The organism is Streptomyces violascens, from assembly GCF_014649955.1.
GTDB classification, from domain to species: Bacteria; Actinomycetota; Actinomycetes; order Streptomycetales; family Streptomycetaceae; genus Streptomyces; species Streptomyces violascens.
Map to the genome: position 1 here is coordinate 1 of NZ_BMUA01000039.1, position 52,297 is coordinate 52,297.

The following is a 52,297-nucleotide window of genomic DNA, read 5'->3' on the forward strand; positions in this document are numbered from 1 at the left end:
GCTTCATGACTGACCAAGAGGCCGCGCCGGTAAGATGTGTAAGAGTCATGCTCGTCGACGACCAGGTGCTGCTGCGCACCGGGTTCCGGATGGTGCTCGCCGCCCAGCCGGACATGGAGGTCGTCGCGGAGGCGGGCGACGGCGCGGAGGCGATCGACATCCTGCGCGCGACCGCCGTCGACGTGGTCCTGATGGACGTGCGCATGCCGAGGCTGGACGGCGTGGAGGCCACCCGGCGCATCTGCGAGGCGCCGAACCCGCCCAAGGTGCTGATCCTGACCACCTTCGACCTCGACGAGTACGCCTTCTCCGGGCTGAAGGCGGGCGCCAGCGGCTTCATGCTGAAGGACGTGCCGCCCGCCGAGCTGCTCGGCGCGATCCGTTCGGTGCACAGCGGCGACGCGGTGGTCGCCCCGTCGACGACCCGGCGGCTGCTCGACCGGTTCGCCCCGATGCTCCCGGCCAGCAGCAAGGAGCCCGAGCACAAGCAGCTGGAGAAACTGACCGAGCGCGAGCGCGAGGTCATGCTCCTGGTCGCGCAGGGCCTGTCCAACGGCGAGATCGCCGCCCGCCTCGTCCTGTCGGAGGCCACGGTCAAGACGCACGTGGGCCGCATCCTGACCAAGCTGGAACTGCGCGACCGCGTCCAGGTCGTGGTCCTGGCGTACGAGACGGGCCTGGTCCGGGCAGGCGGCGGCGCACTCTGAACCGCCGTGGCGAGGCCTGGAGCGCGGCCTTGAGCGGGACCGTTCCACCGGGTGCAGCCATTGCCGATAGTACGACGCTCGTCGTACTATCGGCCCTGTTCGGTACTCCGATCCGATCCGTTGCGGGGATGTGGCGTCATGCGTGCGATCAGGTTTGACCAGTTCGGCGGGCCCGAGGTGCTTCGGCTGGTGGAAGCGGAGGTTCCGCAGCCGGGGCCCGGCGAGGTGAGCATCGATGTCGCGTACGTCGGCATCAACTTCGCGGATCTCAAGGCGCGTTCGGTGGGATACCGGGTCGAATCGCTCCCCTTCGTGCCGGGTCTCGAACTCTCCGGCCGCATCCGGGCCGTCGGCGCCGGGGTCGAAGGGCTCGTGGCCGGGCAGGAGGTGGCCGCCATGACCGAGGGCGGCGCGTACGCGGACGTGGCCCTCGCCCCGGCCGTCACCGTCTTCCCGCTGCCCGAGGGCGTGAGCCTGCGCACCGCGGCGACTCTGCCCACCGTGCTGCCGACCGCGCACGCCCTGATCCACGAGGTGGGCCGGTTGCAGCCCGGCGAGAGCGTCCTGGTGCAGGGCGCCGCGGGCGGCGTCGGCACCGTCGCGGGGCAGCTCGCCAAGCTGGCCGGGGCGGGTGCGGTGTACGGCGTGGTCTCCAGCGAGGCCAAGGCCGACTACGCCCGTAAGCACGGATACGACGACGCCTTCCTGACCGGCGCGTTCGACGCGGACGTGCTGCGGGCCACCGGCGGGCGCGGGGTGGACCTGGTGCTCGACCCGGTCGGCGGTGAGACGTTGCGCCGGGGCCTGGAGTCGCTCGCCCTGTTCGGCCGGCTCGTCTCGTACGGCAACGCGAGCGGCGAGGCGGCCTGGCAGGTCGGGCAGGGCGAGCTGTACCCGCGCGGCCGGACCGTCTCGGGGTTCTCCATCCTGGGCCTCGCGGCCGGCGCCCCCCGTGCGCTGCGCGAGATCGCGGACCGGGCGCTGCGGCTGGCCACCAGTGGTCAGGTGGAGCTGCCCGTCACCGCCGAGTTCGCCCTCGAAGAGGCCGCCGCGGCGCACGAGTTGATGGAGGGCCGCACTTCTACGGGCAAGCTCCTGCTGCGGGTGTCCTGACCCCCCGGGGCCCCTTCGGGGGCATCAGCGCAGCACCCCCTCCAGAAAGTCACTCCCCAGCCGGGCCACGACCGTGAGGTCGAGCTGGTGCAGCACGTACCTCCCCCGGCGTCGCGTCGAAATGAGCCCCGCCCTCTTCAGGACGGAAAGGTGCCGGGACACCTCCGGCGCCGTGATCCCGTGTGAGTCGGCGAGCTCGCTCGTCGTGTACGGGGAGCGGGCCAGGTTGCGGCACAGGCGCATCCGCATGGGGTGGGCCAGCGCCTCCATCCGCAGCTTGAGGACCTCGACCGAGGCGGGCGAGGGCAGTTCGGGCCCGTGCACCGGGTAGTGGATCACCGGCCGCCAGCCCGGCGCGTGCAGCACCATCAGGTGCGGCCAGCCGAACGAGGTGGGCACGAAGGTGAGCCCCGCGCCGGGCTCGGGGTCGGTCGCGGTGGTGCGGCCCTCGGTCAGCTTGTCCACGCTGATCCGCGTCCCGCCCTCGTCCAGGCTGAGCGCGGCCGACACCGAGGCGACGGCCTCGTCGAGCCCCTTGCGGCGGAGTATCTCCGCCTTGTGCCGGGCATCCGCGGCCAGCTGGACCCGGATCCGCTGCCAGGTGTCCGCGAAGAAGGCCTCCTCGCAGTCCTCGAACAGGCGCCGCAGCCAGGCCCGTACGGAGGCCGGGTCGCTCAACAGGCGCTCGGCGAAATCCACTTGGCGTGGTCCCCGGACCGCCGCCATCTCCAGGGCACGCGCCCGCATCGCCGGATCGTGCAGCGGGGACGGCGTCCTGACCGCGTACAGGCTGGAGCAGGTGAACTCCAGGGCGGCGGAGGCGAACCGCTCGTCGGGGAGGCGGTCGAGCAGGTCGAGGTCCTCGGCGAGCGTCGAGCCGGGGGTGCCGTCCCAGCCCGGTATGCCCGCGAACGGCATGAACACGTCGGAGAACGTGTTGCGCCACAGGAACTCGGCCTCGTGCAGCCGGTCCGCCAGGTCGGGCTTCAGGGAGGCCGCGGTCGCCGTGACCCAGCCGTGCAGGCCCGGGTGGTGGCCGGGCTCGGAGAGCGCGTGCAGGGCCAGGCCCAGCTCGGCAAGCGGCGAGATCGCGAAGCCGATGCGCTCGGGCGGCAGGCCCGTGATGTCGATGGTCACGCTCATGGCCCCATGGTGCACCGCGGCACCGACGGAGCGGCCGCCGATTGACGGTCCCGGTCAATCGACGGCGCTGGTCAGGCCGTCATTTTGGTCCTGGCCCCATTTGACGGGGCTCGTCAATCGGCGCGCGGCCCGGCCGGGACGGGTTCACCGTGGAGGCATGGACGTGATGCAGCAGCACATGATCGACAGCTACCGCGCGGCCCGGCTCGGCGCGCCCGCCCCGCCGGTGCCGGGCACCCACGACGTGGCGGTCCTGCGCGGGATACGGGACTACCGCCGCTTCGAGGCGGTCCTGGCGGGCCGGCTCGCCACGGGCCGGCTGCGGGCGGCCCTGGCCCACCTGTTCGCCCCCCGCCACCCCCGGAGTCACCCGCCCGCCTGCCGCTGACCCCGTTACGACAGGAGCCGTACGAACTCCGCCACCGCGGCCCGTACGTCCTCGGCGCTCCACGCGAGGCCCGGGGCGTTCACCGTGACCTCGGTGACGGCCAGGCCCGCCGGGCCCGAGGGGTTCGGGAACCAGCGGCGGAACAGGCAGACGCCGCTCTCCTGCGCCTGCCGCAGCGACGCGGCGTTGAGGACCTCGGCGTCGTACGGCAGCCACACCTGGAACTGGTGGGTGTGCGGCGGCTCGGGGTGCACCCGGAACCACGGCACGCCCGCTTCGGCGAAGCCCTCTTTCATGGCCGAGGCCACCACCTTGGCGTGGGCCACGTACGAGGGGAGCTCCGGCAGCTCCTTGCGCAGGCCGATCAGGCCGGCCAGGGCGGCGGGGAACTGCTGGAAGAGCTGGCCGCCGTAGCGGTGGCGCCAGGTGCGGGCCTCCGCGATCAGCGACTCGGAGCCCGCCAGGACGGCGCCGGACAGGCCGCCCATCGTCTTGTAGAAGGACACGTACACGCTGTCCGCGAGGCCCGCGACCTCCCGCAGGGGGCGGCCGAAGTGGGTGGTGGTCTCCCAGATCCTCGCGCCGTCGAAGTGCACCACGGCGTCCCGCTCGCGGGCCGCCTCCACCACGGCGACCAGCTCGTCCCAGGTCGGCAGCACGAACCCGGCGTCGCGCAGCGGGAGCTCCAGCATCAGCGTGCCGAACTGCTCCTCGAAGCCCAGCACCTCCTCCGCGGTGGGCAGCCGGGGCTCGTCCGTCGGGTGGACCGTACGCAGGCCGCTGACCTGGCTGAACGCCTGGCGTTCATGCACCTCGGGGTGGGCGAGCGGGTGCAGGGCGACCGTGGGGTTCCCGGTGCGGGCCGCCCAGCAGCGCAGCGCGACCTGCTGGGCCATCGTGCCGGTGGGGAAGAAGGCGGCGGCCGGGAAGCCGAGCTCCTCGGCGGTGCGGCGCTCCAGCTCGGTGACCGCGCCGTTGCCGTAGATGTCGGTGAACTCGTCCAGGTCGTAGACCTCGGCGCCGTCGGTCAGGAGGGCCGTCAGGCGCTCCGCGAGGGTGTGGTCGACGCCCTGCTCCGCCAGTGTGTGCTTGGCGCCTCTGAAGACGGTCAGGCGGTGTCGCAGGGCCTGTTCCGGAGTTTCCTCCGGCGCCCCGCCCGGGGTGTCGGCGGTGGATTCGGAGGGGGAGTTCGGCTCGGTTTCTGGCATGGGGCGATGATCGCCCACACCCTGTGGACAACCAAGGGGGTTTGCGGGGCCTGGGCGTAGCATGACGGGGCCGTTTGAATTTGGTTTGGCGTCCGGTACCCCTCGCGGACTGGAACGGAAGGCCCCCACCGCGTGAACGCACCATCAGAGCACCGCCCCGAGCACAGCCCGGCGGACCGCCCCGCCCGCCTCACCGTGGGCGTCGTCGGCGCGGGCCGGGTCGGCCCCGCGCTCGCCGCGTCCCTCCAGCTGGCCGGGCACCGCCCGGTCGCGGTCTCCGGCGTCTCCGACGCGTCGGTGCGCCGGGCCGCGACCCTGCTGCCCGACGTGCCGCTGGTCCCGCCCGCCGAGGTCCTCCGGCGTGCCGATCTCGTCCTGCTCACCGTCCCCGACGACGCGCTGCCGGGCCTCGTCGAGGGCCTCGCCGAGACCGGCGCGATCCGTCCGGGCCAGCTCCTGGTGCACACCTCCGGGCGGTACGGCACGGCCGTCCTGGACCCGGCCCGGCGGGCCGGCGCGCTGCCGCTGGCACTGCACCCGGCGATGACGTTCACCGGCACGGGCGTGGACGTCCAGCGCCTGGCGGGCTGCTCGTTCGGCGTGACCGCCCCCGAGGAGCTGCGGCTCGCCGCCGAGGCGCTGGTCATCGAGATGGGCGGCGAGCCCGAGTGGATCGAGGAGGCGAACCGCCCGCTCTACCACGCGGCCCTCGCCCTCGGCGCGAACCACCTGGTCACGCTGGTCGCCCAGTCCATGGAGCTGCTTGGCCAGGCCGGTGTCGCGGCCCCCGACCGCATGCTCGGCCCGCTGCTCGGCGCGGCCCTCGACAACGCCCTGCGCTCGGGCGACGCCGCCCTGACCGGACCGGTCGCGCGCGGCGACGCCGGCACGGTCGCCGCCCACGTGGCCGAGCTGCGCAAGCACGCGCCGAGCACGGTCGCCGGATACCTCGCGATGGCCCGTACGACCGCCGACCGGGCGCTCGCCCATGGACTGCTGAAACCCGAGCTCGCCCAGGACCTGCTCGGTGTGCTCGCCGAAGGAGAAGCCCGATGACAGCACGGACCGCTCTCGTCCGTACGGCCGCGGAGCTCGCGGCCCTGGAGCGGACCGGCCGCCGGGCCGTCGTCATGACCATGGGCGCGCTCCACGAGGGCCACGCCACCCTGATCCGTACCGCGCGCCGGCTGGCCGGGCCCGACGGGCAGGTCGTGGTCACGGTGTTCGTCAACCCGCTGCAGTTCGGCGCGGGAGAGGACCTGGACCGCTATCCGCGCACCCTGGACGCGGACCGCGCGATCGCCGAACGCGAGGGCGCCGACGCCGTGTTCGCGCCGTCCGTCGAGGAGGTCTATCCCGGCGGCGAGCCCCACGTGCGCGTCACCGCGGGCCCCATGGGCGAGCTCCTGGAGGGCGCCGTACGGCCCGGCCACTTCGACGGCATGCTGACCGTCGTCGCCAAGCTGCTCCACCTGAGCGCGCCCGACCTCGCCCTGTACGGGCAGAAGGACGCCCAGCAGCTGGCGCTGATCCGGCGCATGGTGCGCGATCTGAACTTCCCCGTGGAGATCGTCGGCGTGCCGACGGTGCGCGAGGACGACGGGCTCGCCCTGTCCAGCCGCAACCGCTACCTCGACCCGGCGGAGCGCACCGCGGCCCGCGCCCTGTCCCGCGCGCTGTTCGCGGCCCGCGACCGGCTCGCCGCCGAGCACGCCCTGCACGCGCGGGCCGCCGCCGGGGGCGCGGTCTCGGGCCGGGCCGACGCGCTCACCGCGATCGGCGAGGCCAGGGCCGCGGCCGACGCCCACGCGGTCGCCGCGGCCGCGCCGTCCCCCGCGTCGATCAAGGCCGTCGCCCAGGGCGTGCTCGACGAGGCGGCCAAGCTCGAACCCCCCGTCGTGACCGACTACTTGGCGCTGGTCGACCCGGCGACGTTCACCGAGGCCCCCGAGGGGTTCGAGGGCGAGGCGATCCTGGCGGTCGCCGCCCGCGTCGGCACCACGCGCCTCATCGACAACATCCCGCTCACGTTCGGAGCACCGGCATGACAAGCACCGGAATACGGCTCGACGCCCCCGCACCCGGCTGGGCCATCGACGCGGACGTCGTGGTCGTCGGCTCCGGCGTCGCGGGCCTGACCGCCGCCCTGCGCTGCACCGCGGCGGGCCTGGCCACCGTCGTCGTCACCAAGGCCCGCCTGGACGACGGCTCGACGCGCTGGGCGCAGGGCGGCATAGCGGCCGCCCTCGGCGAGGGCGACACCCCCGAGCAGCACCTGGACGACACCCTGGTGGCCGGCGCGGGCCTGTGCGACGAGGACGCGGTACGCCTCCTGGTCACCGAAGGCCCGGACGCCGTACGGCGGTTGATCGCCACCGGCGCCCACTTCGACACCGACGACTCCGGCGCGATCTCGCTGACCCGCGAGGGCGGCCACCACCGCCGCCGCATCGCGCACGCGGGCGGCGACGCCACCGGCGCCGAGATCTCCCGCGCGCTCGTCGAGGCCGTCCGCACCCGGGCGGTGCGCACCATCGAGAACGCCCTGGTCCTCGACCTCCTCAAGGACGAGGACGGCCGCACCGCGGGCATCACCCTGCACGTCATGGGCGAGGGCCAGCACGACGGCGTCGGCGCGGTCCGCGCGCCCGCGGTGGTCCTCGCGACCGGCGGCATGGGCCAGGTGTTCTCGGCGACCACCAACCCGTCCGTGTCCACGGGCGACGGCGTGGCCCTCGCGCTGCGCGCCGGCGCCGAGATCTCCGACCTCGAATTCGTCCAGTTCCACCCCACGGTCCTGTTCCTCGGCGCCGACTCGGAGGGCCAGCAGCCCCTGGTCTCCGAGGCCGTACGGGGCGAAGGCGCCCACCTCGTCGACGCGGCCGGCACCCGCTTCATGCTCGGGCAGCACGAGCTGGCGGAGCTCGCCCCCCGCGACATCGTCGCCAAGGCCATCACCCGCCAGATGCAGGCCCGGGGCACCGAGCACATGTACCTGGACGCCCGGCACTTCGGCGCCGCGATGTGGGAGCAGCGCTTCCCGACGATCCTGGCCGCCTGCCGCTCGCACGGCATCGACCCGGTGACCGAGCCGATCCCGGTCGCCCCCGCCGCGCACTACGCCTCCGGCGGCATCCGCACCGACCGGCACGGCCGCACCACGGTGCCCGGCCTGTACGCGTGCGGCGAGGTCGCCTGCACCGGCGTCCACGGCGCCAACCGGCTCGCCTCCAACTCCCTCCTGGAGGGCCTGGTCTTCGCCGAGAACATCGCGGCGGACATCGCGGCCGGTGCCTCGACCCCCGTACGGGACAAGGCGGTCGGCTCGGCTCTTCCCGCCGGGGCGCACGGCGAGCCCGTGCCGCTGCTCGACCCGGCCGCCCGCATCCAGATCCAGCGGATCATGACCGAAGGCGCCGGAGTGCTGCGCTCCGCCGACAGCCTCGCCGAGGCGGCCGGCCGCCTGGAGGCGATCCGCGCGGACGAGCACAAGGCCGCCGTGCCCGGCGTCGAGGCGTGGGAGACCACCAACCTGCTGCTCGTCTCGCGGGTCCTGGTCGCCGCGGCGGCCGCCCGCGAGGAGACCCGCGGCTGCCACTGGCGCGAGGACCGGCCGGACCGCGACGATGCGTCCTGGCAGCGCCACCTCGTCGTCCGCATCACCCCCGAGCGGTCCCTGGACATCCGCCCCACCGCCAGCGCCACCTTCCCCCCGACCGTCGCCGCCACCCCCCTGGAGCCGTAACCGTGAGCACGCCCGAGGAACTCCGTCCCCAGCCGGTGGACGTCCCCCTGATCCAGATCGGTGCGCCCGCCCAGGGCGGCGGCTGCGGCGACGACTGCGGCTGCGGCTCCGAGGAGGTGTACGAGTGCGGGCTCGACCCCGCGCTCGCCGCCCTGCTCGCCGAGTCGGGTCTCGACCCCGTCCAGGTCGAGGACATCGCGCACCTCGCCATCGAGGAGGACCTGGACGGCGGCGTGGACGTCACGTCGGCGGCCACCGTCCCCCAGGACGCCGTCGCCACCGGCGACTTCACGGCCCGCGAGGCCGGCACGGTCGCGGGCCTGCGCGTCGCCGAGGCGATCCTCTCCATCGTCTGCACGGAGGAGTTCGAGGTCGAGCGGCACGTCGCGGACGGCGACCGCGTAGAGGCCGGCCAGAAGCTCATCAGCGTCACGACCCGCACCCGCGACCTGCTGACCGGCGAGCGCAGCGCGCTCAACCTGCTGTGCCGCCTGTCCGGCATCGCGACCGCCACCCGCGCCTGGGCGGATGCCCTCGAAGGCACCGGCGCCAAGGTCCGCGACACCCGCAAGACGACCCCGGGCCTGCGCGCCCTGGAGAAGTACGCGGTCCGCTGCGGCGGCGGCGTCAACCACCGCATGTCCCTCTCGGATGCGGCCCTGGTCAAGGACAACCACGTGGTGGCAGCGGGCGGCGTCGCCGAGGCCTTCAAGGCCGTACGCGACCGCTTCCCCGACCTCGCCATCGAGGTCGAGGTCGACACCCTGGCCCAGGTCACCGAAGTACTGGACGCCGGGGCCGACCTGATCCTGCTCGACAACTTCACCCCGGCCCAGACGGCCGAGGCGGTCGCCCTGGTCGCGGGCCGCGCGATGCTCGAATCCTCGGGCCGCCTCACCCTGGCCAACGCCGCCGAGTACGCCGCCACCGGCGTCGACTACCTGGCGGTGGGCGCCCTCACGCACTCCTCGCCGATCCTCGACATCGGTCTGGACCTGCGCGAGGCCGGAGAGGGCCGGGCCTGATGCTGCTCACCATCGACGTCGGCAACACCCACACCGTCCTCGGCCTGTTCGACGGCGAGGAGGTCGTCGAGCACTGGCGGATCTCCACCGACGCCCGCCGCACCGCGGACGAGCTGGCCGTGCTGCTCAACGGCCTGATGGGCACCCACCCGATGCTCGGCGCCGAGCTCGGCGACGGCATCGAGGGCATCGCGATCTGCGCGACCGTCCCGTCCGTCCTGCACGAGCTGCGCGAGGTGACCCGCCGCTACTACGGCGACGTCCCCGCGATCCTGGTGGAACCGGGCATCAAGACGGGCGTGCCGGTCCTGACCGACAACCCGAAGGAGGTCGGCGCCGACCGCATCGTCAACTCGATCGCCGCCGTCGAGCTCTACGGCGGCCCGGCGATCGTCGTCGACTTCGGCACGGGCACGACGTTCGACGCGGTCAGCGCGCGCGGCGAGTACATCGGCGGCGTCATCGCCCCCGGCATCGAGATCTCCGTCGACGCGCTCGGCATCAAGGGCGCCCAGCTCCGCAAGATCGAGGTGGCCCGCCCCCGCTCGGTGATCGGCAAGAACACCGTCGAGGCCATGCAGGCTGGCATCGTGTACGGCTTCGCGGGCCAGGTCGACGGCGTCGTCAAGCGCATGAAGCGCGAACTGGTCGGCCCGGACGGAGACCCGGACGACGTCACCGTCATCGCGACCGGCGGCCTCGCCCCGATGGTGCTCGGCGAGGCCGAGGAGATCGACGAGCACGAGCCGTGGCTGACCCTGATCGGCCTGCGCCTCGTGTACGAGCGTAACGTCTCGCGCTCCTGAAGCGGCGGCCGGGCGCATCGGGACCCACCCCGACACGCGCCCGGCATCGGCCTGTTAAGCGGATTTTGTCCCTGTAGGACGTATCGTCGCCGCATGCCCACGCCCTACGGATCCCGAGGCGGCATGGCGTTCGGCGCGGACGAGCTGCGTGTGCTCCGACGCGCCCTGGCCATCGCCCTGCACCCCACCGCCGTCAAGGACCAGGACATCAAGGACTGCCTGCGCCTGGCCGACTCCGTGGACGAGGCCGTCCGCGAGGCGGACCGGCTGCGCGCCTTCCTCCTGGCCGACCTCGCCCGTTACCGTGACGCGCTGCCCGGCTCGCTGCCCGGCTACACCGAGCTGCTCCAGGACGCCCTGGCGGCCGGCTACGACCCCGGGCCCGACGACCTGGCCGCCCTGCGCGCACTGCGCTCCGATCCGGTCTGCGCGGCCCTCCTGGAGCGCTGCCGCCGGATCGCGGAACGCTCGGTGCGGGCCCGGCTGGCCGGCCGCACGGCCGTCCCGCCGGCCCAGCGCACCCGGCTCCTCACGCTGGTCGACGGGGGCGCCGCGGACAAGGGCAGGGGCAAGGACAAGTCGGCCGAGCCACGCCCCGCGGCCCCGGCCCGCCCGGCGCCCGCCCACCCCGCGCCGGACCGCCCCGTACCGAAGCCCTCCGAGGTCTTCCCACCGCGCCGCCGTCCCGTGCCTCCGCCGGAGGAGCGGCGAGCGGGTTAGGCCCCGGCCCTGGCCCACCGGCCACCCCTGGCTACCCTGTCGGTATGGACTACGTTTCCGCGCTTCTGCCCCCCGTGGTGATGGCCATCTTCTTCATCGCGCTCGTCGTGACGATCGTGAAGAGTCAGGGTGGTCCGAACAAGGGCAAGGAGGACGCGGCCGTGGACGGCGCGCTCGCCCGCGCCGAGGCCGCCCGGCAGAAGCCCGCCTCCTCCTGACCGCGCGGTCCGGACGGCACACACAGCGGGGGCGCACGGGGCATTTCCCCACGTGCGCCCTTTTTGCTGCGCGCTAACTGCAAATAACCAGCCATTCGCGACATCTCCCACTATGGTGCAGATGTGCCCCGCCAATTGGGAGAGCTGGAAGACGCCGTCATGACCCGCGTCTGGCAGTGGAACCGTCCGGTGACCGTCCGGGAAGTCCTCGAAGACCTTCAGCAGGAACGGTCCATCGCGTACACCACGGTCATGACCGTAATGGACAATCTCCATCAGAAGGGCTGGGTCCGCCGGGAAGTCGACGGACGCGCCTATCGATATACGGCGGTCTCCACACGGGCCGCGTACGCCGCGGCTCTGATGAACGAAGCCTGGTCCCAGAGCGACAACCGCGCCGCCGCACTCGTCGCCTTCTTCGGCATGATGTCCCCCGAGGAGCGCGAAGCGCTGCGTGATGCCGTGCGCATGGTGCAGGAGCCGGAACCCGAACGCGATCGCGAAGCCGAACACGGATCCGAAGAGTCCCCACGATCCGAAGAGTCCCAAGAGGGCGATGCGCCCGGGGACAGTGCGGGGCGATAGCGTCCAGGCATGTCTTATCCCGCCGCAAATGCGGTCACCGTCCGCCGGGCCAGGACCGGCGATGTACCGGCCGTGCGAAGCCTTCTCGATGCGTACGTCGGCGACGGGATCCTGCTCGACAAAGCAACGGTCACCCTTTACGAGTCCATCCAGGAGTTCTGGGTGGCGGAACGCGACTCGGACGCCCGGGTGGTGGGCTGCGGGGCGCTGCACGTGATGTGGGAAGACCTCGCCGAAGTGCGCACTCTTGCCGTCGACCCCGAGTTTCACGGCAGCGGCATCGGACATCTCGTACTCGGCAAGCTGCTCCAGACCGCCCGCTGGCTCGGAGTGCGCCGGGTTTTCTGTCTTACCTTCGAGGTCGCCTTCTTCACGAAGCACGGGTTCACGGAGATCGGGGAGACTCCGGTCGATACCGTCGACACAGATGTCTACAGCGAGCTGCTGCGCTCCTATGACGAGGGCGTCGCCGAGTTCCTCGGTCTCGAACGAGTGAAGCCGAACACCTTGGGCAACACCCGGATGCTTCTGCACCTGTGATCGGGGAAGCGGCAGGAAGCTGTCGGAACCCTATGTCCGAATCGCGTACGTTTCCCTGGAGCCAAGGATCCCGAACCTCTCCAGGGGGTTTGTGTTTTTCAGGCAAAAGCGGTTTCCTTTCCGCGTACTGCATTTTCGATGAAAGGAAATCCGGTGGCACAGAAGGTTCAGGTCCTTCTTGTCGATGACCTCGACGGTGGCGAGGCTGACGAGACCGTGACGTTCGCTCTTGACGGGAAGAGCTTCGAGATCGACCTCACCACCGCCAACGCGGACAAGCTCCGGGGTCTCCTTGAGCCGTACGTGAAGAGCGGCCGGCGCACCGGTGGCCGCGCGGCCGGCGGTCGTGGCAAGGCCCGTGGTGGCGCGCTGCTCGGTACCGGCAACCAGAACACTGCCGAGATCCGCAAGTGGGCCAAGGAGCAGGGCTACAACGTGAACGACCGCGGACGCGTCCCGGCCGAAATCCGTGAGGCCTACGAGAAGCAGAACGGCTGAGTTCCCGCGTTCCCCGCACCACCTGGGGATTTCGCGTGAAACAACCGGGCCCGGTGGCATTCCGTCGCCGCCGCGGCCACCAGCCTCACGAGGCTGAGGCCCGCGGCGCGACCGCCCGGCAGGGTCCCCGGACCCTGGGAAGCGCCCTTTTCACCGGCACCACCGCACTGAGTGAATCCGGTGAAAGAGGGCAGCCGAGCTTCCACCTCGCACCCGGGCTCGGGGGGTCGCAGCCATACGGCGGCCCCCCGCGAGCCGGCCCATCCCGGCGGCAGGGGTGCGGTGATCCGGCCCCCGGCGCCGACGGCCGTCAGATCGAGGCCGACGCCGCCCCACTCCAGCCAGTCGAGCAGCCCCGGCAGCTCGTCCGCGCTTCCGGCCGCCACGAGCAGCCGCATCCGGTGTCCCACGAGGGCGACCGGGCCCGTCCGTTCGTACCGCTTCAGCAGGGCGGATCCGGCGGTCGCCGGGAGTTCCAGGACGTCGAAGCGCAGTCCGGTGAGCAGCTGGACGGGGGGACCCGCGCAAACGGCCCAGCCGAGCTCGCGCTCGTACCACTGCGCGAGCGGGCCATCCAGGGGAGCGCGGGGTGCCGGCACGGTGAAGGCCATGCCCGGAGCAACTGGAGAAACGTCGTGGGGTTACGCTGAGTTTCCGGACCACTGCGCTCCGTTGTGGAATGCGGGACGCGTGGGGCTGTGGGTGGGCGCAAGGTTGTTCGCCCGTAGCTTACGGAACCGGGGTGTGCCGCATGGAGTGTCGGTCCCGACGGGTAAGACATTCCTAGTGGGGAGGGGCGACGCGCTCGTCAGGCGGTCTCACGTTCGCCATCGGCGTACTGGAGACAGGGGTATCTGCCTGGCCTGCGGGAACATCGTCTCGCACCATCGGGTTGGAGCAGTTGTCGGCTGTTCGGGCCGGGAGGCAATGAACGGGTGTCGGCAGTTGGAATGAGCTGTCCCGCCCTGCGGGACTAGCATGCGGAAGGACAGGGAGGGGACCGCCCCCTTACTGCCCGACCGCTCTGAGGAGCGATTAACGATGTTCGAGAGGTTCACCGACCGCGCGCGGCGGGTTGTCGTCCTGGCTCAGGAAGAAGCCCGGATGCTCAACCACAACTACATCGGCACCGAGCACATCCTCCTGGGCCTGATCCACGAGGGTGAGGGTGTCGCCGCTAAGGCCCTGGAGAGCCTCGGGATTTCGCTCGAGGCGGTCCGCCAGCAGGTGGAGGAGATCATCGGCCAGGGCCAGCAGGCCCCGTCCGGGCACATCCCCTTCACGCCCCGTGCCAAGAAGGTCCTGGAGCTGTCGCTCCGCGAGGCCCTCCAGCTCGGCCACAACTACATCGGCACCGAGCACATCCTGCTCGGCCTGATCCGCGAGGGCGAGGGCGTCGCCGCCCAGGTCCTCGTGAAGCTGGGCGCCGATCTCAACCGGGTGCGGCAGCAGGTCATCCAGCTGCTCTCCGGCTACCAGGGCAAGGAAGCCGCCACCGCCGGCGGCCCTGCGGAGGGCACTCCCTCCACGTCCCTGGTGCTCGACCAGTTCGGCCGCAACCTGACGCAGGCCGCTCGCGAATCCAAGCTCGACCCGGTCATCGGGCGCGAGAAGGAGATCGAGCGCGTCATGCAGGTCCTGTCGCGCCGTACCAAGAACAACCCGGTGCTCATCGGCGAGCCCGGCGTCGGCAAGACCGCCGTCGTCGAGGGCCTGGCCCAGGCGATCGTCAAGGGCGAGGTGCCCGAGACGCTCAAGGACAAGCACCTGTACACGCTGGACCTCGGCGCCCTGGTCGCCGGATCCCGCTACCGCGGTGACTTCGAGGAGCGCCTGAAGAAGGTCCTCAAGGAGATCCGCACCCGCGGCGACATCATCCTGTTCATCGACGAGCTCCACACCCTGGTGGGTGCGGGTGCCGCCGAGGGCGCGATCGACGCCGCCTCGATCCTGAAGCCGATGCTGGCCCGCGGTGAGCTCCAGACCATCGGCGCCACCACGCTCGACGAGTACCGCAAGCACCTGGAGAAGGACGCCGCCCTCGAGCGCCGCTTCCAGCCCATCCAGGTCGCCGAGCCGTCGCTGCCGCACACCATCGAGATCCTCAAGGGTCTGCGCGACCGCTACGAGGCCCACCACCGCGTCTCGATCACGGACGAGGCCCTCGTCCAGGCCGCGACGCTGGCCGACCGGTACATCTCGGACCGCTTCCTGCCGGACAAGGCGATCGACCTGATCGACGAGGCCGGCTCCCGGATGCGCATCCGCCGGATGACCGCGCCGCCGGACCTCCGCGAGTTCGACGAGAAGATCGCGGGCGTGCGCCGCGACAAGGAGTCGGCCATCGACTCCCAGGACTTCGAGAAGGCGGCCTCTCTCCGCGACAAGGAGAAGCAGCTGCTCGCCGCGAAGGCCAAGCGCGAGAAGGAGTGGAAGGCCGGCGACATGGACGTCGTCGCCGAGGTCGACGGCGAGCTGATCGCCGAGGTGCTGGCCACGGCCACGGGCATCCCGGTCTTCAAGCTCACCGAGGAGGAGTCCTCGCGGCTGCTCCGCATGGAAGACGAGCTGCACAAGCGCGTCATCGGCCAGAAGGACGCCATCAAGGCGCTCTCGCAGGCCATCCGCCGCACCCGTGCAGGCCTGAAGGACCCGAAGCGCCCCGGCGGTTCGTTCATCTTCGCGGGCCCGTCCGGTGTCGGTAAGACCGAGCTGTCCAAGACGCTCGCCGAATTCCTCTTCGGCGACGAGGACGCGCTGATCTCCCTCGACATGTCGGAGTTCAGCGAGAAGCACACGGTTTCCCGCCTCTTCGGTTCGCCCCCCGGTTACGTGGGTTACGAAGAGGGCGGCCAGCTCACCGAGAAGGTGCGCCGCAAGCCGTTCTCCGTCGTCCTCTTCGACGAGGTCGAGAAGGCCCACCCCGATATCTTCAATTCCCTGCTCCAGATTCTGGAAGACGGTCGCCTGACCGACTCCCAGGGCCGGGTCGTGGACTTCAAGAACACGGTCATCATCATGACGACCAACCTCGGGACCCGGGACATCTCCAAGGGCTTCAACCTGGGCTTCGCCGCCCAGGGCGACGTCAAGACCGGCTACGAGCGCATGAAGGCCAAGGTCAACGAGGAGCTGAAGCAGCACTTCCGCCCCGAGTTCCTGAACCGTGTCGACGACACGGTGGTCTTCCACCAGCTCACCGAGGAAGACATCATCGAGATCGTCGACCTCATGATCGCCAAGGTGGACGAGCGCCTCAAGGACCGCGACATGGGCATCGAGCTCAATGCCGAGGCCAAGTCGCTGCTCGCCAAGAAGGGCTACGACCCGATCATGGGCGCCCGGCCGCTGCGCCGGACGATCCAGCGGGAGATCGAGGACATCCTCTCCGAGAAGATCCTCTTCGGTGAGCTGCGCCCCGGTCACATCGTGGTCATCGGCACCGAGGGCGAGGGTGAGGAGAAGAAGTTCACCTTCCGCGGCGAGGAGAAGTCGGCCCTGCCCGACGTCCCGCCGATCGAGGACGCGGCCGCAGGCGGCGCGGGTCCGAACCTGAGCAAGGAGGCGTAGTCCTCTTCGGAGGTCTTGCCTGAAGGGGCTGCCCCGGCTCGTACGTGACGTACGGACCGGGGCAGCCCCTTTTGTTGTCCCGGTGGAATGGTTCGACTCGCCTGATCGGTCAAGGGAGTTCGGGCGGGGGCGGGCCGCCGTTGACGGTGACCGTCAGGCCGGGGCGGCGCAGCAGGGCGGCCGGGTTCCAGGAGCCCGCCTGGACGGTGCCCACCGCGAGGTCCACCGTCGTCAGTGCGGGGAACACCGCGAGGACCGCGCCGAGGTCGCCGTCGGAGTTGGCGAGCCACAGGTCGAGGTGGCGCACGCTCGGCAGCGGCGCCACCCCGGCGAGGGCTGCCACCGAGCTGAGCGCGACGCCGAGCCGGGTGATGCCGGGCCGCCCGCGTACGTACGCCAGCAGTCGCCGGGTGGTGGCCGAGGAGGAGGGGGCGAGCTCCAGGTAGCTGAGGGCGGGCCAGCGGCTCAGGGCGTCGAAGCCGGCGACCTGGTCGGCCTCCAGATGCAGGGTGGTGACGCCGCCGAGGACCGGCAGCTGGGCCAGGTGCAGGTCGGTGCTGCTGCCGAACAGCAGGGTGCGCAGCGCGGGGAGCTCGCCGAGCGGGGACAGATCGACCTCCTGGGCGGACACGTCGAGCAGCCCGAGCGAGGTCAGCCTGGGCAGCCGGGCGAGCTGGGTGAGGTCGCGCAGGCCCGAACCCCGCAGCACCTCCAGGTCTTCGAGACGCTCCGCACTGTCCCGCAGGAACGCCAGGTCGGTGAGGCTCTCGCAGCCGTTCAGGCGCAGGGCCGCGACCTTGCGGCCACGCAGCGCCGTGTGCAGCTCGTCCGCGGTGAGGTCGGGCGGCACGGTGATCCACAGTCGGCGGGCCTCGGGGACGTGCGGGAGCTGGGCGAGCTGCCAGCGGGTCTCCACGTGCAGCCGGGCCTCGCGCAGGTCGAGGTGGGCGAGGACTTCGCGGGCGTACCGCTCGGCCGGGTAGCGCGACCACTCGGTGGCGAACAGGTCGACGGCGTCCGGGTGGGCCGCGGACCAGGCGCGGGCGTGCTCGATGGACTCGGCGTTGCCGACCCGGTTGATGAGCCCGACGACGTTCGCCAGCGCTTCGGGGGGTGTGTCGTCCGGGGACGGTAAATGGGTGAGGACGGTCGGGCCGAGCCGGGCGAGAAGCGTAACGGTCTCCAGGTCGCGGGGCGGGAGCAGCGCGCCGATGTGCTCGCGGACCCGGCGGGCGGTCGTCTCGTCGAGGTAGGCGGCGTGCTGGGCGCACCGGGCCGCCAGTACGTGGATCTTGGCCTTGTCCTGGTGGCTGTGCCGGCGGGAGCCCGCGTCGAGCAGGCCGTTGATGAGGACCGGCCGGTCGCGGCGGCCGCAGTGCCCGGCGGCGAGCAGGATCACGTCCTGCCACTGCTGCTCCTCGGAGGCGTGCCGCAGGAGTTCGCCCAGGTGGCCGTCCTCCACGAATTCTTTCGCTGCCAGGAAGTCCTGGAAGGTGCGGTGGGTGAACTGGAAGACGTCGTCGGCGCGTTCCTGGAGCAGCCCGCTGCGGTTGAGCAGATGCCGCAGTACGTCTTCGGGGGTGCCCTGGCCGCGTACGTTCTCCATGCCCGACAGGGCCCGCTTGAGCTGACGCAGCGCCTGGTCGCGGGAGAACTCCGACTGGCCCTCGCGCACCAGCCACACCGCGATCCGCTGGAGCAGCTCGGTGCACTCGTCGGCGCTGATCTGGATGCCCTCGGGCGCCTCCACCTTCCTCTGCTGGTCCCGGTTGCCGAGGAGCATCCGTAACGCCGCCTCGTACAGCTTCCAGCGGGTGTCGGGCAGGAATCCCTGACGCAGCCGGTGCAGGGCGCAGATCACCGCGCAGAGCAGGGGAGTACGGGCGAGGCCCCGCAGGGTGCTGTTCTGCTTGAACTGCTCGGACAGGTCGCGCTCCAGCTCGTCCAGGTCCTCGTGCGGGCCGCTGTCGAGCCGGGCCGCGCGGTGCCAGGCGGCGATGAACGCGGTGATGTCCTCGTCGTTCATCGGGAGCAGCCTGAGCTCCTCGAAGCCCGCGTACTTCAGCCAGTCCGGCTCGACCGCCATCGGCCGCACCGTGACCACGCAGCGGGTGCGCGGATAGCGGTCGAGGAGCGCCGCGAGCCAGCGGTGCGCCTCCTCGCGGTCCTCCTGGGGGACCTCGTCGAGGCCGTCCACCAGGAGCAGCGCCTGCCCGGTCTTCAGGACGCGCCCGGCCCAGCCCTCGGGCGCCGCGTCCACCACCAGGCGTGCCGCGGTGGGGAGTTGGGCGGGCAGCGGGAAGGTCGCGCCCTGGGCGCGCAGGGTGCGCAGCGGCACCACGAACGGGACGAGCGCGTTGAGGTCCGCGAGCCCCGGGCCGAGCCGCCCGGCCGCCGCGTGCGCCGCGAGCCACCACACCAGGGTGGTCTTGCCGGCGCCCGCCTCGCCCCTGATGAGGACCCGGGGCCGGGAGGCGAGCAGGGCGTCGATGCGCTGCGGCGCGCTGTCCATCAGCGGGCGGCCCGCCTGCGGCGGCTCGGTCGCCTTGGGCCTGGCCTCCAGGCTGAGGTAGGCGGTGTCGAGGTCCCACTCGGAGTCCCGCTTGTTCAGCTCGTCCAGGCCGAAGATCTTCGTCTTGCGGTACGAGGCGCCGATGGCCTCCGCGTACTCGTGCTCGTAGCGCTGGTCCTCCGGGGGTACGCCGGTGACCAGTTCGAGGCTGGTCACCGCGGTCAGCGTCGCGAACGCGGCGCGGAATCCCTCCGAGGCGAAGACGCCCCGCAGCGGCACGCACACCACCCGGCGGTGGCCGCGCCCCCGCGGGATCTCCTTGACCAGGCCGAGCAGGGTCGCCGCCGCGAACAGCGGCGCGCCCGACAGGCCCGCGAGCGGCGAGCTGCCGTCCGCGCGCTCACTGGCCGGGGGCCGGTGCAGCTCGCAGACCAGGTCGTCGCGCAGACTGCCCGCGACCGGCAGGACGGTGCCGACGAACTGGTCGTAGTCGAGGTGGTGGTCCGCCCCGTAGCGCTGGATGTCGGGGAAGCCGATGATCTCGCAGCCGGGCAGCGACTGCGCGGTGTCCACGGTGCCGAGCCGCAGCAGACCGGGAAGCAGTTCCTCGTCGCTGTAGATCAAAGCCGCATCCAACTGGGCGTCCTGCCACAGCACCTGACCGGTGACCTCGCCGATGGAGGGGTGGGCGAGCCGGACCGGCGGGGCGCCCGCCAGGTTGTGCGCACAGGTCAGCACCAGCCAGGGGGACACGATGACCCCGCTGCCCTGGCGCCCGTCGGACAGCACGGCCACGACCCGGTCGGCGGTCGTGGGCAGTGACGTGCTCACCGCGGCCCGGTCCCGAAGCCGCCACCGGGCCGGTCGTTGCCGACCTTCCAGGCGGAGCCGTCGGCCGCGGCGTGCGGCTTCAGGGTGAACGACACCTTGTGCGTACGTCCCGTACTGCGCCCGGCGTCGGCGCCCGCGTCCACCACCCAGGCCCGGACCTTGAGGCCGCCCTTGAGCTCCCTGCGGAGTTCGAGCGTGAACTCCATCTGGATGTCGCCGAGTTCGAACACCAGCGGCTGCCCGGTGGCCCGGGCGGCGGCCTCGGTGAGCTGATCGCGTACGGACTCGATGGCGTCGGCCAGCTCGATCCCGCCGAACGCGTGCGTGTCGTCTTCGTGTCTGCTGTCGGTATGCCTGTCGTCGGCCATGCCCGCGACCCCCTCGCCTCGCCCCAATTCTGGCTCTGTGGAAGGGAGTTGGGACAGGGTCGTGCGCGTACGGCTAGGCTGGCTTGGGGCATTAGGTTGCTGCCTAATGTACCTAGCATCAGCGTCCTGGGCATGAAAGCCGTAACCGGGCCGAGCGCATGCCGCGTTGCGGCAGGCGGGGCCTTGGTCCCCTCAAGGGAAGGGCCTATGGCCCGGTGGCGGTGATAAGGCGCACAGGGGGTTTGGGGGGTACTACGGGGCTTAGGGGGTATTGGGCGGGGATTTCGAGTATTCCCGGCGTGATCGATACGGCTTTCGTTAGTAGATGGGCGTTTTGGGTGGGGATGGGAGTTCGGGTTACCAAGGTGGGGCGACCCGGTGTGCCGTTCTGCGTGCCGGGTTCTCGCTTGCCGGCCGAACTCGTTCGGCGGCCGCCCCTGTCGTCGTACGGAAGAGCTCCCGCATGCCCCAGCGCACCCCGTTCAAGCCCGCCCGCCCGTCCGCGTTCCGTCTGCGCGCCGCGGCCGTGACCGCCGTCGCCGCGATGGGCGGCGCCGCCCTCCTCGGTACGGGTGTCGCGGTCGCCGACGAGGTGAAGGCCGCTCCGCTCGCGCCCGCCTCCGCCACCACGAACGCGGTCGCCGGCCAGGCCAAGGCGCAGGCGAAGGCGGCCGCGGCGAAGCAGGCCAAGGCCGCCTCCTGGGTGCACCCGGTCGCGCGCTACACGCTGAGCGCGAGCTTCGGCCTGGGCGGTTCGATGTGGGCGAGCAAGCACTCGGGGCAGGACTTCGCGGTGCCCAGCGGCACGCCCGTCTCCGCCGCGCACGCCGGAACCGTCGTCAAGGCCGGCCCGGTCGGCGCCGGTGACGGCCCCGCGTACGGCAACGCGATAGTGATCAAGCACGCGAACGGCGCGTACTCGCAGTACGCCCACCTGTCCCAGATCAACGTGCGCATCGGCCAGGGCGTGGCCACCGGCGAGCGCATCGCGCTGTCCGGCAGCACGGGCAACTCCAGCGGCCCGCACCTGCACTTCGAGATCCGCAAGACGCCGAACTACGGCTCGGCGATCAACCCGGTCGCCTTCCTGAAGACCGTGGGCCTGACCGTCTGACCGCTTGTCCGCGTTATCCGCGCGTGTTGTGGTGGGCCTGGACGACCAGGTCATTGGCGACTTCGAGGATGCTGGTGCGCTTCTCCTCGGGGTCGCCTTCCATGTCTTTGAGGACGAACATCCCGGCATGCATCGAGAACAGCGCCGTGAAGCAACGGATGCGGTCGGACATCGCGGAGTCCGGGTCCTTCAGCAGGTCGACCATCGCGTGCATCCGCTCTTTGAACATCTCGCCGATGCTCAGCTCGCGCATGGTCGCCTGGTTCTCCTGCATGAACCGGAACAGCGGCTCGGCCCCGATGAGGGCCTCGCTGTAGCGGCGCAGGATCTCCAGCTTCACGTCCAGCGTCTTCGGCTGCGTGCGGCCCCACTCGATCACCTCGTCCATGGGCCTGGTGAGGTCCTGGAAGAGGCTGATGATGATGTCTTCCTTGGTCTTGAAGTGGTAGTAGAGCGCGGCCTTCGTCACATCGAGCCGCTCGGCGATCTCGCGCAGCGAGGTCTTCTCGTACCCCTGCTCACCGAAGAGCTCCAGGGCAACGTCCTGGATCCGCTGGCGGGTGTTTCCTCTGGCCATGCCGCTCTCCCGAATGCGTACGGCCGCCGTCCCCCGGCGGCCGTGCCGTTTGCCATTTACTTGCTTGACGCCCGGCAAGTTGGGGTCTACCTTCCCCAGTGTAGTGGTAACTAGCCGGGCGACAAGTAAGTGCCTCGGTGAACACAGGGCAAGAAGGCCAGGGAGTTGGGGACGATGGCGGGGATACCTGAAGAGACGGCGACAGAGGCGGGGGTGTCCGAAGCGCCGCAGCCGCGCAGCGTACGGGTCGTGCTGCTCGCGCTCATGATCGCGATGCTGCTCGCGATGCTCGACAACATGATCGTGAACACGGCGATGCCGACGATCGTGGGCGAGCTCGGGGGACTTGAGCACCTTTCCTGGGTGGTGACCGCGTACACCCTGGCCACCGCCGCCTCCACGCCGATCTGGGGCAAGCTCGGCGACATGTACGGGCGCAAGGGCGCCTTCCTCACCTCCATCGTGATCTTCCTGATCGGCTCCGCGCTCAGCGGCATGGCGCAGGACATGTCCCAGCTCATCGGCTTCCGCGCGATCCAGGGCCTCGGCGCGGGCGGCCTGATGGTCGGCGTCATGGCGATCATCGGTGACCTGATTCCGCCCCGGGACCGCGGCAAGTACCAGGGCATGATGGCCGGCGTCATGGCGCTCGCGATGATCGGCGGCCCGCTGGTCGGCGGCGCCATCACCGACCACCTCGGCTGGCGCTGGACGTTCTACATCAACATCCCCCTCGGCGCGGTCGCGCTCGCCATGGTCACCGCCGTACTGCACCTGCCCAAGAAGCGGGCGCGCGGGCGGATCGACTACCTCGGCACGATTCTGCTGACCGTCGGCATCACCTCGATCGTCCTGGTCACCACGTGGGGCGGCTCGCAGTACGCCTGGGGCTCCGCGATCATCATGGAGCTCATCGCCCTCGGCGTGGCCTCGATCGTCGGCTTCCTCTTCGTCGAGACGAAGGCCGCCGAGCCGATCGTGCCGCTGCACATCTTCCGCAACCGCAACTTCTCGCTGATGTCCGGGATCGGCTTCCTCACCGGCTTCGTGATGTTCGGCGCGATGCTGTTCCTGCCGCTGTTCCAGCAGTCCGTGCAGGGCGCCTCGGCCACCAACTCCGGCCTGCTGCTGCTTCCGATGCTGCTCTCGATGATGGTCGTCTCGCTGATCGCCGGGCGGGTCACCACCAACAGCGGCAAGTACAAGATCTTCCCGATCCTGGGCGGCGCGCTGGTCGTGGTCGGCCTGTTCCTGCTCTCCACGATGGACACCACCACGACCCGGTTCATGTCCGGGGTCTACATGGCGGTGCTCGGCGCGGGCATGGGCTTCCTGATGCAGATCACGATGCTGGTCGCGCAGAACAGCGTCGAGATGAAGGACATGGGCGTCGCCTCGTCCTCCACGACCCTCTTCCGTACGCTCGGCTCGTCCTTCGGCGTCTCGATCATGGGCGCGATCTTCACCAACCGGGTGGGCGACGAGATGGCCCACCGTCTCGGCCCGGGCGCGGGCAAGCTCGCCTCCGCCCAGCTGGACGCGTCGGCCCTGGCGAAGCTGCAGGCTCCGGTGCGTGAGGCGTACCAGTACGCGGTTTCCTCCGGTACGCATGGAACGTTCCTGGTCGGTTCGATCATCGCGGTGGCCATGTTCGTGGCGGCCTTCTTCGTGAAGGAAGTCCCGCTGCGGGGCTCCGCTCCGGCCCCGTCGCCGGAGAAGTCCGCCCCGGCGGACGCGGCGGCCCTCTCGGAGCCGGTCGCCTAGGGCCTCCCCGCCCTGAGGCCCTGCCGTCGGATCGGCTGGGCTCGCACCCCGGGGCTCCGCCCCGGACCCCGACGCGCTTTCCCACCCTCCGCCCGTGCGGCGGGGTGGGGAAGCGTTTTTCGTGCGGGCTCAGGCGGAGGGGCCCTCGTCTCCCGCGAACAGGCTGATGACCCCGGCGGGGGCGCCGGCGCCGAAGACGAAGTCGATGGTGTCGTGGGCGGCGGCGGCCGCCTTCCGGCTCCGGGGGAACATGTGGCTCTCGTAGTCGGCGAGGGCCCGCTCGATGTCGTCGGGGTGGGCCGCGATCGCCGTACCGAGTTCGGCCCCGTCGAGCATCGCGAGATTGGCTCCGTCGCCTCCGGGGACGGTCGCGTGTGCCGCGTCGCCGAGGAGCGTGACGCCGGGGACCCGGTCCCAGCGGTGGTCGTCCGGCAGCTCGTAGATGCTGCGCAGGACGGGTGCGGACTCGCCGTCGGTGATCAGGGCCAGCAGTTCCGGTGCCCAGCCGTCGAACTCGGCCGCCACCCGTGCCCTCGCCGTCGGGGCGTCGGTGAAGTCGATCGCGTCGAACCACTCCACCGGGCGGTGCAGCACGACGTAGGTGTGGACGACGGCACCGGCCTCGCGGTGGGCGAGGAATCCCTTGCCCGGGACCAGCGCGTACAGGGCGCCGTTCCCGACGAGGCCGGCCACGCGCGGGTGGGCCGTGTCGACGTCGTGGAGGTAGGTGTCGACGTAGCTCATGCCCGAGTACACCGGCCGCTCGTCCGACAGGAGCGGCCGGACCTTGGACCAGACCCCGTCGGCGCCCACGAGGACGTCGGACACGGCCGACGAGCCGTCCGCGAACGACACCCGGTGCCGCCCGCCTCCGACGGGGGCTGCCGAGACGAGCTTCTTGCCCCAGCGCACCGTGCCGGGCGGCAGTGCTTCGAGCAGGATCCGGCGGATGTCGCCGCGCAGTGTTTCGGGCCGGGAGCCGTCGTCCGGCCGGTCGACGACCACGCGCCCCTGTTCGTCGACGACGCGCCGTGCCCCGCCGCCCCGGTGGATGACCGAGCGGTACTCCTCGGTGAGCCCGGCCATCTCCAGGGCGAGCCGGCCGTCCTCCTCGTGGAGGTCGAGCTGCCCTCCCTGGGTGCGGACGCCCGCGGACTCCTCCGCCTCGTAGACGGTGGCGGGGATGTCGTGGAGGTGCAGGATCCGGGCGAGCGTGAGCCCGCCGAGACCGGCGCCGATGATCGAGACCGAGGTCGTCATGGTGATTCCTGTCGAGTCGGTTCACCTTCTCCGAGCAACGAACATTGTTCTATCGACGATCATTGTTCGTCAATGGGTAGAGTGGCGTCGTGGCAGGACGACGAGCAGCGCGTGACGCAATCTCCCGGGACCAGTGGGCGGCGCTGATCTCGGCCAAGGACGCCGCCCCGGAACCCGGCGCGCGCCGGGCATCCGGCCGGGAGAAGGCCCCCATCACGGTGGAGCGCATCATCGACGCCGCGCTCCAGGCCGTCGAGGCGGGCGGCTTCGAGGACCTGACGATGCGCACGGTCGCGACGAGCCTCGGGACCGGCCCCGCGTCGCTGTACGCGCACGTGCGCAACCGGGCCGAGCTCGGCGACCTGCTCATCGGCAGGCTGTGCTCCCAGGTCGCTCTCCCCGAGCCGGACCCCGCACGCTGGCGGGACCAGTTCATGGACGTGTGCGCCCAGCTGCGCGATCAGTTCCTGCGCTACCCCGGCATCGCGCAGGCCGCCCTCGCCGTGGTGCCCGCCGATCTGGCCACCCTGAGGGTCGGCGAGGGGATGCTCGCGATCCTGCTCGCCAGTGGCGCGCCCGCCCGGCAGGCGGCCTGGACCAGCGACGCGGCGTTCCTCTACACCACGGGCTACTGCCTGGAGGCATCCGCGGCCCGGCGGCAGAGCGAGGACGCCGACGGCCGGGCGATCGACCCCGCCGAGATCGAGGAGCGGCTCCGGATGCTCCCGCCCGAGCAGTTCCCCCATACCGTCGCCCACGCGAGGGAGCTCACCGCGGGCACGGGACACGACCGGTTCACGTTCACCCTCACCTTGCTGCTGGACGGGCTGGTCCCGCCGCCACGGGCGTGAACAGCGAGGACGCCGGTGCAGCGGCTGACGCCGAGCTGCGCCGCGGGCTGAGGCGGAGCCCCGGAGAAACCCGCTACCCCGCCTCCTCCAGCCGGCGCCGATGCCCCGGCGCCTCCGCCGCCACCGAAAGGCCCAGCAGCAGAGCCGCCCCCGCAAGCACCGCCGAGACCGGCGCCCGGCCCGCCCAGGGGACCAGCCCCGCGATCAGCAGTGCCGCCGCCAGGCGGAGGAGTACCACCGGATCACGTACGCCCGTGAAAGCCGCCCGTACCGCCGCCGTGGACAGCAGGAACAGGGCCACCCCGCCCAGGATGCACAGGGCGAGCGCGGTGGTCAGGCGGCTGGCCGAGCCGACGACCGCCGTGCCCACCGCACCCCCCGCCACCGCGAGCCCGAGCTGCACCGGCAGGTGGCCCAGAACGTAGATGTGCAACAGGCGCGGATTGCCCGCGAGTTCGGCGTGCGCGCCCGGCCGGGTCCCGCTCGCGCTGAAGTAGGACCACCACAGGCAGGCGCACAGCGCGAACGCGGCCGCTCCCGTCACCATCGCCGAGCCCGCCGTCCGCGCCTGGATCAGCCCGTTGGTGAAGCCGAGGACCGACTCGCCGAGCACGATGATCGTGAAGAGACCGAAGCGTTCCCGCAGATGCTCGGTGTGGTGCGGGGCTCGCGCGATCCGGCGGCCCGAGAGCAGCGGAATCGCCAGGTCGACCGCCATCCCGCCGGCCCAGATCCCGTACCGCGCCGCCCCCGCCGGCGCGAGCAGCGCCCCGCCCGCCCAGAACAGCGCCGAGAACGCCGACCCGGTCATGAAGGAACGCAGCAGCGGAACGAGCCGCCGGTCCCGCCGGGCCTCAAGGGCGTACAGCGCCGCCACACCGAGCCGTGCGCCGAGGTACGACAGCGCGAAGCCGGTGTCCGCGCTGTCGGAGGTGCCCACGCTGCCCACGAACACCGCGAGCCCGCACACCGCCACGAGCCCGGCCATGGTGAGCAGCCGGTGCGAAGTGACGTCCCGGTCCGCCCGGTTGGCCCGTACCGCGTACAGCACCCACGTCCACCACAGCGGTACGAACAGGGCGGCGGCCGCCGCGACCGAGCCGAGTGTCGGCTCGGAGCTGATGCGGCGGGTGATCTGGCCGACGGCCGCGACGAACACGAGGTCGCAGAACAGCTCGAACCAGGTGGCCCGCCGCTCGGCCTCGGCCGGCTCGGACACCTCCGGCCGGTCCCTCTCGGGTATCGGTACGGAATCGGACGGCGAAGTACGTGAGCCCTCATGCATGGTCAACAGTGTTGCCACTGTTGGCCGTTGACGCCCCCCATATGCGCCTTCGGCGGGCTCGGGCTACACCTGCCGCTCGTCCTTCGCCGGCGGCTGGACCGGGAAGCTGCCCGTGTTCGTCGGCGCGTGTTCGGGGAGCCAGAGCACCGCGATCGCCCCGCCCGTGCCCGGCGCGTGCGGCGCGCCCTCGGGGGCGACGTTGCGGAAGGTGAGCCGGGCGCCGAGCACCTTGGCCTGGCCCGCGGCGATCGTCAGGCCGAGCCCGTGCCCGTTGCCCGCCCGGTCGCTCGACCCCGTACGGAACCGGCTCGGCCCCTCGCGGAGCAGCGCCTCGGGGAAACCGGACCCGTGGTCGCGGACCCGTACGACCCGGCCCTCGACGGTGACCTCCACCGGCCCCTCGCCGTGCTTGGCGGCGTTGCCGAGCAGGTTGCCCAGGATGCGTTCCAGACGGCGCGGGTCGGTGGAGACCCACGACTCGTGGACGACGCGCACCTTCACCTCGGGGTCGAACACCGCGACCCGCCGGCTCACGAACTCGCCGAGCGCGATGTCCTGCAGCTCGGCCCGCTCGGAGGCGCTGTCGAGCCGGGCCACCTCCAGGACGTCCTCGACCAGCGTGCGCATGGCCTGCGCCCGGTTGCGCACGAGCTCGGTGGGTCGGCCGGGCGGCAGGAGCTCGGCGGCGGTGAGCAGCCCGGTGACCGGGGTGCGCAGCTCGTGCGCGATGTCCGCGGTGACCCGGCGCTCGGCCTCGATGCGCTCCTGGAGCGCATCGGTGAGCGCGTCCACGGCGCGGGCGAGCTCGTCGGTCTCGTCGCGTACGACACCGCCGATGGCGTCCCGTACCCGTACCTCCGTGTTGCCCTCGGCGACCTTGCCCGCCGCGTCGGCCGCCTTGCGGAGCCTGCGCGAGATCTGGCCGCCGATGAGGATGCCGAGCGCGCAGCCGCCGAAGACGACCGCGACCGAGCCGATGACCAGGGCGCGGTCGAGGTCGGCCATCACGTTGGAGCTGCGGTCGGTGAAGGTGGAGTGCAGCGAGAGCACGTCGCCGTTGCCGACGGGCACGGCGGCCCAGATGTCCGGCGGGCCGCTGCCGCGCTCCTGCACCGAGGACACCTTGCGGCCCTGCAGGGCCTTGGACTTCAGCGCGGGCGGCAGCGCGGGATCGTTCAGCTTGGTGCCGAAGCGGACCCGCTTGTTGCTGGTCTCGTAGTAGTTCTGCGCGAAGTTGAGCCGCTCCATCTGTACTTCGCGGGCGTTGTCGAGCATGGAGACGCGAGCCGCGTTGTGCACGACGAGGCTCAGCGCCATCACGGTGAGCGCGCCGACCGCGGTGATGGCGATACTGATCTTCCAGCGGACACCGGTCCGCAGGGCGGGGCGCCTCACGTGCCCATCACGCCTTCAACTTGTAGCCGAAGCCACGGACGGTCTCGATCCGGTCCTGCCCGATCTTGGTGCGAAGCCGCTGGACGTGGACGTCCACGACCCGGGTGTCGCCGCCCCAGCCGTAGTCCCAGACCCGCTCCAGGAGCTTGTCGCGGGACAGTACGGTGCCGGGCGCCGAGGAGAATTCGAGCAGCAGCCGCATCTCGGTCGGGGTCAGCGCGACGGTCTCGCCGCCCTTGCGGACCTCCATGCCCTCGGTGTCGATCTCGATGTCGCCGAAGGCGAGCACCCCGCGCTCGGGCGCCTCCTCGGGAATCTCGGAGGTGGCGCCGGGCCCGCCCGCGTGCCCGAAGCGGCGCAGCACCGCGCGGATCCGGGCGACCAGGACGGCGCCGTCGAAGGGCTTGGTGACGTAGTCGTCCGCGCCGGCCTCAAGGCCGAGGACGACGTCGATGGAGTCGGCGCGCGCGGACAGCATGATGACCGGCACGGTCGACTCGTCGCGGATCCGGCGGCACAGGCTGACGCCGTCGAGGCCTGGCAGCATCACGTCGAGCAGGGCGATGTCCGGCCGGTCGGCGCGGAACGCCTCCAGGCCGGAGAGCCCGTCGGGCATGGCGGTCACGGTGAAGCCGTCCCGCTCCAGGGCGAGCTGGGTGGCTTCACGGATGACGTCGTCGTCCTCGACGAACAGAACATGGGTTTCGGCCATCGCGCTGCTCTCTCAGTTCTCCGGCGGTCTCTTCCGTCGCCCGGCCGTCGTGCTGGGGCCGGGTGCAGTACCAGTCTGCGGCATGCCCGCGCCGCCGCTTGCCGACCCGGGCGGGCGGGTCAGGGGGTGGCGGGCACGGGGGCGGCGGACTCGTTGCCGGCGACCGCCCTGCTGTAGTCGTTCTCCACCTGGTCCTGCTGGGCGAACCTACCGCTCGCACCGCCCGACCAGCGGTAGGTCGTGACGACCTCGCTGGACGCGAACGCCGGCTTGTCGCCGGCCGCGTACATCTGCCGCGTCACCACCAGGTCGCCCCGGTCGATCTCGGCGTACACGGGCGTCTCCTCGGCGGTGAAGACGTTGTCGTACGAGCTGCCCGAGGCGCGGTACACATACGCGCCGAGGCCGACGGCGTCCGCGCAGTTCATGACGTTCACAATGACATCCTGGCCGGTCGTGCCGGTCAGGTGGCCGTAGGTCACGTCGATCGGGTACTCGTCCTTGGTGCAGGGCTTGAGCTGGGCCTTGACCCGGGGGCTGACCTTCGGGTCGGCCTTGAGCAGCTTGACCGGGTCGACCTTCGTGAACGGCGCCGGGCTGGTCGCGCTCGGCGACGGCGTGGCGGCGACCTTGTCGGACTTCGGGGCCACGCCCTCGTCCCGGGTCCCGGTGCCGCCGGTGGAGCAGCCGGCCATGAGCAGCCCGAGGGCGGAGAGCCCGGCCAGTGCCGTGGTCCCCGCCGTCAAAGCGCCCCCGCTGTGCCTGCTCAGGCCGCGCACCGCTCCCGCCCCTTTACGTCGCCCGTGTAACCGCGCTCCAGCGCACGGAAGTCCAGCTCGCGGCTCTCCAGCTCCTGGCGGAGCCGGGCCAGCGCCCGGTGCAGCGTGCTCTTGACCGTGCCGGCCGACATGCCGAGGGCCGCGGCCGTCTCCTCGGTGCTCATCTGCTCCCAGTGTCGCAGCACGACGACGCTGCGCTGCTTGGGGGCCAGGACCTTCAGGACGTCCATGAGGAGGGCGCGGTCGGCGCGCTGCTCGGAGCCGTCCTCGACGCGGGCGTCGGGCAGCTGCTCGGTGGGCACCTCTTCGAGCTTGCGGGCCCGCCACCACTCGGTCCGGGTGTTGATCATGACCCGGCGGAGGTACGCGTCGGCGAGCGTCTTGTCGGCGATGCCGTCCCAGCGGCCGTAGGTGCGGGCCAGCGCGGTCTGCAGCAGGTCCTGCGCGTCCACGGGGTCCGGGACGAGCCGTCGGGCACTCCGAAGAAGCGCGTCCTGCCGGGTGCGTACGTACTCCTCGAACTCAAGCACCTCGCCCTGCGCCATACCCAACCGCCTCCGTCGTCCCCGTGAGCTGGTCCCGCTCGTCCTGCTGGTCGCTTACCGGAATGAACCTACGGAGGACTTGTCACGGGGCTGTGCGGAGCAGCCGTCGGCAGACGCACGGAGAGCCATCGGTTGTGTAACAGCCGAGGTTTACCGCCGTTTTCCAGGGGTAACGCCGCTGTTTCGGGCGTTCCGGACACAGTCGGGCAGGACGGTGCCGGCCGGTCGAGTCAGGACTGGGGGAGCCGGTAGCAGCCGTTTTCGAGCGGCTCCACGAGACCGTCCGCGACCAGCCCGTCGAGCGCCCGCGCCCGCTGCACCGGCTCGTGCCACACCGAGTCGAGCGCCGACTGCGGTACGGAGCCGGTGGCCTCGCGCAGTACGGCGAGGAGCCGGCCGCGTACCTGACGGTCGGTGCCCGCATAGGTCTGGCCGCGCCGGGCGGGGCCCTCGTGCGCGGGCTTTCCGGCAAGGCGCCAGGCGCACTGCGCGGCGATCGGGCAGCGCACGCAGGTCTCGTTCTTCGCCGTGCAGACCAGCGCGCCGAGCTCCATGGAGGCGGCCGCCCATTCGGCGGCGGTGGCCTCGTCCTCGGGCAGCAGTGCGCGGGCCAGGCGCCGCTCGGCCGCGGTGGTCGCGGTCGGCGGGTACTGGACCCCCGTGACGGCGCGGGCGAACACCCGGCGCACATTGGTGTCCAGGACCGCGTGCCGCTGCCCGTACGCGAACGAGGCGACGGCGGCCGCCGTGTACTCGCCGATGCCGGGCAGCGAGAGCAGCTGCCCGTGATCCGCCGGTACGTCGCCGCCGTGCCGTTCCGTTATGGCGAGGGCCGCGCCGTGCAGCCGCAGCGCCCGGCGCGGATAGCCGAGGCGGCCCCACGCGCGGACCGCCTCGCCGGGCGCCTCGGCGGCCAGGTCGGCCGGGCGCGGCCAGCGCGCCAGCCACTGCTCGTACACCGGGAGCACCCGGCTGACGGGGGTCTGCTGGAGCATGAACTCGCTGACCATCACGCCCCAGGCGCCCGCCTCGGGGCGTCGCCAGGGCAGGTCGCGGGCGTGCTCGCCGAACCATCCGATGACGGATTCGTGCAGGACGGCGGGCTCGGTCGTCGGGTTCGTCGCGTTCTTCTCGGTCATGGGCACGTTCGGCATCGTCGGCAGAATGTTCATCGCAGAGCCGATCCTGGCATGTCCGGCCCCCGAGGTGGGCGCGCAAAGGCGCTCAGCGGCGCGCGTGCTGCCGTGCGTGGAGGCGTGCGCCGGGTCCGGCGAACCAGGCGACCGCCGAGATGTCGCTGGTACGCATCGACTCGGCCAGCGACCGCACCGGCCGGGTGGCCGCCTTGACGACGAGCAGCGCGACCAGCGTGCCGAGCACCAGGCCGACCGCCACGTCGTGCGGATAGTGCACCCCGACGAAGACCCGCGAGAAGGCCATCGCGAGCGCCATCGGCACGGTGAGCAGCCAGATCCGGGACCAAGCGAGGGCCAGCGCGACGGCGGCGGCGCCCGCGATGGTGGCGTGGTTGGACGGGAACGACCAGTCGCCGCCCGCGGGGCAGGCGATCAGCGAGGTCGCCGCGCCCGCCACCGCCCGGCAGGGCCGTTCCTCGTCGACCAGCGACTTGATCACCTCGCTGCACACATAGGCGACCGCCGTCGCGACGGGCGCGAGCAGGGCGAGGGCGAACGACGTCGTGTCGCGGCGGCGGGCCCGCCACCAGGCGCAGACGAACAGCACGCCGAACAGGAGCAGGCCGAGCTCCGTCCAGACCTCGACGAAGCTCTGCACCCAGGACGGCATGTCGTGGGCGAAGTCGGTGATGTTGCGGTAGAGCTCACTATCCATGGTGACGGACAGTATGAATCATGAATGGGGGGCGACCACGAGCCGACCGCAAGGCGACGCGCGCGCTGCGGACCGATCGCTTCCGGAATGATGATCTGGAAAACTTGGCCGGAGTAGCGGCGGGTGGGGCGGGAGTTGCCCCCGATCTCTCGTAAGGTTCAGTGCGTGGGATCTCTGCGCAATCCGGTCGGGCCGCTTCCCTCCTCCATCTACTGGCGACGGAGGGCAGTTGCGCTGTCCTTGCTCGCGCTGCTCGCGCTCCTCCTCCTATGGGTCGTCACGTCCGGTGGCGGCAAGGGGAACAAGAGCGGCAGCGGCAACAGGGGCCCGAACCCTACGCAGTCGATCACCCCGGGCCCTTCGGGCTCCGGCCCCGCGATCAGCACGGCACCGGGCGGCCGCGACGAGTCGAGTGGCTCGGGCGGTTCGGGCGGCTCCTCCGCATCCGGCGGCTCGGGCGGTTCGGGAGGGCCCAACTCCGGCTCCGGCGGCACGAGTACGGGCTCGGGCGGCGCGGGCGGCTCCAACTCCGGTTCTGGTCGCGGGAGTTCTGGCGGCAGTGGTGACACGGGTACCCGCGTCCCGGCCGACTCCGCCCTGCCGACCTGTGCGCCGGGCTCGCTGACCCTGACCCTGCGCAGCACGAAGACGACGTTCGCGCCGGGGGAGAAGCCGCGCCTCGAAGTCGTCGTCAAGAACAACTCGGCCTCCACGTGCAAGGCGGACCTGGGGCCGAAGGGGGCGGTGGTGACGGTGACGTCCACCGGGAACGACCGGGTGTGGTCCACGGAGGACTGCCCGGCGGGTGACGGGGACGTCTTCTTCCAGGTGCCGGGGAGCTCGGCGATCACCCACACCGTGGAGTGGAACCGGACGCAGTCCGCGCCGGGGTGTGTGACGCCGGGGGCGGGGGTGGTGGCCCCGGGCACGTACCTGGTGGAGGCCCACTTCCCGGGCCTCCCGGTGGCCAGAGCCTCCTTCGCCCTGGCCCAGGACTGACCCCGAGGCTCTGCCCCAGACCCGTCGAATTCCCCCGCCCCGCCCCTTCCCGAAACCCGCCGGGGGTGGGGGGCGAGTGCGCCTGCGGGCCGCGGGCGGCTGGTCGCGCAGTTCCCCGCGCCCCTGATCGGGGCTGCTCCTGACAGGGGCGCATCCGGCAGGGGCTGACGGCCGGTGCCGGCATCTTCGGCCCGTCATGAGGTCCCCCTGGCCCTTGAGGCGCGAACGGGGGTCCGGGGGCGGAGCCCCCCGGGAGGGGTGCAGGGGGCGAAGTCCCCGCAGGGGGTCTGGGGGCGCGGCCCCCGGGAGCCGAACCATCCAACCCCGAGGGCGGGCGGGTGGGGAAACGCCCTCCCGACCCCACCTACACGTACCGCTCCAGAATCGAAGACTCCGCCAACCGCGACAGCCCCTCGCGCACGCTCCGCGCCCGCGCCTCCCCGACCCCGTCGACCGTCTGGAGGTCGTCCACCGAGGCGGCGAGCAGTTTCTGCAGGCCCCCGAAGTGCTCCACCAGGCGCTCGATGATCGCGCCCGGCAGGCGCGGCACCTTCGCGAGGAGGCGGTACCCCCGCGGGGACACCGCCGAGTCCAGCGTCTCGGGGGAGCCGCTGTAGCCCAACGCCCTTGCCACTATGGGCAGTTCGAGCAGCTCCGCATGCGTGAGGTCGTTGAGCTCGCGCAGGGCCTCGTCGACCGTGCGGGAGCGCTTGGCGGTGGGCTCGGGCACGTAGTCCCGTACGACCAGCTCCCGCTCCGGCTCGACGCCCGCGATCAGCTCGTCCAGCTGCAGGGACAGCAGGCGGCCGTCCGTGCCCAGCTCCACCACGTACTCGGCGATTTCCGTCGCGATGCGGCGCACCATCTCCAGACGCTGGGCCACCGCCGTCACGTCCCGGACCGTCACCAGGTCCTCGATCTCCAGGGCGGAGAGGGTGCCGGCCACCTCGTCCAGGCGGAGCTTGTACCGCTCAAGCGTCGCCAGCGCCTGGTTGGCGCGGGACAGGATCGCCGCCGACTCCTCCAGGACCCGCCGCTCCCCGTTCACGTACAGCGCGATCAGGCGCATGGACTGCGAGACCGAGACGACCGGGAAGTTGCACTGCTTCGAGACGCGGTCCGCCGTGCGGTGGCGGGTGCCGGTCTCCTCGGTGGGGATGTCCGCGTCCGGCACCAGCTGCACGCCGGCCCGGTGGATCTTGGTGATGTCCTTGTCGAGGACCAGCGCGCCGTCGAGCTTGCACAGCTCGCGCAGCCGCGTCGCGGCGAACTCGACGTCCAGGACGAAGCCGCCCGTGCACATCGAGTCGACGGTCTTGTCGAGGCCGAGCACGATCAGACCGCCCGTGTTGCCGCGCAGGATGCGCTCCAGGCCGTCGCGGAGCGCGGTGCCGGGCGCGACGGCGCTCAGCGCGGCGCGCATCAGCGCTTCGTTACCGGAGCCTGTGCCGGACTTTCCGGGTGCTGATGCCCGGTCGTTGGCTGCCACTGCACTCCTCCGGTGTTGCTCATACGGCGCGTACTGCTCGCGTGGTGCTTGCGTACTGCTCGTACGGACGGGCGAGACCAGGGCAAAGTCTACCGGCGCCGCTACTCCTCCCGTGGGGCCTGTGCACGACGCCCCCGTGGCAGCACCCGGAGCGCGTCACCCATGTCGGCGACTTCCGTGACCTTCATACCGGCCGGGACCCTGCCCGGGTCGGTCGGCACCAGCGCGTGGGTGAAGCCCAGGCGGTGGGCCTCGGCCAGTCTGCGCTGCACGCCCGTGACCCGTCTGACCTCGCCCGCCAGGCCCACCTCGCCGATCGCGACCAGGTTCTTGGGCAACGGGGTGTCGCTGGCCGCCGAGGCGAGAGCCAGCGCGATCGCGAGGTCGGCCGCGGGCTCGGAGAGCTTCACGCCGCCCACCGTCGCGCTGTAGATGTCGCGCTTGCCGAGCGCGGTGATCCGGCCCCGCTGTTCGAGCACCGCGAGCATCATCGAGACGCGCGAGGTCTCCAGGCCCGAAGTGGTGCGGCGCGGGGAGGGGATCTGCGAGTCGACGGTGAGCGCCTGGACCTCGGCGACCAGGGGACGGCGGCCCTCCAGGGTGACCGTGAGGCACGTGCCGGGCACCGCCACGTCGCGCCGGGTCAGGAACAGGCCGCTGGGGTCGGCGAGCCCGGTGATGCCCTCGTCGTGCAGCTCGAAGCAGCCGACCTCGTCCGTCGCCCCGTACCGGTTCTTGACGCCCCGGACGAGCCTGAGGCGCGCGTGCCGGTCGCCCTCGAAGGAGAGCACCACGTCGACCAGGTGCTCCAGGAGGCGGGGGCCCGCGATCGCGCCGTCCTTGGTGACGTGACCGACCAGGAGCGTGGACATGCCGCGCTCCTTGGAGGCGCGGATCAGCGCGCCCGCGACCTCGCGGACCTGGGCCATGCCCCCGGGAGCGCCGTCGATCTCGGGCGAGGCGACGGTCTGGACGGAGTCGAGGACGAGCAGGGACGGCTTCACCGCGTCGAGGTGGCCGAGGACGGCGGACAGGTCCGTCTCGGCGGCCAGGTAGAGGTGGTCGTTGAGCGCCTTGATGCGGTCGGCCCGCAGCCTCACCTGGCTCGCCGACTCCTCGCCCGTGATGTACAGCGTGCGGTGGTCGTCACTGGCCGCCTTGGCCGCCACGTCCAGGAGCAGCGTGGACTTGCCGACGCCGGGCTCCCCGGCGAGCAGCACCACCGCGCCCGGCACGAGGCCGCCGCCGAGCACCCGGTCGAGCTCGTCGACGCCGGTCGTGCGGGCCGTCGCCTGGCGGCCGTCCACCTGGCCGATGGGCAGCGCGGCCGTGGAGACCCGGCCCGCCGCCGTGGTGCGCACCGCGGGGGCGCCGTACTCCTCGACCGTCCCCCAGGCCTGGCACTCGGGGCAACGGCCGAGCCACTTGGCGGTCGTCCAGCCGCATTCGGTGCAGCGGTAGGACGGCCGGTCCTTCGCGGATTTCGTACGGGCAGCCATGGCGTCACCGTATAGGGGGCCACTGACAATCCCGTACGGGCCGGGAAAGCGGGCCCTCACCGGCCGGGAGGCGGGCCCCGACCGGATGGGCAAGCGGCACCTGGGCACGAGGCCGGTTTTCCGCGCCCCGCCGTTCGGGTGGATGCGGCCGGGCGCGCGTCGCCCCGACTGGTTGCGTCCGGTTGAACAGTGCGTAGCGGATCTGCCATGGAATGCCATGGAACTCCCGATTCCTGTCCCCTTTTGAGGGATACGTTCACCCGTAAGGATTAAATGTGCTCAACCGGTACGAAGAAGCCTTGATGCTCCGCCTACGGTCGCTCGCGTGACGAGCAGCAGACCGGATCAACCAGCGCACAACACCGGCGCACACCGGGCGCAGAGCCGTGCGCCCCGTACGTTGGCCCAGCGCCCGCCCGCGCGTTACGAGGCCTACCTGGACGGCCTGTTCACGTATTGCCTGTCCGTCCTGTGCGACCACGACGAGGCGACCGCCGCCCTCGGCGACATACTCGCCGTCTCCGAGCGCCAGTACGCGCGCTGCCCCTCGGCCGAGGCCGAACGCAAGGCCTGGCTGTACGCACTCGCCCGCTGGGCCTGTCTGCGCAAGCTGGCCGAGCGCAAGAGGAACCGGCAGGGCGCCCACACCGGACGTACCGCCGACGAGGCCCCCGCGATCGAGGTCTGCGAGGAGGAGCAGGAGCGGCGCCGCCGCGAACTGGCTCTGCTCGCCTGGCCCGAGGCCGCCGGCACCACCCCCGAGCAGCGCGAGGCCCTCGAACTCGCGGTCCGCCACCAGCTCGGCGCCCGCGAGGTCGCCTCGGTGCTCGGCATGAACTACCCGGCCGCCCGCGAACTGCTCGCCGCGGGCGCCTGCGAGGTCGAGCGGACCCGCGCCGCACTCGCCGTCGTCGAGATGGGCGGCTGCCCCACCGTCGCCCGGCTCACCGGCGACCACCAGGTGCTGCTCTCCGCGGCCCTGCGCCGCGAGCTGGTCCGGCACGTCGACGACTGCCCCCGCTGCCGCCGCGCCGCCGAGCGCGCGGGCGCGTCCGGGCCCTGGCCCGGGGTGACCGTCACCCCGGCCGCGCTGCCGCTGGCCGAGGCGCCGCGGGCCGCGGCCCAGGCCGCGATGCTGCACGTGCCGCGCTCGCGCGGCGGGGCCCCGCGCTTCGACCGCGCCGGGTTCCCCATGGACCCCAAGGACCGGGCCGCCCGGCGCGACCGGCTGCGGGCCAGAGCCCTGACCACCACCGTCGTCGCCACCGTCGTCGCTGCTCCCGTCTTCGCGCTCTGGGCCGCCTACCGCGGCGCCCCCGCGACCGGCGAGCCCGACGGCGGCGCCAAGGTCACCGCCAGCGAGGCCGACAGTCCCGGCGGTCTGAACGGGCATCCGTACGACCGCTACGAGAACGCGGGCAACGCGCGCAGCGAGCCCGACACCCGTTTCACCGCGGGCAGCCGCGCCCCCGACGTGTCCGTCGAGGTCATCAGCCCCACGACCGCCCCGGCCGGCCCCGCCCGGCTCGGCGTCACGGCGAGCTCGGCCGGCGACACCACCGTGCTCACGCTCACCTCGACCGGCGGCGCGCCCGTCGACTGGTCGCTGCGTACCCACGCCCGCTGGCTCACCTTCAGCCAGAGCGCGGGCAGGCTCGCGCCGGGGCAGAGCGTCACCGTGTACATCCGGGTCGACCACGCCCAGGAGCCGCACCACGCCTGGTCGGTACGGGTCGATGTGGCGCCCTCGGGCGCGGCGGTACGCATCGCGGGCGACGGCACGCCCATCGCGACGCCGTCCTCGCCCGACCCCGGCCGCCCGGGCCACCCCGGCCCGGGCGGATCCAGCACACCCGCCCCGACCCCGCCCACACAGAGCCCGAGCAGCCCGACACCCACGCCGACCCCGACGCCACCGAGCCAGAGCCCCACCCCGACGGCGACGCCCACACCCACGGGGACCCCGCCGTCACCGACCACGAGCGGCTAGCAACTGCCGTACGGGATGAGGGAGTTACCGCTTCGGGTCGGCCGGGTGCGGGGCGACCAGGGGGAGCTGCGAGGCGAGCCGCGCCTCGCACTGCTCGACGAGGACGTCGTACGCCTCCTTGCCCATCAGCTCGGTCAGCTCCGGCTTGTACGTCACGTACACCGGCTCGCCCGCGCCGTGCGCCGAGGTCGCCGAGGTGCACCACCAGTGCAGGTCGTGGCCGCCGGGACCCCAGCCGCGGCGGTCGTACTCGCCGATCGAGATCTGCAGCACCTTGGTGTCGTCGGGCCGCTCGATCCAGTCGTACGTCCGGCGCACCGGCAGCTGCCAGCAGACGTCCGGCTTGGTCTCGAGCGGCTCCTTGCCCTCCTTGAGGGCAAGGATGTGCAGCGAGCAGCCGGCGCCGCCCGCGAAGCCCGGCCGGTTCTGGAAGATGCACGAGCCGTTCCAGCGGCGGGTCTGGCGGTCGCCGTCCTCGTCGGTCTGGATCCAGCCCGACTCGGTGCCGACGTCGTGGAACTGCCACAGCTCCGGAGTGAGCCGCGCCACGTGCCCGGCCACCCGCTTCTCGTCGTCCTTGTCGGAGAAGTGGGCGCCGAGCGTGCAGCAGCCGTCGTCGGCCCGGCCCGCCTCGATGCCCTGGCAGCCGCTGCCGAAGATGCAGGTCCACCGCGAGGTGAGCCAGGTCAGGTCGCAGCGGAAGACCTGCTCGTCGTCGGCGGGGTCGGGGAACTCGACCCAGGCGCGCGGGAAGTCGATCCCCTGCTCGTCCTGAGCCTTGTTCGCGGGGTTCTTCGGGGCCTTGGCTTTGCCCGGCTTCGCCTTTTTCGTCTTTGGCACACCTCAAGCGTATGTCCGAGGGCATGTCCGGACGCGCAGTAGCGTTCAGTCCATGAGACTCGGAGTCCTCGATGTGGGGTCGAACACGGTTCATCTGCTGGTGGTGGACGCGCACGCCGGTGCCGCGCCGCTGCCCGCGCACTCGCACAAGGCCGAACTGCGGCTCGCCGAACTCCTCGACGAGGGCGGTGCGATCGGACCGGAAGGCATCGACCGCCTGATCGCCACGATCAGTGGCGCGCTGCTCTCGGCCGAGGACAAGGGCGTCCAGGAACTGCTCCCCTTCGCGACCTCCGCCGTGCGCGAGGCCAGCAACGTCGACGAGGTGATCGCCCGGGTCCGCGCCGAGACCGGGGTCGACCTGGTGGTGCTCTCCGGCGAGGAGGAGGCCCGCCTCACCTTTCTCGCGGCGCGCCGCTGGTACGGCTGGTCGGCCGGAAAGCTGCTGCTCCTCGACATCGGCGGGGGCTCCCTGGAAGTCGCGTACGGGATCGACGAGGAGCCGGACGCGGCGGTCTCGCTGCCGCTGGGGGCCGGGCGGCTGACCGCGGGCTGGCTGCCGGGCGACCCGCCGGACGCGGCCGACGTACGGGCGCTCCGCCGTCATGTGCGGGCCCAAATCGCGGGCACGGTGGGGGAGTTCACCCGCTCGGGGCGCCCCGAGCGGGTGGTCGCCACGTCGAAGACGTTCAAGCAGCTTGCGCGGATCGCGGGGGCCGCACGGTCGAGCGAGGGAGCCTACGTCCAGCGCACTCTGAGTCGTAAATCACTGGAGGAGTGGGTGCCCAAGCTCGCCGCCATGACGACCGAGCAGCGCACCACGCTGCCCGGCGTCTCGGAGGGCCGGGCGCCGCAGCTGCTCGCGGGGGCGCTCGTCGCCGAGGGCGCGATGGACCTGTTCGCGGTCGATGAGCTGGAGGTCTGTCCCTGGGCACTGCGCGAGGGCGTGATCCTGCGCCACCTCGACCACCTGCCGGTGCGCTGACGGGGCGACGAGGTGGTGCGGGCGCGGGGGAGGGCCGGACACGGAGTTACCGGCGAGTGTGATGTTCGTCGGGCTCGCCGGACCGCCTCCCCCGTCGGCGATGGCGGCCCGTACCCTGTCTCCGTGGCAGAACCAGTGGTGCGCATCCCGGATGCGAAGGTCGCCCTGTCCACGGCCTCGGTCTATCCGGAGTCGACGGCGACGGCCTTCGAGATCGCCGCGCGCCTGGGCTACGACGGCGTCGAGGTCATGGTCTGGACCGACCCCGTGAGCCAGGACATCGAAGCCCTGCGGCGGCTCTCCGACTACCATCAGGTGCCGATCCTGGCCGTCCACGCGCCATGTCTCCTGATCACGCAGCGGGTCTGGTCGACCGATCCCTGGGTGAAGCTGCAGCGGGCGCGGGCGGCGGCGGAGAAGCTCGGCGCGTCGGCGGTGGTGGTCCATCCGCCGTTCCGCTGGCAGCGCCAGTACTCCCGCGACTTCGTGAACGGCATCTGGCGGATGGCCGACGAGACCGACGTCAGATTCGCCGTAGAGAACATGTACCCGTGGCGCTACCGGGACCGCGAGATGCTGGCGTACGCGCCCGACTGGGACGTGACGAAGGACGACTACCGGCACTTCACCGTCGACCTCTCCCACGCCGCGACCTCCCGTACGGACGCGATGGCCATGGTCGACCGGATGGGCGACCGGCTCGCCCACGTCCATCTCGCGGACGGGCGCGGCTCGGCGAAGGACGAGCACCTCGTGCCCGGGCGCGGCACCCAGCCCTGCGCGGAACTCCTGGAGCGCCTGGCCCTGACCGGCTTCGACGGGCACGTCGTCATCGAGGTGAACACCCGCCGGGCGATGTCGGCCGCCGAGCGCGAGGCCGACCTCGCGGAGGCCCTCGCCTTCACCCGGCTGCACCTGGCGTCCGCGCCGGCCCGCCGCGCATGACGGAGCCCGGGGGCGGTACGGGGCCGGCCACCCCGCGCCGCCGCGGCCGGCCGCCGCGGGCCGCCGCCGAAGCGGGCCCGGGCGCCCGCGAACGCATCCTGGCCGCCGCGCGTACGGAATTCTCCGACCGGGGTTACGAGAAGACATCCATCCGGGGCATCGCCAGGGCGGCGGGGGTGGACGCGGCGCTGGTCCACCACTACTTCGGCACGAAGGACGAGGTGTTCGCGGCGGCCATCGAGGTCGACTTCGAACCGGCGCTGACCGTGGACGCGATCCTCGGCGACTCCCTCGACGGGGTGGGCGAACGCCTGGCCCGCCACTTCCTGGCCATCTGGGAGAACCCGGCGACCCGCACCCCCCTGATCGCCGTGCTCCGCTCGGCCCTCACGCACGACGCGGCGGCGAAGGTGCTGCGGGGCTTCGTCCTGCGCCGCCTGCTTGAGCGGGTGGCGGGGGAGCTCCGGGTCCCCGACCCCCGCCTGCGGGCGGAGCTGGCGGCGTCGCACATGATGGGCATCGTGATCATGCGATACGTGCTGGAGGTGGAGCCGCTGGCCTCGGCGCCGGCGGAGCGGATCGTGGGCCTGGTGGGGCCGACGCTGCAGCGGTACCTGACGGAGGGATAGGGGGAGGGGGCCTGCCCGGCGCTGGACAGGTTGAGCCCCAGGGGCGCCCTCTCGGCGGGGGTCACATGGCGAACCCCGGATCCCGCCATCCGGACACTCTGTCCAGATGGCGGAGCCACGGCGTAGGCTCACACGCAGGCACACCCACACCCAGGGCAGCCCCCGCACGACGCGCCGGGGGCCCCACCGAGGAGACGAGCGACGATGCCCGAGCTGAGGTCCCGCACAGTCACCCACGGCCGCAACATGGCGGGCGCCCGCGCCCTTATGCGGGCCTCCGGTGTAGCGAGCGAGGACATCGGCAAGCCGATCATCGCCGTGGCGAACAGCTTCACCGAGTTCGTCCCGGGCCACACCCACCTCGCCCCGGTGGGCCGGATCGTCAGCGAGGCGATCCTGGCGGCCGGCGCCGTCCCCCGCGAGTTCAACACCATCGCCGTGGACGACGGCATCGCGATGGGCCACGGCGGCATGCTCTACAGCCTCCCCTCCCGCGACCTCATCGCGGACAGCGTGGAGTACATGGTGGAAGCGCACTGCGCCGACGCCCTGATCTGCATCTCCAACTGCGACAAGATCACCCCCGGCATGCTGATGGCGGCGCTCCGCCTCAACATCCCCACCGTCTTCGTCTCCGGCGGCCCGATGGAGTCCGGCAGGGCGACCCTGGTGGACGGCACGGTCCGCACGCTCGACCTGGTCGACGCGATCTCGGACGCCGTGAACGACAAGATCTCCGACGAGGACATCCTCCGCATCGAGGAGAACGCCTGTCCCACCTGCGGCTCCTGCTCCGGCATGTTCACGGCCAACTCGATGAACTGCCTGACCGAGGCCATCGGTCTGAGCCTGCCCGGCAACGGCTCGGTCCTGGCGACCCACACCGCCCGCCGCGCCCTGTACGAGAACGCGGCCCGCACGGTCGTGGAGATCACCAAGCGGCACTACCAGGACGACGACCACTCCGTCCTGCCCCGCTCCATCGCGACCCGCGCCGCGTTCGAGAACGCGATGGCGCTCGACATCGCCATGGGCGGCTCCACCAACACGATCCTGCACCTGCTCGCCGCCGCCCAGGAGGCCGAGCTGGACTACGGCCTCAGCGACATGGACGCCATCAGCCGCCGCGTCCCGTGTCTGGCCAAGGTCGCCCCGAACGTCGCCAAGAACCGTACGTACTACATGGAGGACGTGCACCGCGCCGGCGGCATCCCCGCGATCCTCGGCGAGCTGTACCGCGCGGGCCTGCTCAACGAGGACGTGCACACCGTCCACTCCCGCTCCATCAAGGAGTGGCTGGACGCCTGGGACGTGCGCGGCGGCTCCCCGTCCGAAGAAGCGGTCGAGCTGTGGCACGCGGCCCCCGGCTGCGTCCGCTCGGCGACCGCCTTCTCGCAGTCCGAGCGCTGGGACACCCTGGACACCGACGCCGCCGAGGGCTGCATCCGGGACGCGGCGCACGCGTACAGCAAGGACGGCGGCCTCGCGGTCCTGCACGGCAACCTCGCCGAGGACGGCTGCGTCGTGAAGACGGCCGGCGTCGACGAGTCGATCTGGACCTTCGAGGGCCCGGCCGTCGTCTGCGAGTCGCAGGACGAGGCCGTCGACAAGATCCTCCGCAAGGAGATCACCCACGGCGACGTGGTCGTGATCCGTTACGAGGGCCCCAAGGGCGGCCCCGGCATGCAGGAGATGCTGTACCCGACGTCGTTCCTCAAGGGCCGCGGCCTCGGCAAGACCTGCGCGCTGATCACCGACGGCCGCTTCTCCGGCGGCACCTCGGGCCTCTCCATCGGCCACGCCTCGCCCGAGGCGGCGTCCGGCGGCACGATCGCGCTGGTCGAGGACGGCGACCGCATCCGGATCGACATCCCCAACCGTTCGATCGAACTCCTCGTCCCCGAGGCCGAGTTGGCGACCCGCCGCGAGGCGCTGGGCGGGGTGTACGCCCCGAAGAACCGCGAGCGCAAGGTCTCGGCCGCGCTGCGCGCCTACGCGGCGATGGCGACCAGCGCCGACCGGGGCGCGGTCCGCGACGTGACGAAGCTGGGCTGACGCCGCATCAGGTGATGCGCGGGGCCGGGCTGACGCCGCAACAGGCGGTGGGCCCGGCAGGTCACCAGCTGCCGACATCCCCCGGATCGACCCCGAACACCGACCCGTCGGGGGAGGCGGCATACACCCGCCCCCCGACGGCGAGCGGCGCCGGGAGGGCGGGCGTGAAGGTGTAACGCCCGTTGTTCATACGGGGGCTGGTCTGCCCGGCGAGTACGCCCTTGGCCGCGCCGAAGGCGAGCAGTCGACCGTCCGCGCCGGTCAGATACACCTGGCCGCCCGAGGCGACGGGCCGCGAGGCGCGGGCCACCCCCGTGTCGAGCCGCCACTTCTCGGCGCCCCGTACGGAGTCGACCGCGACCAGCGCCCCGCCCGCCCCGAACAGGTAGACCGTGTCCCCGTCGACCCCGGCCTGCGCCTGGTCGAGCGGTGCGGTGAGCGCGATGCGGCGGACGGCGTGGGTGGCGGTGTCGAGACGTACGACCGCCGAGGTGAACCCGGCGGCGTCCGTGGCCAGCAGGAACACGGCCTTGCCGTCGGCCGCGACGGGCCTCAGCCGGCCGTCGGCCCGAGCCTGCCAGCGTACGGATCCGGTGGCGGGATCGACGGCGGCGACGGAGGTCGAGCGCCCGTCGGCGGAGGGCGTGACGACGAAGGCCGCCCCTTTGCCGTCGACCGTCACAGCCCACTGGGACCGAGGCCCGCCCAGCGCTGCCTTCCGCCAACTCTCCTTCCCCGTGGTGGAGTCGAGGGCCGTGACGTGCCCGTCCGTCGTGGGGAGCAGCACGGTGGGGCCCGCGGGGTGCACCCCGGAGTACGCCGATACGTCGGCGGACCACACCGGCTTCCCGTTCCCGGCGTCGTACGCCCGCAAGGTTCCGCCCCCGGGGGCCCGCACCAGCACCCTCCCGTCGGCCACGACGGGAGCGAGGTCGTCGGAGAGCGGCTGCCCACCGCCCCCCGCCACCGACCAGAGGACCTTCCCGCTGAGGGCGTCGAGCCGGGCGACGGCGACCCCGGGTGCGGCGCAGTACAGGGCGCCGCCGGCCGCGTCCGCCGAGCAGAAGGCCGTGCGGTTCCCGTCCCCCTTGGCCGCCAACTGCACGTTCCAGGGCCGGAATCGCGCAGGCGCGCGCTGCTCGGGAGCGGCGACGGTCCCGGTGCCGTCGGGCAGCGCCTGGACGGCGGCCACGCCCCCGCCGACGACCCCGATGAGCGCGAGCGCGGCGACGATCCAGCGGGCACGCCGGGGTGAGGGGGAACCGTCAGCAGTCTCGACCTGGACCGGGTTACGAAACAGCTGAGTGGGAATCTGGGCCTCGGACCCGTACGCGGCGGACCGCAGCGCGGACATCAGCTCGTCCGGGGTGGGCCGGTCGCCCGGGTCCTTGGCGAGGCAGAGCCGCAGCACAGGCACGAGGTCCTCGGGCACCCCGCCCAAGTCGGGCTCGTTGTGGACGACTTGGTAGGCGACGACGTACGGAGAATCGGAGTCGAAGGGCCCGCTTCCGGTGGCGGCGTGCACGAGCACGGCCCCCATGGCGAACACGTCCGCGGCGGGCCCGACCTCGCGGGGCCGCTGGAACTGCTCGGGCGCCATGAAGGGCGGCGTGCCGATGAGCTTGCCGGTCTCGGTCCGCAGATCGCTGTCGTACGGACGCGAGATCCCGAAGTCGATGACCTTGGGCCCGTCGGCGGCGAGCAGCACGTTGCTCGGCTTGAGGTCGCGGTGCACGACCCCGGCCCGGTGGATGTCGCGCAGGGCCTCGGCGAGCCCGGCCCCGAGGCGGCGCACCTCGGCGGCGGCCAGCGGCCCGCTGTCCTTGACGCGTTCGGCGAGCGTGGGCCCGGGGATGTGGACGGTGGCCATCCAGGGCCGGTCGGCATCGGGATCGGCGTCGACGACGGAGGCGGTGAAGGCCCCGCTGACCCGCCGGGCCGCCGACACCTCCTGCCGGAAGCGGGCCCGGAACTCCGGATCGGCGGCGTGCTGGGCGTGCACGACCTTGACGGCGAGCCGCATGCCGGAGGGGGAGGTGGCCAGGTGCACCACACCCATCCCGCCGGAGCCGAGCACTGATTCGAGCCGGTACGCCCCGACGGATTCCGGATCCGCGGCGCCCTCCGCCCCGAAGCCGACACTGCGCGGCGACGCCATGGTGCACCCCCGGTGTCCGTTGTACGCACGCGTCCGACGGAGCCTAGTCGATGGGGCGTACGGGCCCGATGGGGCTTGCTAGCCTGCGTGTTGCACGCAGAGTGAAACCAATGGGGGAGCTTCACATGGCATCAGAATCAGCCGAGTCGACGTCGTCCCAGTCGGCCTCGGGGACCCAGCGCTATCCGGTGGCCCCCGGCTGCGAACTGAACGTCCGCAGCGGCCCGGGCACGGGCTACTCGATCGTCGACGTCCTGCCCCAGGGCGCCACGGTCCCGGTGAACTGCCAGACCCCGGGCACGCGGGTGTCGGGCCCGTACGGCACCTCGAACATCTGGGACAACATCGGCAACGGCCGGTTCGTCGCGGACGCGTACGTGAAGACGGGGAGCGACGGATACGTGGCGCCGCGCTGCGGCTGACGGGGTACGGGTCCGCCCCTGGGATAATCGACCCCATGAGCGAGCCCGAGAACCCCGAGAGCAAGGGCGGAAGCGCCGCGGGCCCCCGGCCCGAGCCCATCCGCTTCTTCGGCACGACGTGGGTGAACCACGACAACGGGTACGGGCTGCGCCGGGTGGGCGCCGCGGTCGGCTCGCTGGTGGCGGCGGTGGCGGCGTGCTTCGTGCTGCGCTTCGCGTACGAGGGCCTGCAGCTCTCGGACACCGGCGGCTTCGTGAACATCCTGGTGGTGGTGATGTTCGCGATCTGCAGCGCGCTGGCGTTCCGCAAGACCTGGGACGCCTTCTCGACCCGCCCGTCCGACCCGGAAGCGGACCGCTCACTCCAGGGCCTGAAGGCGATCGGCTTCATCGGCTCGCTGCTGGCGTACTTCTTCCGCACGTTCACAGAGGCCCCCGGCGAGGCGTTGCACCGCCAGGAATACGAAGCGGCCCGCGCCCAGTACGCCCGCCGCCGAGGCAACCCGTCAAAAACCCCGCCGAAGAAAAAGCCAAAGCGAAAGTAGCCCGGGGCGACAGCGAGGACAGCGGCACCCGTGCAGGCTCCTGCTCCTGGGGAGGGACTGGGCACGCCTGCGGGCAGCGGGCGTCGCAGTTCCCAGCGCCCCTTGGAGGTCGACGGGCCGGGGTGCCCGTGACCGCCAACACCGCGCCCCCGAGCCCACCGTCGAGCGATGCCCACCCGCTGGAGCTGCCGGTGGTCGGTTGCTGGTGGTTCGGCACGTCCGCCAGTGCCTCTTGCTCGGGGTCCTGTGGAGCGGGGGTAGTGGCTCGTTGGCTCTGAGCTCGTCGTGGGGCGATGCTCACCCGCTGGAGCTGCCGGTGGTCGGCCGCCAGCGGCCTGGCACACCGATCAGTGCCTCTCCCTCGCGGTCCCGCCGAACGGGCGGGTGGGGGAGCACGCTTGTCCACCCACCGCCCCGCGCCCGCCAACGAACCAGCACCCCCACCCGCGGCCCAACCTTGCAAGGGAGCGGAACGGGCGGGCGGGTGGGAAAACACGCCCCCAACCCGCCCCACCCGGCAGACTCGCCCCCATGACAACCCGCGCGCTCTCCTTCAACGCCGCCGCCGCGCAATACGCCGCGAACCGCCCCTCGTACCCCCCGCTCCTCCTCGACGCCCTGGAGGAGCTGGCAGGGCGCCCCCTGAAGAACGCCCAGGTCGCGGACGTCGGCGCCGGTACCGGCATAGCCACCAGCCTCTTGCACGCCCGCGGAGCGAGGGTCACCGCGGTGGAGCCCGGCGACGGCATGGCCGCCGAGTTCCGCAGGAACAACCCCGGCATCCCCCTGGTGCGGGGCGACGGCAACCAGCTTCCCCTCGCCACCGCATCCGCGGACTTCATCACGTACGCCCAGGCCTGGCACTGGACCGACCCGGCGAAGGCGGGCCCGGAAGCCCGCCGCGTACTGCGCGAGGGCGGCGCGCTCGCCCTGTGGTGGAACACGTCGGACCACTCCGCGGAGTGGGTGGCCGCCCAGGACGCCCGCCTGCACGACTTCTTCCAGCACGACCACATCCGGCCGGCCAGCAGCGGCAACCAGCGAGGCGGTCACCCCTGGGCCGATGTCCCCGGCCTGGACTTCATGGAACGCGAAATCCCGCACACCCGCCGAGTCTCCCTCGCCACCCACCTGGCGAATCTCGGCAGCCATTCGGCGTTCCTGGTCCTGGGCGAGGAGAGGACGAGGGAGTTCATGGCGAGGGAGCACGAGTTCCTGAGCGAACTCTTCCCCGACGGCACGGTGGAGGAGAGCTACGTGGTCCACCTACGCCTGGCCCTCAACTAATCGCCAGGCACCGACAGTTGGGCACCATCAACCAGGCACCAACAGCCAAGCGCTACAACAAGGCGCTGACGGTCCGGCTCAAACACGCAGCCAAGCCCGCCCGCAGCCACCGCCCGACAGACCCCAACGCCCCCACCCACCCAGCCAGGCCACCCACCGAGCCAGACCAGCCAAGCCCGCCCCCTCAACTACCTCCCCCACCCCCGCCCCACCTTCCCCACCAAGCCCACCACCCCCGCAACGACAACGCCCCGCCACAGCCCGTCCCACACGCTGGTGAACAGCGGCTCGGACGTCACGACCTGGCGTACGACGACATCGCTGAGGAGCATGAGCGCGGCCGGCACGGACGCGACCCGCCACGGGTGGGCCCGTGCCCAGCGTTGGATCCGGCGGTCCGCCCGCTCCGTACGCCCACCCCCGAGCGCCGCCCCCGCACCCCCCACCAGGAAGAACAGCATCAGCGCGACGGACCCGGCCCCGGCCGCCGCCACCGTGCCGAAGCCCTCCGCGACCGACCCGATCGCGAGCGACACGAGGCCGCCCACCGCCCCGACCGCGGCCGCGGCCCCCCACGGCCCGAGCGACGCCGACGCGACGGCGAGATGCCGCGACTCGGCCCTGGTGATCACGGCGTCCCGGGAGCCCTGCGAGCCCTGCGAGCCCCGCGCGTTTTCCGAGTGATTCCTCATACGTCCAACGTCCGCGCCCCGCCCCCGCAGAGCCATGGGGGATGACCCTGACGGCCCCCCGAACCTTGACGCCAGAACCCCGAAAGGCGCACTATTCATCACATGGTGAATTACGACCCGAACCCCACGGGCAACAGCACCTCCCCAGGGCACGACACCACCTCGGGCCCTCAGGGCGGCCCCGCCGTAACCGCCCGATCCCTCACCGTCGTACGCGGCGACCGCCAAGTCCTGAAGGCCCTGGACTTCACGGTCCCGCGCGCCCGCATCACCGGCCTCCTCGGTCCCTCCGGCTGCGGAAAGTCGACCCTGATGCGCGCGATCGTGGGTACGCAGGCGAAGGTCACCGGCACCCTCACCGTCCTCGGCGCCCCCGCAGGCACCCCGGCCCTGCGCGAGCGCATCGGCTACGTGACCCAGGACCCGTCCATCTACCAGGACTTGACGGTACGTCAGAATCTGGACTACTTCGCAGCCGTACTGAACCCCGGCCGAGCCCACCGCGCCGCCCGCGCGGAGGCGGTCACCCGGGCCATCACCGACGTGGACCTCACCAGCCACGCCGACGACCTCGCGGGCAGGCTCTCCGGTGGACAGCTCAGCCGCGTCTCACTCGCCGTCGCCCTGCTCGGCACCCCGGAACTGCTCGTCCTGGACGAACCGACCGTGGGCCTCGACCCCGTACTCCGCCGCGACCTCTGGAACCTCTTCCACACCATCGCCGCCACCCGCGGCACCACCCTGCTCGTCTCCTCGCACGTCATGGACGAGGCGGAACGCTGCCACCGCCTGCTCCTCCTGCGCGAAGGCGTACTCCTCGCCGAAGACACCCCGGACGACCTGCGCACCCGTACGGCCACCGAAACCGTCGAGCAGGCCTTCCTCCACCTGGTGGACGAGGCCGCCCACCCGGAGACCTCCGGGTGACCGCACCACGACAAGCCGCCGACCCCCCACCCCGAGGCCCGCTCATGCCCGCATCCCGCACCCTCGCGACCGCCGCCCGCGTCCTGCGTCAGCTGCGCCACGACCCGCGCACGATCGCGCTGCTCCTGATCATCCCGTCGCTGATGATCATCCTGCTCCGGTACGTGTTCGACGGCAGCCCCGCCGTCTTCAACAGCATCGGCGCCTCGCTGCTCGGCATCTTCCCGCTGATCACGATGTTCCTGGTGTCCTCCATCGCCACCCTGCGCGAACGCACCTCGGGCACCCTCGAACGCCTCCTCGCCATGCCGCTCGGCAAGGGAGACCTGATCGGGGGATACGCACTCGCCTTCGGCGCGCTCGCCGTACTCCAGTCGCTCATCGCGACGGGCATCTCCGTCTGGCTCCTCGATCTGAACGTGGTCGGCTCCCCCTGGCTGCTGCTCCTGGTGGCCCTGCTCGACGCCCTGCTCGGCACGGCCCTCGGCCTGTTCGTCTCGGCCTTCGCCGCCTCCGAGTTCCAGGCGGTCCAGTTCATGCCGGCGGTGATCTTCCCCCAGCTCCTGCTGTGCGGCCTGTTCACCCCGCGCGACTCGATGCAGCCGGTCCTGCGCTGGATCTCGGACGTCCTGCCCATGTCGTACGCCGTCGACGCCATGACCCAGGTCCTCCACCACCCGGACGCGACGGCCACCTTCGCGAAGGACACGGGCATCGTGGCGGCGATCGCGCTCCTGGTCCTCATCCTGGGCGCGGCCACCCTGCCCCGCCGAACCCCCTAGCCGTACCGCCCTTCGGACGCCCCCTTCGGCCGCCCGCCCCCGGTGCGAGGATGACGTCACGAAACGCCGCACCACCTGGAGGGTGACCGCATGACCCAGACCGTCGCAGTCCTCGGCACCGGCAAGATCGGCGAGGCCCTCCTCAGCGGAATGATCCGGGCCGGCTGGCACCCGGCCAACCTCCTCGTCACCGCCCGCCGCCCGGAGCGCGCCGCGGAGCTCCACACCCGCTACGGCGTGGACACGGTCACCAACGCCGAGGCCGCCAAGCGCGCGGACACCCTGATCCTCGCGGTGAAGCCCCAGGACATGGGCAAACTCCTGGACGAACTGGCCCCGCACGTCACGAGCGACCGCCTCGTCGTCAGCGCCGCGGCCGGCATCCCGAGCTCCTTCATCGAAGCCCGCCTGGCCTCCGGCACCCCGGTTGTACGCGTCATGCCGAACACTCCCGTACTGGTCGACGAGGGCATGTCCGTGATCAGCGCCGGCAGCCACGCGACGCCGGACCACCTCGCCCATACGGAGGAAATCTTCGGCGGCGTGGGCAAGACCCTGCGCGTACCGGAATCCCAGCAGGACGCGGCCACCGCCCTCTCCGGCTCGGGCCCCGCGTACTTCTACTACCTGGTCGAGGCAATGACCGACGCCGGAATCCTGCTCGGCCTGCCCCGCGCCCAGGCGTACGACCTGATCGTGCAGTCCGCGATCGGCGCCGCGGTGATGCTCCGCGACAGCGGGGAGCACCCGGTGAAGCTCCGCGAGGCGGTGATGTCCCCGGCCGGCACGACCATCAGCGCGATCCGAGAGCTGGAGAACCACGGCGTGCGGGCCGCCCTCATCGCGGCCCTGGAAGCCGCCCGCGACCGAAGCCGCGAACTGGCCTCCGGCAACAGCTGACCGGTCAAGCCCTCTCGTTACGCCTTCTCACTGCGCCTTCTTGCGTGGCTGCCGCAGCACAGCGGCGGCCACGCCCCCGCCGACGAGCGCCAGCGCACCCCCGCCGACCAGGCTCAGCACCCCGACGGGGGTATGCGGAAGGGCCGCACGCGCGGCCTGGAACGCGGTGCCCCCGGACGGCTTCTCGCTGCCACCGTCACCAGCTGAACGGATGCGGCTCTCCGACCCGGCACCGCGCGGCCGGACCGCCCGAACGGTGCGCAGGTCCGCCGCGAGCCGGCTTCCCTCCTGGAGCTTCTCCTCCAGCCGAGCCACCTCAGCGGACGAGGCGAGGCCCGCCCGCGCCCGCTCGATCTCGACCCGGGTCTCTTGATTGACGGCGTCGACGACCCGCAGCCGTATGCGGGCGACGTGCTCGTCACCGTCCGCCGCACAGGCAGCGCCGGGCCCCACGGCCATCCCCAGCACGAGGAGGATCGCGGTGGCTACGGCCATCCGAAGAAGAGACCTCATACCCGCCAAGCTAGGACGCATCCCGCGACCACGGATCGGCCGTCCCGCCACGCCTGCCTCAGCCGAAAGCACGAGGTCGGAGGCGTGCGGGACCCTGACGAGACCCCGCACGGGACCTTGGCCCGGGCCCTCCGGCCGAGGGTTGACACGGCCATCCCCCGTACGTAGTGTTCTCCGAGTTGTCCGACGTGAGCGCCGACTCCGGTCGGTCCCCGGACAGCCATTCCGCATCAACCACTTCTTATGAACGACACCTCGTCGTCTCGTTTTTCGTGCGCTTTTGCGAAATGAGGAATCCGCGTTCGAGGACGCACTCCGATTGGCGTCGGAGGTCAGGATTCCGCTAATGTCTCACTCGTCGGAACGGCCGAACAGCCGGGAAGACAAGCCGACTTGGCTCCGGGAGACCGGAAATCAGGACCGAAAGGATCTGATAGAGTTGGAACCGCCGGAAAGGGAAACCCGAGAGGGGGAACCGGAAAGGCGCCGAGGAAATCGGACACGAAAGAGTCTGATAGAGTCGGGAACAC

At 71.9% G+C, this 52,297-nt stretch carries 49 protein-coding genes; 29 read left to right on the top strand and 20 right to left on the bottom strand.

Translation table 11 applies throughout. From position 1 onward, the window contains the following. The first annotated feature begins 5 nt into the window (after nucleotides 1-5). Entirely contained in the window at nucleotides 6-707 is a 702-nt protein-coding gene (locus IE206_RS38395; protein WP_189970818.1) for a response regulator, read from the top strand. Nucleotides 708-845: 138 nt separating this feature from the next. Beyond that, nucleotides 846-1,820: a quinone oxidoreductase family protein gene (locus tag IE206_RS38400; protein WP_189970738.1), complete on the top strand. Its 975-nt coding sequence runs from the start codon at nucleotides 846-848 to the stop codon at nucleotides 1,818-1,820. A gap of 24 nt (nucleotides 1,821-1,844) precedes the next feature. On the opposite strand, the gene IE206_RS38405 is transcribed toward IE206_RS38400, so the two are convergent. Beyond that, on the bottom strand, nucleotides 1,845-2,957 hold the full coding sequence (locus IE206_RS38405) for a DUF5937 family protein (protein WP_189970820.1): 1,113 nt from the start codon (nucleotides 2,955-2,957) through the stop codon (nucleotides 1,845-1,847). A 163-nt stretch (nucleotides 2,958-3,120) separates the two neighbouring features. Here IE206_RS38405 and IE206_RS38410 point away from each other — a divergent pair, with 163 nt between their 5' ends. Further along, nucleotides 3,121-3,351, top strand: coding sequence for a hypothetical protein (locus IE206_RS38410; protein WP_189970741.1), 231 nt, complete (start codon nucleotides 3,121-3,123; stop codon nucleotides 3,349-3,351). A 5-nt stretch (nucleotides 3,352-3,356) separates the two neighbouring features. Here the strand turns inward: IE206_RS38410 and IE206_RS38415 are convergent, their stop codons facing one another. Next, nucleotides 3,357-4,559: a threonine aldolase family protein gene (locus tag IE206_RS38415; RefSeq protein WP_189970743.1), complete on the bottom strand. Its 1,203-nt coding sequence runs from the start codon at nucleotides 4,557-4,559 to the stop codon at nucleotides 3,357-3,359. Between the two features lie 132 nt (nucleotides 4,560-4,691). On the opposite strand from IE206_RS38415, the gene IE206_RS38420 reads away from it, so the two are divergent. The 10 genes from IE206_RS38420 to IE206_RS38465 all read left to right on the top strand — a co-directional run bounded on the left by IE206_RS38420 (nucleotide 4,692) and on the right by IE206_RS38465 (nucleotide 12,696). After that, nucleotides 4,692-5,615: a Rossmann-like and DUF2520 domain-containing protein gene (locus IE206_RS38420; RefSeq protein ID WP_189970745.1), complete on the top strand. Its 924-nt coding sequence runs from the start codon at nucleotides 4,692-4,694 to the stop codon at nucleotides 5,613-5,615. After that, entirely contained in the window at nucleotides 5,612-6,607 is a 996-nt protein-coding gene (panC, locus tag IE206_RS38425) for a pantoate--beta-alanine ligase (protein WP_189970747.1), read from the top strand. Before IE206_RS38420 ends, panC begins: the two co-directional genes overlap by 4 nt. Beyond that, entirely contained in the window at nucleotides 6,604-8,304 is a 1,701-nt protein-coding gene (locus IE206_RS38430) for an L-aspartate oxidase (protein WP_189970749.1), read from the top strand. The genes panC and IE206_RS38430 overlap by 4 nt, the downstream gene beginning before the upstream one ends. A 2-nt stretch (nucleotides 8,305-8,306) precedes the next feature. Continuing rightward, nucleotides 8,307-9,329: a carboxylating nicotinate-nucleotide diphosphorylase gene (gene nadC / locus IE206_RS38435; RefSeq protein ID WP_189970751.1), complete on the top strand. Its 1,023-nt coding sequence runs from the start codon at nucleotides 8,307-8,309 to the stop codon at nucleotides 9,327-9,329. Next, nucleotides 9,329-10,135: a type III pantothenate kinase gene (locus IE206_RS38440; protein WP_053729116.1), complete on the top strand. Its 807-nt coding sequence runs from the start codon at nucleotides 9,329-9,331 to the stop codon at nucleotides 10,133-10,135. The genes nadC and IE206_RS38440 overlap by 1 nt, the downstream gene beginning before the upstream one ends. 123 nt (nucleotides 10,136-10,258) lie before the next feature. Then, on the top strand, nucleotides 10,259-10,855 hold the full coding sequence (locus IE206_RS38445) for a hypothetical protein (protein ID WP_189970822.1): 597 nt from the start codon (nucleotides 10,259-10,261) through the stop codon (nucleotides 10,853-10,855). A gap of 44 nt (nucleotides 10,856-10,899) precedes the next feature. Beyond that, nucleotides 10,900-11,073 carry a hypothetical protein gene (locus tag IE206_RS38450; RefSeq protein WP_189970753.1) on the top strand — a complete coding sequence of 58 codons (174 nt, stop codon included), beginning with the start codon at nucleotides 10,900-10,902 and terminating at the stop codon, nucleotides 11,071-11,073. A 123-nt stretch (nucleotides 11,074-11,196) separates the two neighbouring features. Continuing rightward, on the top strand, nucleotides 11,197-11,658 hold the full coding sequence (locus IE206_RS38455; protein ID WP_189970755.1) for a BlaI/MecI/CopY family transcriptional regulator: 462 nt from the start codon (nucleotides 11,197-11,199) through the stop codon (nucleotides 11,656-11,658). Between the two features lie 9 nt (nucleotides 11,659-11,667). Further along, complete coding sequence (locus IE206_RS38460; RefSeq protein WP_189970757.1) at nucleotides 11,668-12,198, top strand: amino-acid N-acetyltransferase; 531 nt, start codon at nucleotides 11,668-11,670, stop codon at nucleotides 12,196-12,198. A gap of 153 nt (nucleotides 12,199-12,351) precedes the next feature. Continuing rightward, entirely contained in the window at nucleotides 12,352-12,696 is a 345-nt protein-coding gene (locus IE206_RS38465) for a histone-like nucleoid-structuring protein Lsr2 (RefSeq protein WP_189970759.1), read from the top strand. On the opposite strand, the gene IE206_RS38470 is transcribed toward IE206_RS38465, so the two are convergent. After that, entirely contained in the window at nucleotides 12,675-13,307 is a 633-nt protein-coding gene (locus IE206_RS38470; RefSeq protein WP_189970761.1) for an SCO3374 family protein, read from the bottom strand. The two genes, IE206_RS38465 and IE206_RS38470, sit on opposite strands and share 22 nt — an antisense overlap. 430 nt (nucleotides 13,308-13,737) lie before the next feature. Here IE206_RS38470 and IE206_RS38475 point away from each other — a divergent pair, with 430 nt between their 5' ends. Continuing rightward, the gene (locus tag IE206_RS38475) at nucleotides 13,738-16,266 is read left to right on the top strand and encodes an ATP-dependent Clp protease ATP-binding subunit (RefSeq protein WP_053729110.1); all 2,529 of its coding nucleotides are present in this window, start codon (nucleotides 13,738-13,740) and stop codon (nucleotides 16,264-16,266) included. A gap of 109 nt (nucleotides 16,267-16,375) precedes the next feature. Here IE206_RS38475 and IE206_RS38480 read toward each other — a convergent pair whose 3' ends face one another. Both IE206_RS38480 and IE206_RS38485 read right to left on the bottom strand, forming a co-directional pair. Continuing rightward, entirely contained in the window at nucleotides 16,376-19,609 is a 3,234-nt protein-coding gene (locus tag IE206_RS38480) for an NACHT domain-containing protein (RefSeq protein ID WP_226599014.1), read from the bottom strand. Continuing rightward, nucleotides 19,606-19,977: a trypco2 family protein gene (locus tag IE206_RS38485; protein ID WP_189970763.1), complete on the bottom strand. Its 372-nt coding sequence runs from the start codon at nucleotides 19,975-19,977 to the stop codon at nucleotides 19,606-19,608. The genes IE206_RS38480 and IE206_RS38485 overlap by 4 nt, the downstream gene beginning before the upstream one ends. A 463-nt stretch (nucleotides 19,978-20,440) precedes the next feature. Here IE206_RS38485 and IE206_RS38490 point away from each other — a divergent pair, with 463 nt between their 5' ends. Beyond that, nucleotides 20,441-21,091 carry a M23 family metallopeptidase gene (locus IE206_RS38490; protein ID WP_189970765.1) on the top strand — a complete coding sequence of 217 codons (651 nt, stop codon included), beginning with the start codon at nucleotides 20,441-20,443 and terminating at the stop codon, nucleotides 21,089-21,091. Nucleotides 21,092-21,104: 13 nt separating this feature from the next. On the opposite strand, the gene IE206_RS38495 is transcribed toward IE206_RS38490, so the two are convergent. Then, on the bottom strand, nucleotides 21,105-21,668 hold the full coding sequence (locus tag IE206_RS38495) for a TetR/AcrR family transcriptional regulator (protein WP_189970768.1): 564 nt from the start codon (nucleotides 21,666-21,668) through the stop codon (nucleotides 21,105-21,107). A 174-nt stretch (nucleotides 21,669-21,842) separates the two neighbouring features. On the opposite strand from IE206_RS38495, the gene IE206_RS38500 reads away from it, so the two are divergent. Then, nucleotides 21,843-23,432, top strand: coding sequence for an MDR family MFS transporter (locus IE206_RS38500; protein WP_189970770.1), 1,590 nt, complete (start codon nucleotides 21,843-21,845; stop codon nucleotides 23,430-23,432). A 129-nt stretch (nucleotides 23,433-23,561) separates the two neighbouring features. Here the strand turns inward: IE206_RS38500 and IE206_RS38505 are convergent, their stop codons facing one another. Further along, nucleotides 23,562-24,692: an FAD-dependent oxidoreductase gene (locus IE206_RS38505; protein ID WP_189970772.1), complete on the bottom strand. Its 1,131-nt coding sequence runs from the start codon at nucleotides 24,690-24,692 to the stop codon at nucleotides 23,562-23,564. An 89-nt stretch (nucleotides 24,693-24,781) separates the two neighbouring features. Here IE206_RS38505 and IE206_RS38510 point away from each other — a divergent pair, with 89 nt between their 5' ends. Further along, nucleotides 24,782-25,543 (top strand): TetR/AcrR family transcriptional regulator, encoded by a 762-nt coding sequence (locus IE206_RS38510; protein ID WP_189970775.1) that lies wholly within the window; start codon nucleotides 24,782-24,784, stop codon nucleotides 25,541-25,543. Nucleotides 25,544-25,616: 73 nt separating this feature from the next. Here IE206_RS38510 and IE206_RS38515 read toward each other — a convergent pair whose 3' ends face one another. The 7 genes from IE206_RS38515 to IE206_RS38545 form a co-directional block, all read right to left on the bottom strand. After that, nucleotides 25,617-26,762: a low temperature requirement protein A gene (locus IE206_RS38515; RefSeq protein WP_189970777.1), complete on the bottom strand. Its 1,146-nt coding sequence runs from the start codon at nucleotides 26,760-26,762 to the stop codon at nucleotides 25,617-25,619. A gap of 129 nt (nucleotides 26,763-26,891) precedes the next feature. Continuing rightward, a complete protein-coding gene (gene cseC / locus IE206_RS38520) occupies nucleotides 26,892-28,223 on the bottom strand; it encodes a two-component system sensor histidine kinase CseC (protein WP_189970779.1) in 1,332 nt (443 codons plus the stop codon). A gap of 7 nt (nucleotides 28,224-28,230) precedes the next feature. Next, nucleotides 28,231-28,935 carry a two-component system response regulator CseB gene (gene cseB / locus IE206_RS38525; RefSeq protein ID WP_189970781.1) on the bottom strand — a complete coding sequence of 235 codons (705 nt, stop codon included), beginning with the start codon at nucleotides 28,933-28,935 and terminating at the stop codon, nucleotides 28,231-28,233. Nucleotides 28,936-29,054: 119 nt separating this feature from the next. Then, the gene (locus tag IE206_RS38530; protein ID WP_226599015.1) at nucleotides 29,055-29,714 is read right to left on the bottom strand and encodes a hypothetical protein; all 660 of its coding nucleotides are present in this window, start codon (nucleotides 29,712-29,714) and stop codon (nucleotides 29,055-29,057) included. Next, nucleotides 29,702-30,259, bottom strand: coding sequence for a SigE family RNA polymerase sigma factor (locus IE206_RS38535; RefSeq protein WP_189970783.1), 558 nt, complete (start codon nucleotides 30,257-30,259; stop codon nucleotides 29,702-29,704). The genes IE206_RS38530 and IE206_RS38535 overlap by 13 nt, the downstream gene beginning before the upstream one ends. A 230-nt stretch (nucleotides 30,260-30,489) precedes the next feature. Further along, nucleotides 30,490-31,413 carry an HhH-GPD family protein gene (locus IE206_RS38540; protein WP_373301052.1) on the bottom strand — a complete coding sequence of 308 codons (924 nt, stop codon included), beginning with the start codon at nucleotides 31,411-31,413 and terminating at the stop codon, nucleotides 30,490-30,492. Between the two features lie 70 nt (nucleotides 31,414-31,483). Then, on the bottom strand, nucleotides 31,484-32,110 hold the full coding sequence (locus IE206_RS38545; RefSeq protein ID WP_189970786.1) for a phosphatase PAP2 family protein: 627 nt from the start codon (nucleotides 32,108-32,110) through the stop codon (nucleotides 31,484-31,486). A gap of 165 nt (nucleotides 32,111-32,275) precedes the next feature. On the opposite strand from IE206_RS38545, the gene IE206_RS38550 reads away from it, so the two are divergent. Further along, a complete protein-coding gene (locus IE206_RS38550) occupies nucleotides 32,276-33,109 on the top strand; it encodes a hypothetical protein (protein ID WP_189970788.1) in 834 nt (277 codons plus the stop codon). A 364-nt stretch (nucleotides 33,110-33,473) separates the two neighbouring features. On the opposite strand, the gene disA is transcribed toward IE206_RS38550, so the two are convergent. Both disA and radA read right to left on the bottom strand, forming a co-directional pair. Then, on the bottom strand, nucleotides 33,474-34,598 hold the full coding sequence (disA, locus tag IE206_RS38555) for a DNA integrity scanning diadenylate cyclase DisA (protein ID WP_114041367.1): 1,125 nt from the start codon (nucleotides 34,596-34,598) through the stop codon (nucleotides 33,474-33,476). Nucleotides 34,599-34,699: 101 nt separating this feature from the next. Further along, entirely contained in the window at nucleotides 34,700-36,097 is a 1,398-nt protein-coding gene (gene radA, locus IE206_RS38560) for a DNA repair protein RadA (protein ID WP_189970790.1), read from the bottom strand. A 325-nt stretch (nucleotides 36,098-36,422) separates the two neighbouring features. Between radA and IE206_RS38565 the strand changes: the two genes are divergently transcribed. Continuing rightward, a complete protein-coding gene (locus tag IE206_RS38565; RefSeq protein WP_189970792.1) occupies nucleotides 36,423-38,087 on the top strand; it encodes a BACON domain-containing protein in 1,665 nt (554 codons plus the stop codon). 24 nt (nucleotides 38,088-38,111) lie between these two features. Here the strand turns inward: IE206_RS38565 and IE206_RS38570 are convergent, their stop codons facing one another. Further along, a complete protein-coding gene (locus IE206_RS38570; protein ID WP_189970794.1) occupies nucleotides 38,112-38,927 on the bottom strand; it encodes a DUF3109 family protein in 816 nt (271 codons plus the stop codon). A gap of 52 nt (nucleotides 38,928-38,979) precedes the next feature. On the opposite strand from IE206_RS38570, the gene IE206_RS38575 reads away from it, so the two are divergent. The 4 genes from IE206_RS38575 to ilvD all read left to right on the top strand — a co-directional run bounded on the left by IE206_RS38575 (nucleotide 38,980) and on the right by ilvD (nucleotide 43,541). Beyond that, nucleotides 38,980-39,912: a Ppx/GppA family phosphatase gene (locus IE206_RS38575; RefSeq protein WP_189970796.1), complete on the top strand. Its 933-nt coding sequence runs from the start codon at nucleotides 38,980-38,982 to the stop codon at nucleotides 39,910-39,912. A gap of 123 nt (nucleotides 39,913-40,035) precedes the next feature. Then, nucleotides 40,036-40,857 carry a sugar phosphate isomerase/epimerase family protein gene (locus IE206_RS38580; protein ID WP_078966775.1) on the top strand — a complete coding sequence of 274 codons (822 nt, stop codon included), beginning with the start codon at nucleotides 40,036-40,038 and terminating at the stop codon, nucleotides 40,855-40,857. Continuing rightward, a complete protein-coding gene (locus IE206_RS38585) occupies nucleotides 40,854-41,486 on the top strand; it encodes a TetR/AcrR family transcriptional regulator (protein WP_189970798.1) in 633 nt (210 codons plus the stop codon). The genes IE206_RS38580 and IE206_RS38585 overlap by 4 nt, the downstream gene beginning before the upstream one ends. Nucleotides 41,487-41,690: 204 nt before the next feature. Continuing rightward, nucleotides 41,691-43,541 carry a dihydroxy-acid dehydratase gene (gene ilvD / locus IE206_RS38590; RefSeq protein ID WP_189970800.1) on the top strand — a complete coding sequence of 617 codons (1,851 nt, stop codon included), beginning with the start codon at nucleotides 41,691-41,693 and terminating at the stop codon, nucleotides 43,539-43,541. 61 nt (nucleotides 43,542-43,602) lie between these two features. On the opposite strand, the gene IE206_RS38595 is transcribed toward ilvD, so the two are convergent. Continuing rightward, nucleotides 43,603-45,699 (bottom strand): serine/threonine-protein kinase, encoded by a 2,097-nt coding sequence (locus IE206_RS38595; protein ID WP_189970801.1) that lies wholly within the window; start codon nucleotides 45,697-45,699, stop codon nucleotides 43,603-43,605. Nucleotides 45,700-45,824: 125 nt separating this feature from the next. Here IE206_RS38595 and IE206_RS38600 point away from each other — a divergent pair, with 125 nt between their 5' ends. From IE206_RS38600 to IE206_RS38610, 3 genes are all read left to right on the top strand, one after another. After that, a complete protein-coding gene (locus IE206_RS38600) occupies nucleotides 45,825-46,121 on the top strand; it encodes an SH3 domain-containing protein (protein ID WP_226600087.1) in 297 nt (98 codons plus the stop codon). Between the two features lie 35 nt (nucleotides 46,122-46,156). Next, nucleotides 46,157-46,666, top strand: coding sequence for a hypothetical protein (locus IE206_RS38605; RefSeq protein WP_189970805.1), 510 nt, complete (start codon nucleotides 46,157-46,159; stop codon nucleotides 46,664-46,666). A gap of 531 nt (nucleotides 46,667-47,197) precedes the next feature. Next, on the top strand, nucleotides 47,198-47,953 hold the full coding sequence (locus IE206_RS38610; protein ID WP_189970807.1) for a class I SAM-dependent methyltransferase: 756 nt from the start codon (nucleotides 47,198-47,200) through the stop codon (nucleotides 47,951-47,953). 188 nt (nucleotides 47,954-48,141) lie between these two features. Here the strand turns inward: IE206_RS38610 and IE206_RS38615 are convergent, their stop codons facing one another. Beyond that, a complete protein-coding gene (locus IE206_RS38615; RefSeq protein WP_189970808.1) occupies nucleotides 48,142-48,645 on the bottom strand; it encodes a hypothetical protein in 504 nt (167 codons plus the stop codon). 102 nt (nucleotides 48,646-48,747) lie between these two features. On the opposite strand from IE206_RS38615, the gene IE206_RS38620 reads away from it, so the two are divergent. From IE206_RS38620 to proC, 3 genes are all read left to right on the top strand, one after another. Further along, entirely contained in the window at nucleotides 48,748-49,572 is an 825-nt protein-coding gene (locus IE206_RS38620; RefSeq protein ID WP_189970810.1) for an ABC transporter ATP-binding protein, read from the top strand. 44 nt (nucleotides 49,573-49,616) lie between these two features. Then, a complete protein-coding gene (locus tag IE206_RS38625; RefSeq protein ID WP_189970812.1) occupies nucleotides 49,617-50,354 on the top strand; it encodes an ABC transporter permease in 738 nt (245 codons plus the stop codon). Nucleotides 50,355-50,444: 90 nt separating this feature from the next. Continuing rightward, a complete protein-coding gene (gene proC, locus IE206_RS38630; protein WP_189970814.1) occupies nucleotides 50,445-51,254 on the top strand; it encodes a pyrroline-5-carboxylate reductase in 810 nt (269 codons plus the stop codon). Between the two features lie 27 nt (nucleotides 51,255-51,281). Here the strand turns inward: proC and IE206_RS38635 are convergent, their stop codons facing one another. Further along, a complete protein-coding gene (locus tag IE206_RS38635; protein WP_189970816.1) occupies nucleotides 51,282-51,767 on the bottom strand; it encodes a hypothetical protein in 486 nt (161 codons plus the stop codon). Nucleotides 51,768-52,297 lie beyond the last annotated feature (530 nt).

Bases quoted from the DNA above. Each gene is read 5' to 3' on its own strand.
- IE206_RS38395 (WP_189970818.1), top strand. From the start codon at position 6: ATGACTGACCAAGAGGCCGCGCCGGTAAGATGTGTAAGAGTCATGCTC.
- IE206_RS38615 (WP_189970808.1), bottom strand. From the start codon at position 48,645: ATGAGGAATCACTCGGAAAACGCGCGGGGCTCGCAGGGCTCGCAGGGC.
- IE206_RS38410 (WP_189970741.1), top strand. From the start codon at position 3,121: ATGGACGTGATGCAGCAGCACATGATCGACAGCTACCGCGCGGCCCGG.
- IE206_RS38450 (WP_189970753.1), top strand. From the start codon at position 10,900: ATGGACTACGTTTCCGCGCTTCTGCCCCCCGTGGTGATGGCCATCTTC.
- IE206_RS38635 (WP_189970816.1), bottom strand. From the start codon at position 51,767: ATGAGGTCTCTTCTTCGGATGGCCGTAGCCACCGCGATCCTCCTCGTG.
- IE206_RS38400 (WP_189970738.1), top strand. From the start codon at position 846: ATGCGTGCGATCAGGTTTGACCAGTTCGGCGGGCCCGAGGTGCTTCGG.
- IE206_RS38445 (WP_189970822.1), top strand. From the start codon at position 10,259: ATGGCGTTCGGCGCGGACGAGCTGCGTGTGCTCCGACGCGCCCTGGCC.
- IE206_RS38540 (WP_373301052.1), bottom strand. From the start codon at position 31,413: ATGCCGAACGTGCCCATGACCGAGAAGAACGCGACGAACCCGACGACC.
- IE206_RS38605 (WP_189970805.1), top strand. From the start codon at position 46,157: ATGAGCGAGCCCGAGAACCCCGAGAGCAAGGGCGGAAGCGCCGCGGGC.
- radA (WP_189970790.1), bottom strand. From the start codon at position 36,097: ATGGCTGCCCGTACGAAATCCGCGAAGGACCGGCCGTCCTACCGCTGC.
- IE206_RS38600 (WP_226600087.1), top strand. From the start codon at position 45,825: ATGGCATCAGAATCAGCCGAGTCGACGTCGTCCCAGTCGGCCTCGGGG.
- IE206_RS38485 (WP_189970763.1), bottom strand. From the start codon at position 19,977: ATGGCCGACGACAGGCATACCGACAGCAGACACGAAGACGACACGCAC.
- IE206_RS38475 (WP_053729110.1), top strand. From the start codon at position 13,738: ATGTTCGAGAGGTTCACCGACCGCGCGCGGCGGGTTGTCGTCCTGGCT.
- IE206_RS38585 (WP_189970798.1), top strand. From the start codon at position 40,854: ATGACGGAGCCCGGGGGCGGTACGGGGCCGGCCACCCCGCGCCGCCGC.
- IE206_RS38545 (WP_189970786.1), bottom strand. From the start codon at position 32,110: ATGGATAGTGAGCTCTACCGCAACATCACCGACTTCGCCCACGACATG.
- IE206_RS38595 (WP_189970801.1), bottom strand. From the start codon at position 45,699: ATGGCGTCGCCGCGCAGTGTCGGCTTCGGGGCGGAGGGCGCCGCGGAT.
- IE206_RS38440 (WP_053729116.1), top strand. From the start codon at position 9,329: ATGCTGCTCACCATCGACGTCGGCAACACCCACACCGTCCTCGGCCTG.
- IE206_RS38505 (WP_189970772.1), bottom strand. From the start codon at position 24,692: ATGACGACCTCGGTCTCGATCATCGGCGCCGGTCTCGGCGGGCTCACG.
- cseB (WP_189970781.1), bottom strand. From the start codon at position 28,935: ATGGCCGAAACCCATGTTCTGTTCGTCGAGGACGACGACGTCATCCGT.
- IE206_RS38610 (WP_189970807.1), top strand. From the start codon at position 47,198: ATGACAACCCGCGCGCTCTCCTTCAACGCCGCCGCCGCGCAATACGCC.
- IE206_RS38490 (WP_189970765.1), top strand. From the start codon at position 20,441: ATGCCCCAGCGCACCCCGTTCAAGCCCGCCCGCCCGTCCGCGTTCCGT.
- IE206_RS38500 (WP_189970770.1), top strand. From the start codon at position 21,843: ATGGCGGGGATACCTGAAGAGACGGCGACAGAGGCGGGGGTGTCCGAA.
- IE206_RS38575 (WP_189970796.1), top strand. From the start codon at position 38,980: ATGAGACTCGGAGTCCTCGATGTGGGGTCGAACACGGTTCATCTGCTG.
- IE206_RS38460 (WP_189970757.1), top strand. From the start codon at position 11,668: ATGTCTTATCCCGCCGCAAATGCGGTCACCGTCCGCCGGGCCAGGACC.
- IE206_RS38430 (WP_189970749.1), top strand. From the start codon at position 6,604: ATGACAAGCACCGGAATACGGCTCGACGCCCCCGCACCCGGCTGGGCC.
- IE206_RS38620 (WP_189970810.1), top strand. From the start codon at position 48,748: ATGGTGAATTACGACCCGAACCCCACGGGCAACAGCACCTCCCCAGGG.
- panC (WP_189970747.1), top strand. From the start codon at position 5,612: ATGACAGCACGGACCGCTCTCGTCCGTACGGCCGCGGAGCTCGCGGCC.
- IE206_RS38470 (WP_189970761.1), bottom strand. From the start codon at position 13,307: ATGGCCTTCACCGTGCCGGCACCCCGCGCTCCCCTGGATGGCCCGCTC.
- IE206_RS38415 (WP_189970743.1), bottom strand. From the start codon at position 4,559: ATGCCAGAAACCGAGCCGAACTCCCCCTCCGAATCCACCGCCGACACC.
- proC (WP_189970814.1), top strand. From the start codon at position 50,445: ATGACCCAGACCGTCGCAGTCCTCGGCACCGGCAAGATCGGCGAGGCC.
- IE206_RS38535 (WP_189970783.1), bottom strand. From the start codon at position 30,259: ATGGCGCAGGGCGAGGTGCTTGAGTTCGAGGAGTACGTACGCACCCGG.
- IE206_RS38625 (WP_189970812.1), top strand. From the start codon at position 49,617: ATGCCCGCATCCCGCACCCTCGCGACCGCCGCCCGCGTCCTGCGTCAG.
- IE206_RS38495 (WP_189970768.1), bottom strand. From the start codon at position 21,668: ATGGCCAGAGGAAACACCCGCCAGCGGATCCAGGACGTTGCCCTGGAG.
- ilvD (WP_189970800.1), top strand. From the start codon at position 41,691: ATGCCCGAGCTGAGGTCCCGCACAGTCACCCACGGCCGCAACATGGCG.